Raw genomic sequence first — 49659 nt, forward strand, 5'->3', positions numbered from 1 at the left:
GGAGATCCGCCATCTGTTGCCAGAGATCGAAGAGATCTGCGAGGATCGCCGCGCCCTTCAGCGCTGAGATTCACTTCGTCGCAGTACTTTTACCCAACAATCTCCGGCGGCTTGACCGCCGCGGTCCGGCCCCGCTTCCAGTCCGTCCCATCGACCAGGGCCATCAACTGCGCAGCATTCAGCTGCACCGGATAATGTCCGATCCGCGGGCAGCAGAACCTCACCTTCTCAAGCCGTTTTAAATAGAGGCACACGCCAGAGCCATCCCACCATACGATCTTTATTCGGTCGGCTCCTTTGGCTCGGAACACACAAAGCGAGCCATCGAACGAATCTGAGCCAGCATCGCGTACCAGCGCACCAAGGCCATCGATACCCTCGCGGAAGTCGACCGGATGGCTAGCCGGGAACACATTCACGCCGAAGGGATCATGCCGAACGCACTGCCCGGATCACCCGCCGCGACTGCGCCTCGTCGACGTCCGCGCCGGCGCGCACGATCACCTCGCCAATGGCAATTTCGATCACCGCGCCTGCCGCAGACATCACCACATCCTCGCAACTCGAGTGCCGCGCGGGACAATGTCGCTCCGCCCGAGCATCACGGCGCCAGGCGAACAGCTGCGACGGGTGAATGCCAATCCCGCGCGCGATCGCCGAGACACTTGCGCCGGGCTCCCAGCGCCTCTGTCACAACTTGCGCGCCTTAAACTCGTCGACCAGCGTCGGCGAAGCTGCCGCGGCGCTCCCTCAAGACGGTCGGCAACCGCTTCGATCATATGGAGGGTTCTAGTTCCAGAACTAGGCGCAGACATAGAAGCTCACATCGGTTCACAAACTCAGCAGCCGATAGCCGATCGCTCAAGCTGCGCCAGACGGGGTCTTTTTCGCTTACGAAAGTGGCAACGACGGCGGTCGAGCGGATGGCAAAGCTCGGGCACGTTGAGAAATGTTCGCGGTCAAAACCCCAACGCTCACGTTGCGGCGCGCGCCAGTAAGCCTCCGCGGCGATCGTCGAAGATTTCTTACGACTCTGGCACCAGAGCTTGCTGCGGATCTCCGGCAGATCAACACTGGCCGAGACGATCCGCTATGCGGTCTCGCGCCGTGCTATCTTCGAGCGCTTCCTCAATGACGGTCGCATCGAACTCGACTCCAACATCATCGAACGCGCGATCAGGCCACAAACAACTAAGAGAAAGAAAACCAACTAAGAGAAAGAATAGTCCCTTCGCCGGTAGCGTCGGCAGCGGACAAACCTGGGCGACCATCGCAACACTGCTGCAGACGGCGAAATGGACAACGTCGATCCGTTCTCCTGGCTCGCTCTAACACTTCGGCGTATCGCCAACGCTGGCCGGAACAGCCAAATCGACGCGCTTGGGCCACGGGCAAGCCTTACTGTCTTGAAAGCGCGTCCGCGCGATCAGCACGGTAATCGCTAGGAACTATGGGACGGCCAACGTCGCGGAGGGCAGGATGGCGGGCCACAACCGAATCAATTTCGGAGATCATGCCATCCCGCTGGCGCAACAGATTAAGCCCTGAGATTTTCACTACCGCGGGTGAAATTTACCGTTCTCAATGCTGATTAGCAGCAAATGTAGATCGGATGCTGTACCCTATTTCGCTTCGCACATGATCGACGCATGCGGCCAGATCGGCAAAGTAGGCGTCGAGCGCGGGGGCGACGACGGGATTGAGGGCGATATGGACGGCTTTCGGCGTGATCGACTTGCCGACGAACCAGCCTTTTTCGGCCATGCGATCTGCGACCGCATAGATATCGACGTCCGGATCGACCGAATCGTACATCAGAATGCAGAGGTCGCTGGGCCGGAGCACCTGAAGACCATTGATCTGCTCGACGCCTGCGATAAACCGCTCCCGGGTTTCCATGATCACGCGGGCGATCTCGCGGTAACCGGCATGACCAAGTGTGTTCATCACCGCCCATGCTGATGCGATGGGACCGGCCGCCCGGCTCCCCTGGAAGGTATCGGTTACGTAAGTGCCGCGCGGCCAGTTGCTGAACTCAAAGCGCTGGTATTTTTGATAGTCGCGATCCGCAAACAGGACCAGGGACGCGCCCTTTGCCGCAAATCCATATTTGTGGATGTCGGCGGACAAGCTACAGACGCCGGGGACTGACAGGTCAAAGGGAGGAATAGGATAGCCGAGTTCTCGCGCAAAGGGCGCCAGAAAGCCTCCTACGCAAGCATCGACGTGCAACCACAAGCCGCGCTTCTCCGCGAGCGCTCCAATCTCTTCAATCGGATCGAACACACCATGCGGATATCCAGGCGCTGAAGCGTAGACCATGCAGGTGTGCTCGTCGATCGCGGCCTCGAGTAAGCCAACGTCCGCACGGAAGTCGGCTCGCAAAGGTGTGCGCACGACATCCATCCCGAGATAGTCGGCGGCCTTATCAGCGGTTGCGTGACCGGAAACAGGCATCACGATCTTGGGACGATCAATGCCTTTCTCCTTTCGTGCCCAGTCTCTGGCGGTTTTGATTGCGAGAAAGATGCTTTCGGTGCCGCCGCTGGTGAAGGTCCCTCCGGCGCGGGAGCTTCCGCCCAGAAGTCCAATGCTCATTTCTATGACCTCGGTCTCGAGAGTGACGACGCTCGGAAACGCCTTGCGACCGAGCGCATTCTCAGTGAAGAACTCCATGTAAGCCTCTTGCGAGACCCGCATGAGCTCCTCAGTGTAGTGATAGACATAGGCCGGGAGACGCCCATCCTTCCAGGCGTAGTCGCCCTGCTTCAATTGAAGCAAGCGACCTTTGAGCTCACTCCAGTCCGTTCCAGTTTGAGGCAGTGTGGCCATGCTTTGATACCCATTCTTGGAGTTTAGGAGATCTCGATAAGTCAATCCCAAATTATCTACCTTGGTTGGCGCAAATCAACTCGCTGAGGCTACTTCCTTCCTTCGCGCGCACCGTCACGACGTCTTGAAAAAACGGCTGAGACGCGCACTTTGAGAACTTTGGGCCTTGCCTTATCAAGAGGCGCTGAGCAAGCACGATTTATCTTCCAAGAATCTGCGCGCAACCTCTCAGTCGCAAGGCAACTAGGGTGGATTGGTTAGACGTGGTCAGTGACGGCCGAACCCTGGCGTAAATTCATGTCCAAGAACGACACGTCATCCCAGCAAGTCATGTGCCAGGGAGACAACGGGTATCGAAGGAAGGCATCTTGCTTGATGAGAAGATCAAACATGCGCTTCCTTCACGAAGAATGGCTGAAGCTAATAGTAGTAGTAAAGGCATCAATGTCGGATATCCGACATGGCATCCCCTCCCGGATTTGCTCGGCAGTAGCCTTTGACAGCGAGATACGCACGACGAGGCAAATCGGATTTGGTTAGGCCGTATACGCGGTTTACGCACGCAGGGGCGCGATCTGGAAGGGTACCATCACGGGTCATCCTTGCAAAGCTCTTTGCGGCACCTGAACAGCTGCCGGCCATGCGAGCCACCTCTGAACAGTGGCTCCGGGCTCAAGCGACGCCGCAACCAGCCGTTCTTCTCATCTTGCGGCCATCGACACCGCCGCTCGACCGATGTGAGCACCTCTACCGCGAACCCGCAGCGTTCGCGTCCGTCAAACAAGGCGGCCCTCTACGGAGGGATAGTACGCATCCGGCCAGCACCCCGGGCAGGCGCGCTGGTCTGCCGCGGCGCCTCAGCCAGCAGCCGCTTTGGACTGTTGGGTCGCCTTCCAATTCCACGGGAGCAGGTCGGCGACTTTGTTGACGGGGTGACCTGGAAGGCTGGCCAGCACGTCAGCGAGCCAGGCTTGCGGATCAACGTCGTTCATCTTGCAGGTTTCGATCAGGGTATAGACAGCGGCGACAAGATTGCCGCCAGCATCTGAACCGGCGAAGGTCCAATTTCGTCTTCCGACAGCCACACCGCGTAACGCTCGTTCGGCAGCGTTGTTCGAGAGGCAGATGCGGCCATCGTCCAGGAAGCGGGTGAACGCCGCCCAGCGGTTGAGCAGGCAGTTGATCGCCTTTGCAGTATTGTTGCCTGATGAGAGTAAGGTTCGCTGCTGGCGCATCCAGATTTCGAGATCGGCACGATCGGCCTCGACTTATCACGACGTGCCGCAAGCCGCTGTTCCGACGTTTTGCCGTTAATGGTGCGCTCGATCTCGAACAGGATATCGATGCGTCGCACGGCCCCGCTGGCAATCGGCACCTCTCCAGATTTCGCCAACTCGAAGAACTTTCTGCGGCCGTGGCTCCAACAGGCCGCTTCAAGGATCGGAGCTGGCTTCCTTTGGGCCTTGTAGAGCTGGTTATATCCATCGAAGGCATCGGCCTGCATGAGACCCACATAGCCGGCAAGATGGTTTTGCGGATGTTCTCCAGCCCGGTTGCGTGAGTAGTAGAACAGGGCCGCTGGCGGATCCTTGCCGCCAAACGGCCGGTCATCGCGAACATAGGTCCAGATCCGGCCGGTAACCGTCTTAAGCTTGGCCAGTACCGGCACCGTCGTATCGTCGGCGTGGATGCGTTCCGCGCTCATGACGTGGATCCGAATGGCCTCAATAATGGGATCGAGTGCTACCACGCAGGCGCCGACCCGATCCGCCAGGGTCGAGACGTCGATCTCGACCCCTTCGCGGGCATACGTCTTGCTCTGCCGGTTTAACGGCTGATGCAGCAGGAGCTTGTTGACCAGCACCATCGCCAGCAGGTTCGGCCCGGCAAAGCCTCGTGGGATCGGATGGGAGGGTGCCGGCGCTTCTGTGATCGCCTCGCAATCTCGGCAGGAGAACTTTTCGCGGACATGCTCGATAATCTTCCAGCGCCGCGGCTCGCATTCCAGGGTCTTCGAGACCACCTCGCCGAGCTTATGCAGCCGCTCGCTGCCGCACTTACCACATGCGCAAGGCGCGGGTTCGACGACGCGCTCGACCGGCAGATTGTCCGGCAACGGACGTCGCGGCGGCCGTGGATTTTGCGCGCGCTTCTCCTTGGCGGCCCTTGGTGCGGCGAGTTCGGCCTTGATTTCCTGTTCGGCCTGTGTCTCTTCAAGATCCTCGATGGCGAGTTCGAGCTGTTCGACCAGCAGCTTGCCGCGTTCGGAGGATTGCCCGAACTGTTCGCGCCGTGCCTTGGCCAGCATCAGCTTCAGCCGCTCGATTTCCAGTCGACCGACGGTCACTTCGCCCCTCGCCAGCGCCAGTTGTTCGCGCTGCGCAAGGATCATTGCGTGCGCAGCGGCAAGGTCGGCGGGAAGCAGATCGGAAGGCGTTGTCACGAGGGCAAATCAATCATATTCGCGGCTAAAATTCGCGACCGATCTCCCTCGTGAGTCAATAAGCCACAGCTTAACCGGAAGCCTGCGGACGCCAGGTTGCCTGCGGCATTCGCCAGTCAATTCCGGACAGGAGATAGGATAGCTGCGCAACGCTGATCGTCACAACGCCGTCTGCCAGCGATGGCCACAAAAAGCGGCCGCGCTCCAACCGCTTCGTGAACAGACATGCGCCCTGGCCATGGTGAGTCGGCCCCGGGAGTTGCACCCGGAGCCGCTCTCCAAACCGTACGTGACGCTCTCACGTCATACGGCTCTCAACAAGTAACGAAGCAGAACTCAACCTCGCCCAATGAGCAAACAGCTTCGGCCTGCGGCGGCGGATCAATCTGAGCCAGGTGGAGGCTCTGACTTTTCCATTCTTCAGCCCTTTGTATTTGCGTCGCGCCCAGCGGTTTAGAGATTCGTCGACGTATCGATACAGGTTGTGCATTTCTGACCGCCCATATCTGCCGTAGTACTGCATCCACCCCCGAAGGATGGGATTCAGTTCCAAGGCGATTGCGTCGACTTCCGTCTGCGAGCGAAGCCTGAGCCGGAGCTGCCGGATCGTCGTACGCATAGACTTCATCGTCGCCCTGCTGGCCGCTGGCGAGAACGTACAGAAGTTTTCTTTCTTGTGATGATTTCTTGCCCTGCGCGGTCGAAAGGTAAATCCCAGAAAGTCAAATGACTGACTGGCATGGCTACCCGGGCGGTTGCTGTCTTTGCAGTAGACGATCTTGGTCTTGTCGGGATGCATTTCGAGTTCGCATTCCTCAAACCTTGCTTGCAGCGCCGCCTTGATGGCTTCCCCTTCAGCCTTGGTTCGGCAATGAACGAGCCCGTCGTCTGCGTATCGACACCATGGCGACCGCGGGAAGTTCCGCGCCATCCATGTGTCGAACGCATAATGCAAGAACAAATTGGCAAGGACAGGACTGATCACGCCGCCTTGGGGTGTGCCCCGGTCGCGAGCGGTGATCGCTCCATCTTTGCCTTCCATCGGCGCTATTAGCCAGCGTTCGATGTAGAGCAGAGCCCATTCGTCTTGCACATGCTTCCTGACGGCCTTCATGAGCAGCTCGTGGCTGATATTGTCGAACAGGCCTTTGATGTCGAACTCCAGCACCCAGTCCATCTTCCAGCACCGTTGCCGGGTGACGCCAACGGCGTCCAGCGCGGATTTTCCGGGCCGGTAGCCGTAGGAATCGGGAAGGAAGATTTCCTCGAGTGCTTGTTCAATCTGCAGCTTGACGACCGTCTGCGCCACGCGATCTGCTACTGTCGGCACGCTTAGAATGCGTTGTCCGCCGTTCTTCTTGGGAATGGGGACAGCCCGAACGGCAGTTGGAAAGTAGCTGCCAGAAGACATTCGATTCCAGACCTTGTAAAGGTTGCCCTTCAAGTCCTTCTCGAAAGCTTCGAAGGATACCTTATCCACGCCGACTGAGCCCGCATTGGCTTTGACCAATCGGTAGGCCTTCATCACTGTTTGCTTGTCGATATTGTACTGCTTGCGTTCGGTTACACCCATGATGTCCTCCTGCTCATCACAGTTGCATGTGGGCGGAACCACTTGCCTCGGCCCCTTCGCTCCAGTCCCATTACGGTACCTTCATCACTACTACGAGCCAATCCGCCCCAGTGTCGTGCTTCGGTACTCTCGTCTCACGGTGTGCGCCGCTTGAACTTCTCCCTTGGCATCACAACGACTGGTTCCTGCAGTTCTCTACAAGAGCCTGTATCCAGATCGCGCCCCCTAAACGCCGGTCGCCATCCGCGCAGTAATCCAAGCACCTCACGGATTGATCTCAGGGATGGCACGCGCCCCTGATTTTGGCGACGTCTAAATAATTTTCGACGCGTCATCGGAAGATTCGCTTTCGCTCGCCTTCTGGATACTCACCTGCCCCTTAAACCCGGGACTTTTGCAACACTTGCTGATGACCGCGCCTTTTAAGCGAAGCCACAGTGTCGTGGTTTTGCACCTGCGCCTGGAACGCCGATGCAGGAGGGCCAACCTCCATCTCTCATAAAGCTGTACGCATCAAATTCGGCTATTCACCTCCTTCATGCTCTGCAGCACACCATGCCAAATGATCTTGATCAGGTCGCCGCGGCGGCCCCTAAAAACGTAAAGATCACCAGCGTGCGGATCACGCTTCAAGCTCTCCTGAACCAGACGCGCAAGGCTCGGGAAGCCCCGGCGCATATCGGTATGGCCGGTCGCGAGCCACACCCGCACATTACCCGGTATGGCGATCATCGGCGCTCAAGCACCTCGAGGACCCTCGCCAGCGCCTCCGGGTCGACGTGCGCATCCACTCGGATGCGTCGCCGGTTGCCAAGATCGATCTCGATCAATCCAGTACGCGCGGACACTACGGAGCGCACCCGGCCGCCCCCCGCAGACAAAAGCTTCGGAGTTTCCTCCACCTCCGTAGCGACGATCTGCACCGGCGCAAAAGATGGTACAACCTGCTCAGATGTCCGTGCTTGTCGACGCCAGGTAAACACCAGGCTGGCCGCGACTCCGTTGCGGCGCGCAACCTCAGTCACCTTCGCGCCCGGCACCAACGTCTCCTCGACAATCCGCGCCTTGTCGTCCTGCGACCAGCGCCGCCGCCGCTCCAGCCCGCCCAAAACCTCGACCCGCATCGCCTGATGACCTTAAAGCTAGACTTAAGGTCACACGCTTCGCGAATTACCTCACGTCACGCAAGACGGCGCCCGTCGGATGCGTACGAAGGATACGATTTTACTTGAAGATTTCCCCAGTGAGCTGCGGTCTTAGCTGGCGCGCTTCGGAAGCAGATAACAGCGCTGGAAGTCGGAAATGGACCTCTGTGCGCTTTTACCATAGAGCACAACCAGCATGGGCACCGGCACCTAATCCAACCGGGGAACGGTGTGGGGCGGCCGCGCCCGTCCATCGAAACTGATGCGTTCCACAGCCGCCAGACCGCCTCCGTCCGGACGCTCGCGAGGGACCTGCCGGCTAAGGTCGTGAATGAATTTCCACGTGGCGGCCAAGGAATGATCCAAAAGCTGACCTCTTACCGCGTGCGTAGCCATGCCGCGCACCGTAACTGTTGGACAACCAACCTGCGACGGAAATGACAGCTATTGAAGGCCGAAAACGAGGACCAACCTCGCTAATAGTGGCCGGCGGAAAATGTAGCTTCCGGAACACCGTCGAGGCATAACTACGCTGGCGTATAGAACGGCTTCAGCAGGATGCCTTGCTCGTCCAATTCGAGAAACGCTGCTGGCGCGATCTTCATCTTCACGCAACGATGTGCATTGCGATTTACGGATGCATAATCCACAACCGAAGCCGATCCCCGCTAGGCGCTCAGGACGCCGCTCGCACTCGTTCCCGCGTATTTGTTACGCACAGAATAATCCGTTTGCGGACAGCAGGGCGGATCGATGACCACCGCAATTTATGCCGATCGACGCGCTGCTTTGATCATGTCGGCGCCCTTCTCGGCCACCATGAGGGTAGGCGCGTAGGTGTTGCCTGATGGTACTGTCGGCATGATTGAAGCGTCGACAACGCGTACGCCCCCAATGCCCTGCACGCGAAGACGATCATCCACAACAGCCATCGCGTCGTGCCCCATTTTGCACGTCCCGACAAGATGATACATTATTCCACCGGTCTGACGAGCATAGTCGAGCCACTCATCATCGCTCTGGACCTTTTGGCCTGGTTGGTCCTCAAAGTCGATGTATTTGGCAACAGCCGGATGCTGCATGATCTTGCGCGCGATCTGCATACCCGCGACAGTGCAATGGCAATCGGCGTGCGCGGACAGAAAATTTGCCCAAATTGAAGGATCGTTAAGAGCGTCAGGCGACTTGATGTGGATCGAACCGCGCGATTCGGGTCGGCATTGGTTGACGACCACGGTCATACCGGGCTTGCTCTCAAGCCGTCCCGCGCGCGTTCTATCATAGCTCCCTGGAGCCATGATAAATTGCACATCTGGTGTCCTCAAAGTAGGCTCAGTGCGCACGAATCCGAATACTAGGGCTCCTATCCTGCTGAGCAGACCCGTACCACCGACATAGTATCGTACAATCTCGCGAAGAAGGCTCAGCCCTCGAGTCTGCTCGTTGAGTGTGATCGGCCGATTCACCCTCCAGGTAACAAATGGCGCGAAGTGATTTCCGCAATTTTCGCCCACTCCCTTCAGTTCGTGACGAACCTGGATGCCGAAGGCTTTGAGGAGCTCTGGTCGACCAATACCGGAACGCTCCAGTATGCCCGGCGACTGAATAGCACCGCACGAGAGGATCACCTCTCGGCTGCATCGAGCCTCGCGCCTGTCGCCATTCACTTTATAATCGACGCCAATCGCCCGCTTGCCCTCAAGTAGGATGCGCGATACCAGCGCATCTGTTTCAACGTGAAGGTTCGATCGGCTTCGCGCTGGATTCAAGAAGGCGCGAACAGCTGACCACCGCCGACCGTTTTTGGTCGTTACCTGATAATAGCCGAAGCCGTCCTGCCGACCGCTGTTGTAGTCCTTATTGCGCAAAAAGCCTTGGGCTTCGGCGGCATTGATGAGAGCGTCACCAAGGACATTATGGCCCTCCAACCTACGAACGTTGAGAGGTCCCTTTTCACCCCGAGAATGATCGCGCTGTCCCTCATAATGTTCCGACTTTTTGAAATAAGGTAGCACATCTTCGTACGACCACCCATGATTACCGAGTTGGCTCCACGTGTCATAATCAAGCGGCTGGCCTCGCACATAGAGCAGACCGTTCATCGAGCTACAGCCTCCCAGCATACGACCGCTGGGATACGCGAATCGTCGGCCAGCCAGCCCTTTCTCCGGCTCTGTTTCATAGTTCCAGTTGAACTTCTTGTGACTCAGGAGCTTCATATAACCTGCTGGCATATCGATCCACATTGACGAGTCGCGCGGACCGGCTTCGAGCAGCAGGATCTTGTCCTTCGCATTTTCGCTCAGGCGATTGGCGAGCACACAGCCAGCCGAACCGCCGCCCACGATGATGTAATCCCAGTCGGGCATAATTCGCATTCTCCATCCTCCCCATGCCTATCCGGACGATTCCGACATCATCTGCTCCGACATCACCTGCGCTTTCCATGGTTGGTTGAAGCCGACTAAGGGGGTTGAGCTTTCCGTCGTACGTTAAGATCCGTGACACTGGCTATGATCCCGCCAGACGAGCCCTCTCCGATACCTCCGGCCCAGCCTTCGATCCGCCGCACCTGACCCACGACTTACCAGGCTACGCGGCGTACGGCCGAACAACTGAGTCCGTTGAGCAACTTGTCATCTAATCTGCTCGGTGATCCGTAGTCGAGTAAATTCCTTTGTACCACGATCACATTACTTCCTGCCCTACTTAATTTGGTGGTTACGCGTACACGAACTCGGCCCAAACTCGTTCGACTCGGATCCGCGGGGGTCGACCTCCTATCCTCTCATAGTCACGGGCAGGCTACGCGACGACGCGGTCCACAATGGAGCTTACATTCGGCCCGAGAACTAACTGCCAGATAGCTAAACACCGTGGCGGCCTCTCTTGAACGAATGACACATGCAATAGCTCTGCGAGCCAGGAAGTGCCGAATGTAAGAACCCTAAGCAGGGCGTTTGCCAAGGACTATGCGCCCAGTCGATTTCGTCCGTTGGCGAGGAAGCGGTCCGCGCATATCGATGCTGCGGCTCTTTTTGGCAAAGCTCTGGCCTTAAGTCCGGGCTCGGCGACGCGCGGACCCACCACGGAGCAAAACGAATGCCCGACGTTGTGGCAGCAGGCGTCTCCGTGTCACACTATCAGTGCCGCCGCGAGACGCCGTCGGTGGATCAAACCGCTGATGCAGCGGTACGACATCGGCGCCATTGTTGCACCATCGCGCCGCGCTCGGACTACCGGCAGCCGTCATTGCCTGCCGATGGCGGCAAACCTCATCGAACGTTACGTTGCAGCCACGCAGGCGACCGAATCTGATTTGCCGATATCGCGCACATTCCGCCCAAGAAGATCGGATCGCGGTATGATGGACGATAAGATCGTCGGCTGGGCGATACTGGGATGCTATACGTTTGGTCGCACTCATCTCGTGTCACCACCCTGACCATGGCGATCAGTCAACAGCGGCCAGAGAGCGACTTGAACAATCACTTGGGTCATCCGGCGCTGAGGGCAATCGCGCGACTCTGCCGGCCGCGGGCATCGCCAACTCATTAAACCACAAAGGCGGCTGCCGCGACTATGCTCCCCACGCAGGGCGTCCCTGACGGTCGAGCTCCTTCACCATCGCTGAGCCGAAGCGCAGCTCGCGATAGCTACGTCTTCTTTGAGCGTCTTTAAGGGTTTTGCGAACCAGCATCAACTTTGAAGTCAGCTACGCTGCCCCGATCGAGGTCGAGCTACACACGGACTAACCCTGTTCATCTTTTTGGGAGATGATCACCTATGAATGCTGGTGGTTGAACGAAGTGTGTGCACAGGTAAGGTGGAAAACTCCAATGTTTGAACGAGGAGGTGCACTATGCGGCGCGACGAAATGAAGCTTGGAATAATGATTCTTCAGGCCGGATGTCACGAAGCTGCATGGCGCGAGCCACGCGTGCCAGCCAACGGCGGAGTTGACGTAGACTATTTCGCACACCTTGCAGCAGCTGCCGAAAGTGCAGCACTTCACTTCATATTTTGCCCCGACACTCCAAGCGTAACAGATGAGGCCGACACCACAATAGCTCGCAGAAGCCGACACGACGGATTCGAGCCAATGACCCTGCTGTCGGCGCTGTCATCGCGAACACAAAATATCGGCCTAGTTGCAACAGCAACCACGACGCACAATCAACCCTATCATGTTGCGCGAATGATTGCGTCTCTAGACCAGTTGTCGCGGGGGCGTGCAGCCTGGAATATAGTCACCTCAGCTTACAAGTTCGAAGCCGCCAATTTCGGTACAACGGAACTGCCAAACCACCAATCGCGCTATGCTAGAGCGAGAGAATTTGTCCGAGTTGTCAAGGGTCTTTGGGACTCGTGGGAAGATGATGCTTTTATCCGCGACAAGCAAAGCGGAATTTTTGTAGACACCAATAAAATGCACACGCTCAACCACCAAGGAGAGCACTTTTCAGTAAGAGGCCCATTAAACACTGCAAGACCTCCGCAAGGACATCCCGTGTTGGTTCAAGCTGGCGCGTCCGATATTGGGATGACATTTGCAGCAGAACTTGGAGAGGTCATTTTCACTGCAGAGCCTTCTCTTGATAACGGACAGAGATACTACGCGGCACTCAAAGAGAAGGTGCGCGCATTTGGGCGAGATGACAATGAAGTGTTAGTCATGCCAGGTCTCGTCCCGATCGTCGGACGAACCAAGCAAGAAGCATTGGATAAGCTTGAGAGGCTTCATTCCTACATGCACATCGATGTTCTAACCGGCGTGGCTGAGCGATGGTTAGGCTTTGTTACCGACCTGCGTTCGGTTGATCTTGATTCGTTTGTTCCCGAAACCCTGCCGCAAACAAATCTATTCCAGAGTCGACAGAAGCTCCTTCTTGAACTGGCTGCTCGCCGCAAATTTACTTGGAGACAGCTGATGACCTATATATCCGACAGCGCCGGGCACTTGATGATTGTGGGTACCCCTGACGAAGTCGCTCAAACCATGGTAGACGCATTTGACAAACGCGCAGCCGACGGATTCAATTTGTGTTTGGCCACTCTTCCTGACGGTCTCAAGGAGTTCAATGAGCTTATTGTCCCCGAATTGCGGCGGCGAGGAAAGTTTAGGTCTGCTTACTCTGGACACTCTTTAAGAGAGAATCTCGGTCTCAAGCGCCCGGTCAATTCATTCACGCAGGCCGCGTCTGGATAGCGCGGCCTCGGCGCCTTGGTCGCTGATCTAGTTGGAACAATGCGACGTCTCTTTTAGTTGAGATGATCGGCACGCGGTAACTCTTGTCGAAACAGCGGTTTGACAGATCGTGCACCTCTCTTCAGCGGTGCATCGGCTCGGACGGGTTACTTATGCGCCTAACGCTTACGTGGCCACCGTTCTTAAGTTTGCTCGGCGCCACAATGTCGGCGCCGATAGACAAAAAATGGCGCAGTGCCGAGTTTATGTCTCTCCGCGGCGGTCTTGATGTTGCGGCGTCAGGCCGCTCACTTGGAGGCACACCGAACTCCACGCACTGACATACGAGGACGGACGTCTCGATCACGGCAGGAACCTCACGAGCTCTACGGAGGGTCGTGTCCCCAGTGATGGTGTAGCTCGGTAGAACAAAGCCGCCCGCACGCGCGCCCTCACATAGCGCCGTAGCGGGCGGGCGGCTTTGCGGTGGTCACTGGCAGTTCGCCGGTAGGGTCGGGTTGCTGACACCAACCTGATTCGAGGAACCACCGATGACCGACGAGATGTTGAACCTGCGGACGCCCGTGGAGAAGACCCCTGATGCGGATCTGCTGCGCGAGATGATCGGCTTTGCTGCCCAGCGCCTGATGGAGCTGGAAGTGGAAGGCCAGACCGGGGCCGCCTACGGCGAGAAGAATCCCGAGCGGCTGGCGCAGCGCAACGGCTACCGCGATCGCATTTGGGAGACCCGCGCCGGCACGGTCGAGCTGCGCATTCCCAAAGCTGCGCAAGGGCTCCTACTTCCCCGGCTTTCTGGAGCCCCACCCGGATGGCCGAGAAGGCGCTCACCGCCGTGGTGCAGGAAGCTTATGTGCAGGGCGTCTCGACCCGCTCCGTCGACGATCTGTTGCAGGCGATGGGCATGAGCGGCATCTGCAAGAGCCAGGTGAGTCGGCTCTGTGCCGAGATCGACGACAAGGCGAAGGCCTTTCTCGGCCGTCCGATCGAGGGCGACTGGCCGTATTTGTGGATCGACGCCACCTACGTGAAGGTGCGCCAGCAGGGGCCGCATCGTGTCGGTCGCGGTGATCGTCGCGGTCGGCGTCAACAGCGACGGCCGGCGCGAAGTTCTCGGCATGGACATTGGCCCCTCGGAGGCTGAGACATGCTGGACGGCGTTCCTGCGCAAGCTCGCTCGCCGTGGCCTGCGCGGCGTCAAGCTGGTCGTCTCCGACGCCCATGAGGGCATCAAGGCGACCGTCGCCAAGGTGCTCAACGCCTCTTGGCAGCGCTGCCGCGTTCACTTCATGCGTAACGCGCTGGCGCACGCCGGCAAGGTAAGCGCGATTTTCCCCGCACGTTGACGCCGGCGATTTTGAAGGATTGCCCTAGTATCGGGCGATACCGGGCCGTTCAGGCAGTGGCGGCTTTGTGGAAGTTGAAGGGCAGCAGGTCGGTAATATCGGCGTCGCCGGCGCGCTGAGGCAATTCGGTGAGGACGTGGCGCAACCACGCTAACGGCTCAGCACGTGAGGTGCGGCAGGTCAGCATCAGGCTGTAGACGACGGCGCTGGCCTTGGCTCCGTCCACGGTACCGCTGAACAGCCAGCTTTTTCGGCCAGTTGCAAAAACCCTGATGTCGCGTTCCAGAAGATTGTTGTCGATCGGCATGTTGCCGTCCCCGGTGTAGCGCGTCAGATAATCACTGGTTCAGTGTATAGGACACGGCGTCGCCGAGCTTGCTGTTAGGCAAGACCTTCGGGGCCATGTCATCGAGCCATACCTTGAGGGCGTTCAGGACAGGAATGCTGTGTTGCTGGCGGAAGCGGCGAATGCAGTCGGCCTGTGTTTCACCGTTCTCCGGTTTCTCGTCCCGCACCTGCCTTTCAACCCGGTAGAGCTGTTCGAAGAACCGGAGCGCCTGTTCCGGCGGCCCGCCACCCTTCTTTCTCGGTTTGAGTGCATCGACAAAGCGCCGCCGGGAGTGGGCCATGCATCCAATGTGGGTGGCTCCTTCCAGCGTGCGCCATGCGGTATAGCCGTCACTCATCAAGATGCCACGGTAATCGCCGAGGAAGGCCTGCGGGTGGATTTGGCCGCGGCCCGGCTGATAATCCAGAAGAACGATCGGCTCGTGACTGGCCTTGCCGCTGCGATAAGCCCACATGTACGATGTGCTGGTGGCCGTTTTGTCCTTCTCCTTGAGAGGACCTGAACCGTCGTCTCGTCGCCATGGATGAGAGGTTGTGATCTGAGCTGCAGTTTCAGGGCGTCATAAATGCGATGCAGATGCTTCTCGCTGGAGCCGATCACCCAGTGGCCCAAAGCGCCGCGCCTGACAGGAACTCCAGCGCGTTCGAAGGCCTGCGCCAGGCGGTAGAGCGGCGTGCCATCGACATATTTGTGAACCAGCGCAAACGCCAGCGTTGAGGCCGTGGCAACGCTGCCAGGCAACGGCTGCGTCGGCATCGGCGCGGTCACGACAGGGGCGCTGATCCCGGTGCGATCGCAATGGCGGCACGCATACTTGAAGCGCACGTTCTGTAAAACCTTCGCCTTCACCTCGATATGAAGTTGCTCGGTGACAGCCTCGCCCATGCGATGCATCTGGCCACGACAGCAAGGACACGCCTTCTGATCGTTGGGCAGGTCATACTCGACGCGCTCGCGCGGCAGGTGCCGGCAGCGGCCTGCGGCCGCGCTTCTTTCCCGTCGTGCTTTCGACCTATGGCAGACCCGTGTCCGGAAGTTCGGCGGTATCGTTCGTTTCGCTGCCGGCGTCATCCTCATCGGCGGCCTGCTCGGCTTCATTGAAGAGACGGTCGACGTGCTTTTCGCTGCGCGGCGCAAAACGATGCAGGCGTGCCAGCGCCAGTTCTTCCTCCAGCTTGACGACGCGCTCCGTGAGCTGACGATTCTCCGCCTCCAGCGCGGCAATGCGCGCCAACAGCACCTCGACACTCGGATCGCCGGTTCGATTCATCGGATTCTTGAATCTGAACCGTTCCGACGCGTCAACCGCTCAACTCAAGAGCTCAGCCGGCAACCTGATATTGCCGCACCGGATGACGGACCATCGCATCGATATCGATGCCGTCGAGGATCCAGTGCAACTGCTCGGGCGTAAGCCGGATAACCACCTCCTGGCGGCGCGGCCATCGGAACCTGTCCTCAGTCAGCCGCTTCAGGACCAGCACAAAGCCGGACCGTCGAAGAACAACAACTTCATCCGGTCGCAACGGCGATTGCAGAACGCAAAAACCGCCGGAGTAAATGGATCGAGCGCCATCGTCTCCTGGACCAGGACCGCAAGGCTGTTGATGCCAGCCCGGAAGTCGATCGGCTCACGGTGCAGATAGACCTGCAGGTCACCGCCCAGTCTGAACATGGCCCAGTGCTCCGATAATCGCCGTCAATGCATCCACATCGCCGCATTCCAGCGCGAGCTTCACGCCGTTCGGCAGCGACACGCTCACTTTGGCCGGAGAACAAAAAGCTGGAGTCCCTTTGGTTCCGAACCACGCACTTCATCGCAAGCCGGCAAATCCACCGCCGCCACACTGCCTTGCCGCGACAAACCTCGCTCGGCGGTCCCCTCAAGGTGAACCGGGATGAACGCCGAGGGTGACGACGACGGCGCCGACCTGGCCGCGGCGTCCTTCTTGATCCACTTCCGAAGCAGGTTCGCGTTGACCCCATGTTCGAGCGCAAGTCTCGAGACCGAAACGCCAGGCTCAAGGCAGGCCGCCACAAGACGCCCCCTCGATGTCGTCTCAAAGCGCCGGCGACCGTTCCGACCAACAAGCCTGACACGCAGTTTCTGATCATCGTCGCTCATCATGAGGTGTCCACCTATTTAAGTGGACACCTCATGCATCAGAGCACTCAAAACCAAAAGGTGCGGGGAAATTCGCGCTTACCCGGCAAGAGCGGACGGCGTGTCGTCTCTGCCTTCATCGCAACCGCCTTTGCCCAGGACGATGCGGAAGCCGCACGAGCGCAATGGCGGAAGGTCGCCGACCAGCTCCGCCCCAAGCTGCCCAAGCTCCGCAGCACCGGACCAAGCTGCACTCGACCAACCCGATCGAGCGCCTCAACGGCGAGATCAAGCGGCGCACCGAGGTGGTCGGTATCTTACCCAATGAAGACGCCATCGTCCGTCTCATCGGCGCGATCCTGCTCGAACAGAACGATGAATGGGCCGTCCAGCGCGCCCGCTACATGACGCTGGAAACCATCGCGCCGTTGAGCGATGATCCAACCGTCAGTCTCACGGCTATCGCCAGCTGACCAGTCCGGCTCTTGCCGGCGAACGCGGTGCCCCGCCGCCAGTTACACCACGCTCAGGGACACGATCTCTACGGAGTGCTCCGCTTGCTCGCCAAGGGTAGTTGGCAAAGATTGTCATTGCTGACGCAGCGTATGATGCCAACGCCTGCGGGGAACTTCCGAAGCTGGGAATCAAAAGCACTCGCTTCGCTCAATCCGGCTCGCTGTCGCGGAGCGCTCCCGATGAGGCTTACACCTCTCCGTCGCTATGCACGTACCACGAGGCGCCAAACGCTTCAATCAGCGTGAGGAAAGACCCAGGGCGTTGTGGCGGCGCGATACCCTCTAGCAACGCCAAAGATCGGTCTCGTGCTGCGTCCCCAGCGTGCTGCTCCGAAGTACCGTTTTGACCCGGATAGACTCTATTCATGGGTCAAGACCATGAAACGGCGCCCCGCTTCTCAGCATCCTATTCGATCTAGTGGCTGCTCAAGCAGCGCTACTGAGGCTATTGTGCTCAACTTAATCATCATTGGTCGCGACACTGAACCGCAATCATAGCGTTCCTACGAGCACTGTCGTGGAACGCCGCACGTGTCGACCCACGAATAGAATGGACACGAGATGGCAAGCCAACTATCCGATAACGCTCGAACCGGACGCTTTCGCAACACCGCCTATGTAATCAATGAGAGCCGGAAATATTTCGATGCGGCCCACGAGGCTGGTCTCATGGGCATACATGGACGTTCCACGAGGGGGCGCGCCTTTGCCCTCGGTACTGGCCGGCTCGATAGCCGCCCACAAATAGTCGATTTCGTTCGATGCTCCTATTTGGGCCTCGACAATCATCCAATGGTTATCGCGGGTTCCATGGAAGCCATTCAGGCTCATCATTCGTTGCATTGGTCGTGCGCACGCACCCGCCTAAACTTCGACCTTCTTGGAGAGCTAGAAGAGACCCTTTCGAAGATGTTTTGCGCTCGGGTACTCACATTTTCAACTGTCATGCTCGCCAATTTGGGCGCGATGCCCCTGCTTGCTTCCGGTCAACTAACAAACGGACGTAAACCGCTCGTGGTGTTCGATCGCAGCGCCCATATATCGCTTGCTTATCACAAGCCGGTGGTAGCGGACGAAACACAAGTGAAAACGATCTCCCACAACGACATGGAGCAGCTCGAGGATCTTTGCCGAGAACATCCAGACGTTGCCTACGTTTGCGATGGCGTCTACTCCATGGGAGGAAATGCACCGGTGCCGGAGCTTCGCCGGCTTCAGGAACGCTACGGATTATTTCTCTATATTGACGATGCTCATGGGATCTCGCTCTTTGGGCGAGAAGGACAGGGCTTTGCTCGCTGTCAGTTACCTCAACAACTCGGTGAACGCACGATCATAGCAGCATCATTAGGGAAAGGCTTCGGGGCTTCGGGCGGTATGTTGATGCTCGGAACAGCCCACCAAGAGGCTCTTTTCCGGCGATATGCTATCCCGTACGCGTTCTCGGTGGCGCCCAATTTGGCTGCGGTCGGCGCAGCACTTGGATCGTGCAAAATTCACCAATCAACAGAACTTAATGATAGACAAACGCGATTGGCCCACCGGATCGAGCTGTTCGATCGCCTCATAGCGACGGCCGAGCTTGGAAATGCACTTCCGATTAGGATGATCACCACAGGATCTGAAGCGGGCGGCATTTCACTCGCTCAGAAGCTTCTTACCTCCGGGTTCTATACCTCGGTCACATTCTTCCCGACCGTTGCGCGAGGAAAGGCAGGAGTTCGAATATGTATCACGGCTGATCACGAAGTCGACGATATAGAGCGGCTGTGCTCATGCATCTTGCAAATGCGTCCCCTAACGGAAGCTCCAACACAAGCTGACAACAGCAAGCGCCTCTTTCCATCTCTGCGGCACCAAAAAGTAATCCCATAATTCTGCGCGTGTACGCTACTTCACTTGCACGAGACTAAACTATCCTCACGGCAACATCGCGAGTGGCTGCTCGACGAAGATGTACAGACTGGCCTTTGCCACCGCCCGGATCTAATCGAAACGCTCACTGTGAGTTGAAGCGATAGCTACGACATCGACAGACTTCGATACCTCATGATGACTTCCGAGCTGGCGCTTCTCCTGGAGAGCAAGGCTTAGTGATTGCCTAGTGAGCGTGGCCTGCCGCAAAATGCACGAGATCGCTTTTGGAGTTCTGTCGTGCCCGGGTTGCCCGCGCCGCTGCCCGAGCCTACCCTATCCAGTTTCATGATAGCCTGTCGCTTGCGCGTTCTAAAGCGACGAAGCGAACGGCTTTCGTCCATGCAGCGATGCAGATGAGCAGCGGATTAATTCTGGCCTCGCAGCGATCGGTCCTGTACGATCTGCATCCACTTCAGGCAGCCCTCAGCCATTCGGCTAGTTTCTCTCCCATCATCATGCAAGTCGCGCTTAAATTCGCGCTGACGACGAACGGCATAGCAGAAGCGTCGGACACGTAGAGATTTTGCACACCGTGCACAGACAACCTACTGCCGACGACGGCTGATGAATCGACACCCATTTTACAAGTTCCGGCAGGATGAAAAATGCCTCTCGCCGTCTCTTTGACGAACGCCTTCAGCTCATCGTCGCTCTGAAGCAGGACACCTGGTTTCAGCTCTTCGAGAGCGCGGCTCCGAAGCGGCTCCGTATCAAAAATCTCCCTCAAGATCTTATGGCCCGCAACGAGAGTGTCGGCGTCACGCTCGTCGGCAAAGAGATTGGGGTGAATCTTGAGGGGGTCACGCACATCAGACGAGGCCAACTCGAGATGACCAGAAGAGTAAGGCCGATGAACGTTTACAATTGCCGTGACGGCAGGCCGATCCAGAAATCGAGGCCCATTCGAGCCCAACTCATAGGCCCCGGGCGTGAACAGAACTTGAAAGCGCGAACGCCAGTTTCGGGAATCTAGCTTTCGCGCCAGGACCACCTGAGTCATCGAGCTCGCTGCTGGCCCGTGTCCAAGAAGCAGCCAACGCAATCCCGCCGCCAATTTCTCCATCGGTCCGACTATCATGTTGAGTGTTCTGGTATCAACTCGAACCACGTGACGCGTGCCGGCGTGATCTTGGAAATTGCTGCCGACCCCTGGAGCATCAACAAGAACATCAATACCAACACGTCTCAATTGCGCGGCGGGTCCGATGCCTGAGAGCATAAGAATGTGTGGCGAGCCGAACACCCCAGCACTCAGCACAACTCCTTTCCGAGCCTTTAAGGCAATGCGGCTATCACCTGCAATCACTTCAACGCCGGTCGCCCTACGATTCTCGAACAGAACTCGTCGAACTTGTGTATGCAACATTAGGCGAAAGTTTCGACGCTTGACCGCACGCCGGACGTATGAACGCGCCGCGCTATATCGCGAGCCTTTGAGCTGCGACACCTGGGGAACGCCAACGCCTTCGTACTCTCCGCTATTGAGGTCCTTTATGTGCTTGGTCCCATGGCCTACGCAAGCTTCCAAGAATATCTTTGACATGGGATGTGCGGACCTCAAGAATGACACCGGCTGCGGGCCAGCGTCGCCGCGCGTCAAGCTTTTACCCCCCTCATATCTTTCCAACTTACGAAAATAGGGCAGAACGCTCCGGTAAGCCCAGTCGTCGTTGCCGAGTGAAGCCCAATCGTCGAAATCTTCGACGCTGCCGCGAAGAAAGCACATTGCGTTGATCGCACTCGTTCCCCCAAGAACTTTCCCGCGAGGCATGTAGTCGCGCTGGCCCGTTCGCGTCTGGTCGGTCTCTGCGGTAAAACACCAGTCATACTTCGGATCCCCATACAGCGAACCCGCAAGACCTGGCATAACGATCTTAAGCGATTTGTCTGAGCCACCGGCCTCCACAAGCAGCACTGACAAGTTCGGATCTTCAGACAATCTCGAGGCTACGACGCTTCCGCCCGAACCCGAGCCCACTATGATGTAATCGAACTCTGATTGCACGCCGGCTCCAAACCTTCAGCCTTGCGACCGGTGCACGGGCCGCGTTGTCTGACTCGTACTTTACTTGTTCTTCTCTTTTGTAGCCATTTAAGACATTACCATGATGGACGAAGAGACGCTACAGCGCGCTACGACCGACGGATACGTCGCTTGCGCACCCGACATGTTTGCTACGGTGAACCTTGACGATGGTCGATTCGTGGAGATCCATTTGCCGCGCTACCAAATGACGATCTGCTAAAGCACGCATACTTTCTGTCGCCTCGACACCTAATTTGAGCTGCGGTAACCTCGCCGTTGGCTGGGGTTCAGCTTGTCGCTGACCGTCTATTCGGCTCTATGGGTTCGACGTCCCTCGACCAAACATAGCCTTTCCTGGAGCTCGACGCGAATGACGCATAGAAACGGCGAGATTTCTGTCAATGCTGAAAAGCACTGTGGATCCGCCGTAGTAGACTTCGCAGCGCATTCTTGTCGTTGGCTTCGAAAGATGTGTCGCGGGAGACGATTTATACGGTTGCGGCCAATATGTCAGTTTCGCTGGTACCCTGCAAACAGATTCCTGTAGTCGCCTCGAGCCGGCAGCGAAGGAACAGTCAGCAAGCACATAGTCCGGATCGGTCGGATCTGCGTGCACTTGGCCAGCATTCGGATGGTGCTATCGTCGCCATGAAGGCGATCGGCAGCGAGCACCCGGCGTTTGATCACGTGGAAGAGTGGCGTGACGGCAAAGGCCCGTGGCCGGCCAAGCCCGGCTATCCTCCTCTCGGAAGATCTCTGCGATTCTTTGCTTTGTCTATGCACGGGCCGTTCCTCGGAGTGGCTGACATCGACGGTTGGATGGCAACCGGTCTCGCCGATTGCGCTGGAAACTGGCAGGTGGCTCGGCGCTTGCTCGACATCGCGCGCCATCACTGGGCGCGGCTCCATCTTGGTCACGCCCCCTCACCAGTCGCGATTCACCTCGCACTCGATCTCGTCGAGTCATTGGTTGCTCACCGGCCGCTCGCGCGTGACGGGGTTCTGCGTCTTCGCCGCTGCGGCCTGACAAGCTCATCCTCGCTCGCCCGCTGGCAATTTGTTCGAGCTCCAACTCCGACCGCTTCAGCCTCTGTGCAGTGCGAATTGGGACGCTGACCGTATAGTTCGCGCTTGATCTTCTCGATCTCAATGGAAGGATATAGTGGAAGTTATGTGAGAAGTTGCTGATCGTTTGACAGGCGCTAAGAAGCCAGTCGATAGCACGCAATTGATGTACGAACATCATGGTGTCATTCCTCAAAAGTCTGACCTACATTTAGGCAAAGCCAGAGTGCTCTGGCGACATGCGAAGACTGCGCATGACAGCATTAGATCGAGAGGCCAAGGCAGGCATATTTCAATTCAGTGAACTCTAGGATCCCATGGTGAGAACCCTCGCGGGAGTTACCGCTCTCCTTCACACCCCCGAACGGAGCGAGCTCGGTCGAGATTAGGCCCGTATTAATGCCGACCATGCCGCAATCCAGGGCCTCGAGAATGCGGAAAATGCGGCTGACGTCCTTCGCATAGAAGTAAGCGGCAAGCCCGGCCGCCGTATTATTGGCGGCATGGATGACCTCCTCCTCTGTTTTGAAGCGGAAGATCGCAGCAATTGGGCCAAAAGTTTCCTCGCTCGCCAGCAACATATCGCTCGTAGCGCTTTGTAGTACCGTAGGCTGAAAGAAAGTCCCTCCCAGAGCGTGTTGCTCGCCGCCAATTGCTATCGATGCCCCCTTAGAGAGCGCATCTTTCATGTGCATTTGCACTTTCCACAGCGCTTTTTCGTTTATCAGGGGACCCTGGTCGATGTTGGCGTCAAGCCCATCGCCGACGCGAAGGGTGGCGACCTTCGCGGATAACTTCTTCACATAAGCGTCGTGGATCCCTTCCTGCACATAGATACGGTTGGTGCAGACACACGTCTGCCCCATGTTCCGAAACTTCGAAACAACGGTGCCGTCGACCGCAGCATCTAGGTCGGCGTCGTCAAAGACGATGAAAGGCGCATTGCCACCGAGTTCAAGAGCGACCTTCTTGACCGTGGTGGCTGCCTGACTCATAAGCAACTTGCCGACTGCCGTGGACCCCGTGAAACCCACAAGCCGCACGGCTGGATGGGTCGTAAGTACGGACCCGATCGCCTTGGCGTCACCGGTGACGAAATTCACGGCGCCTGGCGGGAATCCGGCACGATGGGCCAACTCTGCGAGAGCTAGGGCGGTAAGCGGCGTCTCGGGTGCCGGCTTCACGACGACCGTGCAGCCAGCCGCAAGAGCTGGGGCGATTTTTCGGGTGATCATCGCCGCAGGAAAATTCCAGGGCGTGATTGCTGCCACAACACCGATCGGGCGCCGTTGCACAAGGATACGAGCGTCCGGACGGTGTGAAGGAAGAAGCTCACCTGCGACGCGCTTAGCCTCTTCAGCATAGAACTCGATATAAGAAGCGGCGTAATCGATTTCACCCCGCGCTTCAGTCAGCGGCTTGCCCTGCTCGCTCGTCAGAATGGCGGCAAGATCCTCTCGCGCAGCAACCACGAGCTCGAACCAGCGACGCAATATCGAGCCGCGTTCCTTGCAAGTTCTTGCTGCCCAGCCGGTGAAGGCCGCAGCGGCCGCATCGACTGCTGCAACTGCTTCGGCCGCACCAAAGTCCGGTACTGCTGCAATCGCCTGACCGGTCGCCGGATTCACCACCGCGGAATCGGCAGCTCCTATAAAGCGACCGTTGATATACGCCTGCTGCTTTAGCAGTGAGCTGTCCGACAGCCGATGGGATAGCGGTACTGGATCCAACATTCGATGATCCCGTTCAGCAAATAGTGGTGAGAGCTTTCTCGAGCTTCGCGATGCCTTCGGTTAGGACGGTGTCCGGAATGGTCAGAGGCATCAGCAGGCGGATCGTGTTACCATGCACACCACAGGCCAGAAGGATCAGCCCATTTTCGAGCGCCACCTGGATAATACGCTTTGTCGCCTCCGGATCGGGTTCGGTGCCGCCCCGCGCCTTCAACACGTCAAATGCAATCATCGCCCCCCGACCTCGCACAAAGCCGATGGGGACTGCGTCGTTTCGCTTGCTGATGCGCTGTAATTCGTTCCGGAGCAGTGTTCCGATAATATTGGCGCGCTCGAGGAGTCCCTCATTCGCAATCACGTCCAGAACCGCGAGCGCTGCCGCGCACGCGATCGGGCTGCCGGCGTAGGTGCCACCCAGGCTACCGGGCTCCGGAGCATCCATGATGTATGAACGTCCGATTACTCCCGAGAGTGGAAAGCCGCCCGCAAGCGATTTGGCGATTGTCAGGAGATCAGGCTCCACGCCTGAATGCTCAATTCCAAACATCCTGCCCGTGCGACCGAATCCAGTCTGCACCTCGTCCGCAATCAGCACGATTCCATTATCATCGCAGATCCGACGAAGCGCATTCAGCAGTTCGGCCGGCGCCGGATGGAAACCTCCTTCGCCTTGAACAGGCTCGATGATCATCGCGGCAACGTTTGCTGGATCAACGTCTGCACGAAACAGATAATCGAGAGCCCTGAGGGTGTCGCTAACCGAGACGCCGTATTGGGGCACAGGGAATGGCACGTGCCACACTCCCGACGGCATAGGGCCAAACTTCTTTTTGTACGGTGCAATCTTGCCCGTAAGCGCACTCGCCATGAGCGTGCGGCCATGAAAACCACCGGCGAACGCGATCACGTCCGTGCGCCCTGTATGGGCGCGCGCAGTCTTCACCGCATTCTCAACAGCCTCCGCTCCAGTTGAGAATAGGATCGTCTTGGCATCACCGCTGAAGGGAGCGAGCCGGTTCAAGCGTTCGCACAGCGCGACGTAGGGCTCGTAGGGGACAACTTGAAAGGCGGTGTGAGTGTATGCGGTGAGTTGAGTCTGCACTGCAGCAATCACCGCCGGATGCCGGTGACCGGTGTTCAGAACCGCTATCCCACCTGCGAAGTCAACAAACCTCGTCCCATCCACATCCCAGAGCTCGGAATTCTCCGCTCGGGCCGCGTGCACAGAAAATGCAGACGCAAGCCCACGAGGAACTGCGACGACACGGCGAGACTGCAGAAGAGCACTGTTGGTCACCGGACAATTTCCTCCGTTATTTCCCAGTCGTACCTGACCTCCGCTGCTCCTCGGTATCGGTTTGATTGCAACTCAGTGGTTCATCAGAAGCACCACTGAACTGAAGGCGTGTGGGTTGAATGGTTCACCCCGCATTGCGATTCTTAATCCCATTCCACGACCGTTTATGACTCTCAGGGGAGTCGCCTACGACTCAGCTCCTCCCTCATTGATTTTGAACGCGGGCGTGCACTAGAGTTTTCATGCAGACCAAGGGTCCGGACATGAAGTCACGCGCGATGCCCCCCCGCTCGAGAAAACCTTCCGACAATATCCTCTTTGAAGCGCCCAGGCTGCCGCCGCTGGTGATGGTACGGGCGTTCGAGGCGGCCGCGCGGACGGGAAGCATGAGGAAAGCGGCCGACGACATCGGCGTGACCCATACCGTAATAAGTCGTCATGTACGCAACCTAGAGTCCTGGGCAGGCCGCAAACTCCTCATGACCGGACCGCGAGGCACGAGACTGACTCAGGAGGGCGCGATATTTCACCGCGCCGTTTCGGAGGCGTTCCAGATCATTGCTGCCGCTGCTATCGAGCTTCGCCCCCGCACGCGGGAGGGAATGCTGCGCATCTGGGCAATGCCTGGTCTCGCCACGCGCTGGCTCGCACCAAGACTGTCGGAAATCGAACGGACCCTCGCTGGAACCGAGATTCTGCTCAGGGCAAGTGATCGTTTGCCTGATTTCACCAATTCGGAGGCGGATGTCATGGTCGGCTTCGGTTCAAAGGAGGATCTGCCCACCGGAGCAAAGTGGCTCATCAGCCCGCGGATGTTTCCAGTTGCGAGCAAGGACTGGATTGCCAGACATGGGGAACCCAAAGACCTTGTCGAACTTTCAAAGCTGCCGCTAATCCATGAAGAGAGTCGTCAGCAGTGGACGACCTGGTTCAAGGCCGCTGGTTGCAAGCTGAAGGGGCCACTGAAGGGACCGATGCTCTGGGACGCTAACATGGCCATCGACGCTGCGGTCGCAGGTCAGGGAATTGCTTTGGCCTCCCGATTGACCGCCGGTCACGAAATCGATGGAGGCAAGCTCGTCGAATTGTTAAGGATTCATGTGAGGTTTAACGGGTATTACCTGTACATCAGGCCGGCGCGTGCCCGTGATCCTGTTATCCAGAGATTGCGCGTATGGCTGGAGAATGGCCTCCGGAACGAAGGGTAAACACGCTAGCTGATGTAACGAGCTTCCCGCCCGAAGACCCCGTCTTGCGTTGCGAAATGATCCTTCTGTCAGCGCATAGCCATGAACCAGGTTAACTGGTCCGGCATCTCCAAGAGTGCGCTCAAAATCGCGCCGGTGCTGGTCGAACCTGCCGCTAGGTTTCGAAAGCTCATCGGTGATTGCAATTCAACTACTGTGGCTGAGCTCCGCTGCTCAGTTCTCAGCAAGCCATGCACCTCCTGCTTTGCGTCTGACCAAGACTAATCCGATCACATCGATGAGGGTAGTCGCATCTTGGTCTCTCCTTCGGAGACGAGACGAGCATCGCTAGTGGTGAGCCGCTGTGTCACACTCACGGTCTGGCAGCAGATCTCCGTCACCTTTCCTTCTATCCGCAGCGTCTCCCCGGAGAATGCCATCGACTTCATTTTGAATGACATCCGCTCTATGAAAGCCTGCGGTCCCGCCCAATCCATTGCCGCGCGAGCGAATAGCGCGCCAAATGCCTGGCCGTCGATGACGGGACTTTGCAGGTTCATGCTCCGAGCGAAATCGACGTCATAATGGAGACGGTGCCAATCCCAAGTGGCAGCGCCGTACGCCATGAGATCTATCACCGAGAACATTTTCTGCAGCGGCGGCAACTTCTCCCCCAGCTGCACCTCCGAGACGTTTTTGGTCGGCTTGATCATGGCTTGCCCACCGGCTGATAAACAACCGTTTCGCGGTTGATAGCGACCACTTTACCCGTCGCGTCCGTGTAGCGCGCGACCGAACTGACAAAGAGCTGCGTGCCTCCGCGCGACGAACTTCTCTCCACGATGTCTTCAAGGGTCCAAGTGACCGAGATACGATCTTCCGGCAGCACCATTCGCATGAATTCATAGTCGTTGCCCGCGCGAATCACGCGGCAGTCGGTGATGGGAAGCTGCCACTCATGGCCAATATATCCGTTCGCATCCGGCCGACGATGAGCGTATTGACAGGTCTCGCACACCAATGTGGGCGGGGCGATCACCGATGCATAGCCGGCCTCCTGCGCATAAGTATCATCGCAGTAGAGAGGATTCTCGTCCCCCGTCGCGAGCGCGAAGTATCTGATCGAGGCTCGGCCAAGCTCCTCTCGCGCCGGGTAGTGTACCTCACGACCGATCCAAGCTTTAACGTCGTCAGTCAGCAGCGTCATGGGTCAGTCCAAGACAGCGAGAGCATCTACCTCGATCCGCATCTCGGGCCGCAACAGTGCTTCGCTGATGAGCCCGGTGGAGGCAGGAAGCGGATCCTGCAGCAACTTGGAGCGCACGCCGGCGACGTCGCGATAGCGATCGAGCGAGGCCGGCGCGACGTACTCGATTGTCTTGACCAAGTGATGTGGCGCGCCACCGGCGGCCCGAACCAGCTGGAGCACATTCTCGTAGATGTATTCGGACTGCCCGACGATGTCTCCTTCATGCAGCACTCGCCTGGTCTTCGGATCGAGAGCGCCTTGACCCGACATGTACAGTAGCTTTCCGGCTCGAACAGCTGGGCTGGAGGCGAACTCGTCGTAGCTCGCCCAGCCAGGGTTCACCGCGACCGGCGTTTCGCGCGTGGCAATGAAATCGCACTGGATGAGCGCCTCAGGATGCAGCAGACGCGGCATCACCGCGCAGCCAACCGTTGGAAATACAGGGCCGAGCCGCGCTCGTCGAACTTGCATTGTTTTCTCATAGGCGGCTAGCGCAGGAGGCGTGATGTAAGTGGCGATCTTCACCACCCGGTCGAAGCCGAGACCGAGCGCGGATAGCTTGCGCGCGGCACGGTCGTACACTGCCTCAGTCTGAGCCAAAAGGTCACCCGGACCCAAGATTTTGCCCAGATCGTCAACGGGTTGAATGGTCGGCAGGAAGACCGCGGTCGGCTCGACGGCCGTAGGCGGGGCGGCGGTCACCTCAATCTCAATAAAGGCGTCCTGTCGGACCAGGCTTCTGACCGGGACGGTATTGACCACGGGCTGATATGCGCCGAACAACTCGCGCCGCACGGCTGCCGCTCCCTCATAGCGCTCGATGCCTTCCGGCCGCACATATTCGACGATCCTGACGACATCTTCATACCCGAGGCTGCCTCCTTCGAGGATGGCTGCCACCTTGGCATAGATCGTGGAGATCTGTTCCTGCATTCCACCGCGCACAACCATGCGCCTGCTTGCTGCATCGTACTCAGAAGCCGTGGCGCCGGACAGATATGTCCCGGCAGCGGTCTTTAACCCGAGCGAGAACGAATAACGCTTGTAGTCGAACCAAGGGAAGCGCTCAGTATGGATTGCCGAAATGGTCATCGTCCGCTCAATTCTTCTGTTGTCGGAGGTGGCCGCTCAGTAGCTCCGAGGAAGCCCCAAACGTTCACCGATGAAGTTCCGCACCATCTCGTTGGAGATCGGGCTAAACGGCCCCAAGCGCGCGTCACGGAATAGGCGCTCCAGTGGGGACTCCTCAACCAAACCGAAGCCGCCTAGCACTCTCATACACCGGTCCGTCGCGCGTACTGCGACCTCACTCGCTGCGAGCTTAGCCATAGCCGCCTCGACCGAGCATTCGCGTCCATTGGCATGCAGCCAAGCAGCTTTAGTGGTCAGCAGACGGATCTGCTCCAGCTCAGCGGCGATGTCGGCGAGCGGATGCTGCACGGCTTGGTAGGCGCCAATCGGGCGGCCGAAAGCTGTGCGATCCTTGGCATACTGTAAGGTCAAGTCCAGGGCAGCGGCAGTGATCCCGACATACATCGAGGCGCAAACAATGCGCTCATCGTTCAGTGTCCGAAGGAGTGTGTGCCATCCGCGGCCCACCTCACCCACCACCGCATCAGCCGGTGCACGGGCATCGTCGAGGAACACTTCACAGGTGCAACCGGCGCGCTGGCCCATGAGTTCAAGCCGTTGGACCTGTACCGTTTCCTGGCGAGTCGGGGTCAGTATCAGGGAAAGGCCGCGCGATCGTTTGGTCCCCTCTGGGGGGTGTGTACGGCACAACACCAAAATCGCGTTCGCGTCGTCCGCCAACGACGTGTAGAGCTTTTGCCCCCGAACAATCCACTCGTTACCCTCAAGCTTGGCGCGCGTCTTCAGGCCAAGGATGTCTGTCCCTCCGCCGGGCTCGGTCATCCCGAAACTCATCAGGAATTCGCCGCTGGCGAGTTTCGGCAGATACTCTGCTCGCTGCTTTTCGGTGCCGGATTCGCTCAGCACACGAGCTGCCATCGAGGTGATCACCCAGTAGTTAGCCAGTGAAGGGAAACGCCGTGCAATCTCTTCGCACAAAATCGCACTGATTATCACGTCGCCGCCGCTACCGCCGTATTCGGTCGGGATCGTAAGGCCCGGCCAGCCGAGGTCAGCAAGACGCTTCCACAAGTCGCGCGGGATGCGCCGGTTGCGGTCCATCTCGCGGATCTTCGCCTCCGGGAGCTCACGATCAAAGAAGCTGCGCACGCTGTCGCGCAAAGCCTCATGCTCTGGTACATGATCAAAATTCATCGGGGCCTCCTAACCATCGAGCTCAAAGTAACCGCTCCGCACGTACTCGCTACTCGCGATCCGAAAGGTACAACCCAGACGAACTTTCGTCTGATCGCGAACCGTCCGATGTCGCGGATCACAGCGTCTCTTCCGTTCCCAAAATGGCCGTAGACTGGCTCGACAGCGTGCTGCCGTTACCATGTGCGAGGGCCGTCTTCGCGCCCTTCACTTGACGATCGCCCCCCTCGCCGCGCAGCTGCCGCACGGCTTCGATCAAGGCGAAGATACCGTACATACCCGGGTGCGTGCACGACAGTCCGCCGCCGTTGGTGTTGACTGGTAGTGTGCCATGCGGACCGATCGCTCTCTGCTCCAAGAAGCGGCCGCCTTCGCCTTTGGGGCAAAAACCGAGGTCCTCCAGGAACAAGATGGTGTTGATCGTAAATGCATCATATAGTTCGACAACGTCGATGTCGGTTGGCTTCATGCCCGCCATCGCGAAAGCTTTGGCTCCCGACTGCTTTGCAGACGTAACCGTAAGGTCGTGCATGGACGAGATCTGCCTGTTCCAGACAGCGGTCGCGTTGCCGAGTACATAGACGGGTCTTTTCGGTAACGACTTCGCTCGCTCGGCGCTCACCAATACGTACGCGCCCCCACCGTCAGTTACCAAACAGCAATCACGGATGGTGAGAGGGTCCGAGATCATGCGGGAGTTGAGCACGTCCTCACGCGTGAGTGGTTCGCGCGCGAAAGCTTCCGGATTAAGGCAGGCCCACGCTCGCGCCGCAACGGCGACGTCCGCCAACTGCTCGCGCGTGGTGCCAAACTCGTGCATGTGGCGGGATGTGGCCAAGGCGTACGCCGATAACGGCAGCATGGGTTCGTACGGGTACTCGTAAGGCTGCGGATCGAGGAAGCGGCGCACTTGGCCCATCTCGCGGCGGCCGAACGCGCTGCTGCGCTGAGCGCTGCCATAGCAAACGAGTACGGCGCTGCATTGGCCCGAATGGATCGCCTGCATCGCGGGCAGGAGGTGAGCGATGAAGCTAGAGCCGCCCAGCATGGTTCCGTCAATGTAGCTTGGGTTCAAACCCAGATACTCAATGACAGGCATCGGCCACATCGATGCCCCCACACTTGCAGTGCAGAGGCCATCGATGTCACTCATTGTCAGCCCGGCGTCCGCCACGGCCGTATAAGCCGACCGCGCGAGCAGTTCCATATCGGTAAATCCAGGCGACAAACCATTGCCGAACGTTCCGACGCCCACGATAGCGGCGCTGCCGCGCAAATTTCTCACGGTGCTCACTGCAAGCCTCGCTCGACCGCATCGAACACGACCATCCCCTCGCCTTCTCTGATCTGCACGCGCGCCTTTACGCGTTGGCCGATCTTCACGGCGTCGGGCCCCAAATTTTCAATACGACTCATAAGGCGAACCCCCTCATCAAGGTCGACGAGCGCGACATTGAGGTCACCGCCTTCCGCAGGTTTGCGCCGCACGGTGGTCACCGCATAAACCGTACCGAGACCGTTTGGCACAGTCCATTTGAGCGCGGCTCCGCCGCAATGTGGGCAAACCTCGCGCGGATAGTACACATGCGCGTCGCAGTCCGTGCAGCGCTGGATCAAAAAACGGCCCGCGCTGAGTTCCGTCCGGTGGAAGAATTCGATGCCCTTGGATTCACTCATAGTCACTCTTTTAGTTCTTTTTGGTCGGGCTGCAGCTGAATACATGGCGCGCGAGCGCGCAAAGCAGTGGCGGCCCATCAGGAAACGATCGCAAGCTTACTTCCTGGTCTCGGCGAGCGCATTCTCGCCGAGTGATAGAACGACGCACCATAGAGAGTTGCATCTTCGGCGGAGCCCGAACGACTCTGACGGCATTTCGTGCCTGCCGGGCTATGCCCTGATCTTACCCGCTGCAGATTAGCTATTGTCAGCGTGAATGACGCTACCGAACTGCTCCCAAGACTCGCCTTGGAAGCGAGCTAGCTGAAGCGCCTGTATTGGATAAAAGTCGGTGTCACTCGTACTTACGGTGATGCCTGGGATCAACAGCGGGACCTTGAAATCTTGAAAGCTGGTCGCCTGTTTCATAAGGTTGGCGCGCGTTAGATCATCTCCGCACCTCTTCAGCGTCTGCTCCATGAGATAGTCGACTGAATAGGTGCTCGGATAACTCATATCCGCCGTGTTTGCGCCCGGCATATACTGCGCCATGAATTCGCGCCAAGCCTTCATGTCCGCGTCTCCGTCCCACTTATGGTCACTCGGGTCCATCAGGTATTGGCTGGTGATGATGCCCTGGCAGTTCTCGAATCCGGCCGGCTTCATCGCTGTTGCGACTGATGTTCCCCAAACATCGATATAATGGACTGGCTTCCAGCCGATATCAGCCGCCTTGCGAATCGCTTGGGCAGTGAATTTTGGAATTGTAATGCTGAAGAGAACGTTGGCACCGGAAGCTTTGAGCTGAATAATCTGAGAATCAACGGTTGGGTCGGTGCTCTCATATGTTACCGTCTGAACGATCTGGTCAGTCTTATTCCCGAGCGCCTTCTTGAAGCCCTCGAAATAGTCTTTTCCGAAATCGTCATTCTGCATAAGGATGCCAATCTTGGCATCCTTGATCGTGGCCATTATATGCTTTGCATAAATTGCAGCCTCGGTCTGGAAGTCAGGCTGGTAGCCGATCGTCCATGGGAAATGCTTCGGATCGCCCCATCCGGACCACCCTGACCCGACGTAGAGGTGCGGCACCTTCTTCGCGTTCAGGTATTTGCGAATTGCCGTATTCGGCGCAGTACCGAGGGCGTTGAAAATGCAGAGCACCTTGTCTTCTTCGACAAGCTTGCGAACCATTTCCACAGTCTTGGGCGGGCTATAACCGTCATCGTAGCTAATGAAGTTGATTTTGCGGCCATTGATACCGCCGCGGTCGTTAACGGCCTTCCAGTACGCCTGGTGAGCCTTTCCGATCACGCCATAGGACGATGCCGGGCCACTGTAGGGACAAGTATGCCCAATCTTGATCTCGGTGTCGCTAACGCCGTCGTCGTATTTCTTTTCTGCAGCCCCCACTCTGGAGCTGGAAAACAGCGCCGCAGCCGATGCGGCAGTCACGAACGTACGCCTGTCGATTTTGTACATACTGTTCCTCCTAAGTTAAGTGCTAAGTGCATCGAGTTTTCGCAGCTGGACATCGGTTAAGCGCCCAACTGACAGAGACTTGTAATAGGTCGGCACCGCCTTGATCGCGTCCCGCTGCCCTCTCGCTTCAGCACACAGCCGGTCCTAGCTGCGCGTCATTGAATCTAGTCCAACCCAGTTGTCCCAACTCGGCGACAGCTATCGACTTCACGTGGGCAGCCGAAACCAAAACCATCGATCGACAAGCGAGTCCGGCAAAGCATCCCTGACTCATAAGCACCATTCATCGAATTCAGTCTGGATGACTGCAACCGCCATGTCTCACTTTTCGAGACACTAAATCGATATTCGATACGATACGATTTCGGCTGTGAAAGTCAAGCGAACGATAGGCGCAGAGTGAAATAAGCAGCACGACGCCGGGCAATGGTTCTCACTACAGCTTCAGTCCAAATCCGGAAGCACCAAGCAGGGCCCAGGCGGCTAGGCCGCGCGTCAGCGCTCGCCGCCCTTTTCTATCAACCGCCAATGTGCATTCGTGCTCTTCGGTGCAGATGTCGCGCATGAAGTTTTACGCGACGAACTGTTAATCGCAGAGCGTTGACTGAGAATGACGTCGTTGACGCCGAGTCCAGCCTCACGATCTTGCTGTTTAAGACTCGCTGCTCGCCAAGGAAGCAGCGCTATTGTTGGTTTCTTCGGCGCTCCGAAGTAAGCGGTCTAACGTTGCGCGAACTCTTGAGCGCCGCTCGCAGAGACTAGGTCTGCAGGTGACGATCCAATTAAGGTGAGCGAATTGTGCGAAAGAGCAAGTCGCGCCCACGCGCACCTTGCGGGAGCTCTGAACGGCGCCGCACATCAGCTAGACGCATCAGGCACCGGTCAGTTCTCAAGTTCAGCGCCAAATTTGGATCGGCCCAAGCGCCTTGCTTTAACCTTAGTTCTTGCCCTGCCGCAAAGACTTCAAACGACGCGTGATGCGCACCAGCCAGCAAAAACGACTTCGGCCTTCGGCCGTCATGGGCCGCGAAGCATCTGGACAAAGAGGCTCCTGGGCTCTGAGCACGAACTCGCTTCGCGTCCCTCAACAACAGGTCATTGACATTCAATGATCTCGTAGCCCCTGGCTACGCGAGCTTATTGCTCTCGCGGCGACACAACACTTCCGAAGTACGAGTTTCACGCCGCTTCAGCTCAAGTTTGTGAACAAGAGCGAAAATCGCTCCTGCGATCCCCATGGGCATTACATACATCAGGGCGACCAGCAGAACGCCGAACACGGTATAGGCCGAGAGGTCAAACTGGACCCCAAGATCATTCTTGACGAAGCTCGAGAGCGCTTGCGCAGAATTGTCAACAACAACGTAAAATATGCCCCCGATCACCGAACCCGTGAGCGAACCCATGCCGCCCACAACTAGACCGATCAGGAATTTAATGGAAAGGAAGAAGTTGAAGCTGTCAGGCGCCACGAAGGCGATGGCCGAGGCAGAGAGCGCTCCAGCGACCCCAGTGTAGGCTGCGCTGATACCGAAGGTAACTGCCTTATACCTTGCGGTGTTGATGCCCATCGTGCCGGCAGCGATCTGATAGTCTCGAATTGCTATTATTGCGCGGCCGCTACGACTATTCAGGATGTTCGCGGCTACCCAATAGAGGGCCAGCATGACGATCAGGCAATAGTAATAGAGCCACTGGTCTTCGCTCAGCGGCAGCCCGAACGGCACTTCAGGTTTGGTAAGGACGATCCCCTGCACGCCACCCGTGACGCTCACAAGCCATTTGTATTTCAGGATTTGTGGAACGGCGAGCGCAAGTGCAAACGTGGCAAGCGCAAGATAGTGCCCTTCGAGTTTGAGCGCCGGCAAGCCAAAGAGGTAGCCCACGATGAACGACACAACCGCTGCCGCAGGAAGTGTCAAATAGTAAGGGCAGTCGAACTTATCCATCAAAATGGCGGCGGTGTAGGCGCCGACAGCATAGAACGCACTATGCCCTAGCGAGATCTGGCCATTGAAGCCCGTAAGGAGATTGAGGCCCAGCACGGCTATTGACGCGATAATCATCGTGCTTACGAGAAAGAGGCGGTAATCCGAGACGACGTCCGGAATTACAGAGTGCAGCAGCGGTGCCGAGATGGCGAGTGCGATTAGTATCGCCAACCAAATTTTGCTGACCTTGAACATCCTCTTAAACCCTCTTCACGATGACGCGACCAAAGAGACCGGCGGGCTTTAGCGTAAGCACGAAAATCACAATGATTAGCGCGACCGTGAGTTTCTCGCCATTACCGATGATGTAGACACCTGTCACTTTCTCAATCTGATTACCGGCGTACGCGATCATATTCTCAAGCACACCGACGATGAAGCCGCCGAGGACCGCGCCACCCGGATTGCTGACACCACCGATTAGGGCGCCCGCAAACGCATAGAGAAGGATCCCACCCATCATATTCGGATCGAGATAGACAATGTGCGCAACCATAATGCCGGCAACAGCCCCGACGGCAGCTGCGAGTCCCCATCCGAGCGCCAGCATCCAATCAACTCGCACTCCGACCGAGCGCGCCGACGCCGGATTCTGCGCTGCGGCTCGCATGGCGAGGCCGAGGGGCGTGAAGCGGAAGAACAAGAATAAAAGCGTCAGAACGATCAGCGTGACGAGGACGACCCCAAGCTGATGCGGACCGACGACGCCGGCAAATCCAAAGCTACTCTTGGGAAATGGCGACGGATATTCTTTAATCAAGTAACTCCAAATCGACCCCGCCATAGAGTTAAAGATAGCCAGAAGCCCTATGAAAACGACAACCACAGACAGTGCCGGCGCGCGGTGGAGTGGTCTCAGGACGGCCCGTTCGATCGCAACCCCCATTACGAAGGAGATCAGCACAGTGGCAATAAACGAGACCCAAAAATTTAGGCCCCACTCCATCATCTGCCAGCTCATGTATGTGCTGAACATTGCCATCTCGCCTTGAGCGAAATTGAGATGATCGGTCGAGACATAGATCATGACCAGCGCCAACGCCATGCAAGCATAGATCGCGCCGTTGGCGAGGCCCGAGGCAAACTGCTCGAGAAACTGTTCCATCCTGAAGGATCTCCGTGACTCAATACCCGAGATAGGATCTGCGGATGTTCTCGTCTTCCTTGACGACCGATGAGGGCCCCGACATCACCACGCGCCCCGATTCCAAAACGTAGGCCTGAGTGGCGAGATTTAGCGCGAGAGCTGCATTCTGCTCGACCAGCAGAATACTAACGCTCTCTTCGTCATTGATACGCTGCAGGATGCGGAAGATCTCCACCACGATCAGCGGAGCCAATCCGAACGAGGGCTCATCTAGCAACATCAGTCGAGGCCTAAGCATCAGGGCTCGAGCGATAGCCAGCATCTGCTGTTCGCCGCCGGATAACGTGCCTGCCTGCTGCTGCATGCGCTCTTTAAGGCGGGGGAAATACTCGAACACGCGCTCGAGATCACCCTTCACCACCGCCTTGTCCTTGCGCGTATAGGCAGCGATACGCAGATTCTCTTCAACAGTCAGAGCGGTAAAGGTACCCCGGCCTTCCGGCACATGAGCGATTCTCAATCGGGCAATATCCTCGGTCAGCATGCCGCGGATGTCTCTGCCGTCGAACCGAATTACTCCCTCGGTTCGCACTATGTTGCATATGGCGCGCAATGTGGTTGTCTTGCCCGCGCCGTTGGCGCCGAGCAGAGTGGTAATTCCCCCACTCGCGATCTTGAAACTGACGTTCTCAAGCGACTGCGTCGCTCCGTAGAACGCTTTGAGCGCCTCAACCTCCAGCAATGCCGTCGTCATGAAGTCCCCAGATAAGCACGAATAACTTCCGGATAGCTTTGCACTTCGCTTGGAGTTCCGTCAGCTATTTTCTTGCCAAAGTCGATCGCAACCACCTTGTCAGAAACCGACATCACCAGGTTCATATGGTGCTCAACGAGCAATACGGTCACGTGCTGCGTATCTCGAACACGCTTAATCTGTCCTTTGAGCACCTCAACTTCATCGTGATTGAGCCCTGCTGCGGGTTCGTCGAGCAGCAGCAGTTTGGGATTGGATGCCAGTGCGCGGGCGAGCTCGACGCGCTTACGAATCGGAAATGGTAGCTCGCCGGCGGAGACATGAGCGTACGGCACCAAATCCATAAACTCGATCAACTCGCGAGCACGCACATCGATGCGCCGCTCCTCGTGCCGGACCTTAGGCAAGCGCAGCGCACTCTGGAGGAAATTTGTTGAACTATCGCTGTGACAGCCGACTTTGACGTTGTCGAGCACGGTCATTTGGTCAAACAGCGCAACATTCTGAAAGGTACGGCCGATGCCGATATGCGGCATATCGTGCCAAGGCCGAGCGAGAATGGAGGATCCTTCGAACAGGACATCACCGGCAACTGGCACGTAAAGTCGACTGAGGCAGTTGAAGAGGCTTGTTTTCCCCGCGCCATTCGGTCCGATCAAACCGGCGATCTGCCCCCTGAATACGTTGAAGCTGACGTCATCAAGAGCCGTGACGCCGCCGAAGCGAAGGGAGAGGTTACAGACACTCAAGAGTGGCGGGCCACTGGACGGCGCCTGCCGTCGCCCCTCCATCACGCCGCCCACGGAATCAGAAGACTGCTGTGGCGCGCCACCAACCTCGCAGCGTGGAGCGCAAACCGGATGACCGGCTCGTGACCTGAAAATCAAGTGCGAGCCACTTTGATAAGCCTAGCGACAATACGCCCGAATCCCATATCGCTTCCTCTTGACGCCGTTTCATTTTTCGAGACAATAGCTCGATCTTCGAAATGCTAATGCATTCTGCGGTGACGGTCAAGTGACGGCTGTTTCTGCGGTAAGGAAGGAGAAAAAGGACTTGCAAAACCTCAACCAAGATCCGTCGGGTCCCCTCGAGCGCTACGTGCGGCTTCTGGAGGTACTCGCGACTTTTCCGGGCTCGTTGACTTCACCCGATATTGCCGCCCTGCTTTCACTGCCCAAAGCCACCGCGCATCGTCTGCTAAAGGGGTTATCCCGGTCGGGCCTGGTCCAAGGCGGCGGAAACCGTCCATATGCGTTGGGCGAGCGACTTTTGAGACTGGTCCACGCCGCGGCTAACGATGATTGGCTGACGTCTCTGGTTCAACCCCATCTTCGCGCGTTGACGGATCGCACTGGAGAAACCTGCTACGTTACCCGTTTAATTGGCGCGCGGGTGGTCGTTTTTGCCTCCCTTTCACCAGACGTACGCTGGCGAGGTTACGCCCAACCCGGAATTGAAATGCCAATCAATGCCGCGGCGTCGGCAAAAGCGATTATGGCGTGGCAGAACAGAGCAACAGTGGAAGAAGCGCTTTCACACGAAATGCCGTTGTTTACCGTCAACACGCGAAACGACCTTAATTGGGTCGAAGAGCAGCTTGCTGAGGCGCGAAGTCGAGGTTACGCCACCTGTATCGGAGAGATCGATGAAGGTCTTGCCGCTGTCGCCGTTCCTGTACGACTTTCAAACGGGCTGGTATTGCATGCCGTGGCGATGACAGGCCCCCTGCAACGCATCATGAACGGTCAACTGTCTGAACGGCTCGATGCTCTGCGAGAAGCGGCCCGTACGCTCGCGGCGCCGCTCTCAATTGGAGAGAGATTAAAGAGCAATCAAGAAATACCAGTTCAGAAGGGCAAGTTGATAAGCGGAATGGCGGTCGAGCCGGATGGCATCAAGCCGAGCGCAACAATTCTACCTCGCTCAGGACCGGCGAAACAAGCAGGCAAGGCGAAGAAGAAGACAGCACCGGTTCGCAAGCAGGCCCGAACGCGGCGCGACAACTACTAACTCTGGCGCGATTTCCTTAGTCCCGCAAACCGGCCTCGAGCAGACCGCGCCAGCAGTCGAGAAGTCATGACAATCGAAAGGTACCGTCGCACCAACCGCAAAGGGTTCGCGTTGAACGAACTTGCGGCGAGTCTACTGGAGCCATACTCTGTAAGTCCACATACCAGGTCCATGATAGCTCGTGAAGCATCTGGTGCGGCTGACTTCACCAGGGAAGTTCGCTGCCATCATAATTGAACAACCGTCCGGTGTTGTGCGAGGCAAGGTTCGCAATCACATTCCGCATGCCGGAAACGCTTTCCTCAACGTCAATCTCTGCGCCGGACGTTCCCATATCGGTCTTGACCCAGCCCGGATGTAACGCCACGACAACGATGTCTCTTGTCGCCAGATCCATTGCCATCGATCGTGTGATGGAGTGCAGGGCCGCTTTTGTGGCGCGATAGAGATAGACTCCACCGTCCAGATTGCATCCGTTACTACCTCTGCGGCTGCCAATATTGACTATCTTCGCACCATTCGGAATGAGAGGAAGGAGTGCTTCCGCTACTTGAAGCGGCGCAATGACGTTTATGTGAAAGGCTGTCTGCCAAGTTGAATAGTCTAGGCTTCCAAGAGGAGCATATCCTGAATGGTAGCCCGCGTTGTTGATCAGCAAGTCGATCTTATAGTCTCGGAGTGTTTGCGGCAAAGCTCGTATGGCACGGTCATCTTGCACATCGAGTTCGAGCAATTCAGCCCCCCAGTCGCGCGCCTGAAAAGCCTCTTTCGGTCGTCGACAAGCAGCGATCACGTGCCATCCAGCTTGACGATATTGTCGAACGAACTCCAAGCCCAACCCCCTGTTGGCGCCCGTCACAAAAACAGTTTGCATCGCATCACTCCTGGACCATTGCAGCATCTAGCCGTATCATCCCGTCAAGCACGACCGGCTGGAGAATGGGTGTGGTTGGTTAAGGACGTCCGACAAGCGGTGACTGGAGCCAGGCGCGAAGCTTTGCACGCATCCGGCTGACCAGTCATGCTGGGGAAGGTCACAAAGCTCATTCCGGAAATAGTTCGCGCAACCTTAGCTTCGAAAATTTACCGGTCGATGTTCGCGGGATCGAATCGACGAACTCGTAACGCTCTGGCAATTGCCACTTAGCGAAACTGCGAACCATCAGATATTCATTCAGCTCTTTTGCCTCTATCCGCTTGCCAGCTTCTTTAGATACGACGCATGCGAGTGGTCTTTCGCTCCATTTTTCGCTCGGGATCGCGATCACAGCGGCTTCAGCAATATCCGGATGCTCCATCAACGCATTTTCGAGATCAGCCGAGCTGATCCACTCGCCCCCCGATTTGATGAGGTCCTTCGTGCGGTCGGTAATTCGTACGAAACCGAAGGTGTCGATCGAGGCGACGTCACCGGTGCGTAGCCAGCCGTCTTCGGTAAATGTGTCGGGAGCAGCGGAGATTTCATGATACGAGTTTGTGATGAAGGGCCCGCGAACTTGGATTTCGCCAACGCTTCTGCCGTCCCAGGGTTGCTCGCTCTTGTCTCCCCAAAGACGCAAATCTACGAGAGGCACCGGCACACCAGCCAGAGTAGCACGACGATAATGCTCCGCTTCCCCGGCATCGCGCAATTCGGCTCGCCGATACGATCTGGTACAAAAAGCAGATGTTTCTGTCATGCCCCAAGTTTGTTCGATCCATACACCATGCTTGTCGAATGCACGGATCAAAGATTCGGGTACCGCGGCGCCCCCGGTCACTGCACGCATTGCTTTCGGAAGCTTCCAACGCTTCGCCTGTGGCGCGCTATCCCTTTGCGAGGCTTCGAAGGCCTGCATCAACATCATCCAGATCGTTGGAACACCAATCGCAACGGTCGGAGGCTCTATCTGCATCAAGTCAAGAAGATCATCGGCATGCAGGTGAAGTCCAGGAAAGACGAGCTTCGCGCCCAGATTGACTGCTCCATACGGAATATCCCATGCATTTACGTGGAACATCGGAGTAAATGGCAGCACGACATCTGTGCTACGCAAAGCCCAGAACTCGCTGAGGCTCGCGACGAGTGTATGAAGAATCGTCGAGCGATGCGAGTAAACCACGCCCTTAGGCCGACCGGTCGTACCTGAGGTATAGCACATCGACACCGGATCGGTTTCATCGTGCGGGACATATTCGAAGTCATCCGGGTTCTGATTCGCGAGCATCGCTTCATAATCTGTCCAGCCGGCCGGAACTTGCGCATCAGAGAACGGGAACACGATCACTTGCTCGAATTGATGCAAATGCGCGAATTGCTCATACAGCGGCAACAGTACGTCGTCGACGATGAGAAAACGGTCCTTTGCGTTTCCTGCGATCCATCCGATCTCCTCAGGAGACAGGCGCAGGTTTAACGTGTGCATCACTCCGCCAGCCGCGGGAATGCCGAAATAGCACTCCAAATGAGCATGGTGGTTCCAACATAGCGTCGCCACGCGGTCGCCTTTGGAGAGACCCAGGTCGCGCAGGGCCGACGCAAGCGAGCGCGAACGTCGATAGAAGTCCCCATATGTGTGCCGGCGAAGACTCTTGTCGGGAAGACGGGAGACGATCTCGTTTCTAAAGAAAATTTTTCCCGCTCGTTCCAGCAGATGGTTGAGCGACAGCGGTACATTCATCATTGTGCTTTGCATAGGCGATTCCGTGGTCACACTTCGATCCGAACTCTGGCGGGCGATCTCGTGGCTTGGAGACGCCTTCGTATATCCCGGCCGCTGGAGACCCATGCCGCCTCAATCTGCTTCTCTGGATCGACGCTTCCAACCTGCATTTCAGTTTCAGCTTCGTACAAAGATATCACCGCTTCGACCATCTGCTCTGCGAGAGCAATGGGCCGCCAAGAACCTGCGAGGGCATCCTTCTCGAAAGGTAGCGTTTCCCTCCGTAGCGCCGTTTAGCGCAGCCTGCCTTGGATTGTTTTGGAAGCGGCAACAGGCTGTTTGTCTTGAGGCTCGACTTGACGTCTCGCCGGGTGCCGCCACCTGAGCTACCGTCAAGTGCGTACGCGTTGATCGTGGCCTTTGAGAGCGTGACGAGCTGTACATGCAAAGATGTTCTTGTCCTGTCACAGTCATCTCAGTAAGTGCGGAGATCGACTTTTCCGATTTCCTTGGTGCTTCGCACGTGATCGACGCATGCGGCCAGATCGGCAAAGTAGGCGTCGAGCGCGGGGGCGACGACGGGATTGAGGGCGATATGGACGGCTTTCGGCGTGATCGACTTGCCGACGAACCAGCCTTTTTCGGCCATGCGATCTGCGACCGCATAGATATCGACGTCCGGATCGACCGAATCGTACATCAGAATGCAGAGGTCGCTGGGCCGGAGCACCTGAAGACCATTGATCTGCTCGACGCCTGCGATAAACCGCTCCCGGGTTTCCATGATCACGCGGGCGATCTCGCGGTAACCGGCATGACCAAGTGTGTTCATCACCGCCCATGCTGATGCGATGGGACCGGCCGCCCGGCTCCCCTGGAAGGTATCGGTTACGTAAGTGCCGCGCGGCCAGTTGCTGAACTCAAAGCGCTGGTATTTTTGATAGTCGCGATCCGCAAACAGGACCAGGGACGCGCCCTTTGCCGCAAATCCATATTTGTGGATGTCGGCGGACAAGCTACAGACGCCGGGGACTGAGAGGTCAAAGGGAGGAATAGGATAGCCGAGTTCCCGCGCAAAGGGCGCCAGAAAGCCTCCTACGCAAGCATCGACGTGCAACCACAAGCCGCGCTTCTTAGCGAGCGCCCCGATCTCTTCGATGGGATCGAACACACCATGCGGATATCCAGGCGCTGAAGCGTAGACCATGCAGGTGCGCTCGTCGATCGCGGCCTCGAGTAAGCCAACGTCCGCACGGAAGTCGGATCGCAAAGGTGTGCGCACGACATCCATCCCGAGATAGTCGGCGGCCTTGTCAGCGGTTGCGTGACCGGAAACGGGCATCACGATCTTGGGGCGATCAATGCCTTTCTCCTTTCGTGCCCAGTCTCTGGCGGTTTTGATTGCGAGAAAGATGCTTTCGGTGCCGCCGCTGGTGAAGGTCCCTCCGGCGCGGGAGCCTCCGCCCAGAAGCCCAATGCCCATTTCGATGACTTCGGTCTCGAGAGTGGCGACGCTCGGAAACGCCTTGCGACCGAGCGCATTCTCAGTGAAGAACTCCATGTAAGCCTCTTGTGAGACCCGCATGAGTTCCTCAGTATAATGATAGACATAAACCGGCAGACGCCCATCTTTCCAGGCGTAGTCGCCCTGCTTCAGTTGACGCAAGCGACCTTTGAGCTCACTCCAGTCCGTTCCAGTTTGAGGCAGTGTAGCCATTGCTTTGGTACCTAATGTTTAATGGTCAGCGAGTGCGGTAAGCATTCAAGTGCCGGCGCGGAGCTGCCGAGTTTTGGCTTCGTCGATGCTGCATCCGTCGGGCGTGATGGCCACAGCATACTCTCGTTCGGCCGCCACAACGCTCACGATGCCATCGCGCACGTCACGCAACACGCGCGATGGATCGCGTGCTTTAGGGTCGCCATATCCGCTACCACTCGATGTGAGGGCATGAAAGGTCGCGGGTGCGTATCGTTCCACGCCATTTTTGGTCGCCTGAATTACTCTGCCATCCGGCAGTGAGACGGTTTGTTCTCCGATGGCACCTGGCTTGCCGCCGGCAGCACCGAAAGGCGTGCCGATTGGAATCGTGAAGGAATAATCGGCCGGCGTGAGCACCTCGACCTCGTAGTCGCATCCCGACCCACCACGAAAGCGGCCGGGACCGGCGTTGTCGCAACGAAACTCCTGGCGTCGGAAACGTACGGGGTACAGCTGTTCGTAGGTCTCGAGGTTGGGCAATGTGAGCCCGCCCAGGGTGATGAGACCGCCGATGATGTTGAAGCCATCGCGACCTTCAACGGCACCGCAGCCCCCCGCTGCGGGAAAGTTATGCATGACGTAGTGATCCCCGCTTGGGCGAAGACCTGACAAGATGGTCTGCACTCCGGGCCCCCAACTGGCCGAAGCGCGCTCGGGCAGAGCCTGTGCCAGCGCTTTCCAGAGCGCGTAGATAATCTCCCTTGCCACCGATATTGTGTTCATCGTCATTGGCGCGGGCGATCGCGCATTGACGAGAGTGCCTTCCGGCAGACGGATCTCGACACTGCGGAACGCGCCCTCATTCTTGGGCAGGTCGGGCTCGAAGAACGAGGCTAGCGCCATGAACACAGCCGACGTGCTGTTGGCGACCGAGCTGTTCTTGAAGCCGCGCATCTGGGGCGACGTGCCCTCGAAGTCGATGATCAGGCCAGACTCGCCGACTGTCAGCGTGAGGGCAATCCTGCTGTTAATTGGCTCAAAGCAATCATGCTCAACGGGCTCCTCCGCTTTCCAGGTCCCCTTCGTGAGCCGGGAGAAAGCGTCCCGAAAGCGTCGATTGGCGTGATCCAGCACGGCTTCGAAGAACTCGCCGGCCCGATCGGCGCCCAGCTCTTCGCCAAGCAAGGTGAGGCGCTCCGCGCCGATGCGGGTCGAGCCGATCATGGCGCGCACATCGCCATCGAGCGCTTCCGGCATTCGCGTGTTGAGCAGCAGCAGGCGCCACAGGTCCTCGCGCGGGCGACCCGCTTCGATCAACTTCAGGACCGGCAGCCGGATGCCTTCGTGAAAGATCTCCGTGGCGGCCGAATTGTAGGTGCCGGCAGCGCCGCCCCCGATGTCCACCTGATGCGCACGATTGCAGGCAAATGCGATAAGCTTGCCCCCCACGAACACCGGCCAGGCGATGACCCAGTCGGGCAAGTGATTGCCTCCGGCGGTGTAGGGGTCGCTCAAAAGAAAGACGTCGTCGGGCGTGATCGCGTCCTTGAAGTCGCGCAGGATTGCACGAACCGCAAAGCCGCCTCCGCCGGTATGGATCGGGATGCCGTCCGCCTGGCTCATTACAATGCCGCGGGCGTCGGCAATGAAGCAGGAGAAATCGTGGCTCTGGGTCAAATGCGGAGATCGGGCGGTGCGGGTCATCACCCCTCCCATCTGAAGCGCGATATGATCCAGCCGGTTCTGCACCAGCGCGAGCGTAATGGGATCCAGCGCGAGGTTCATAGAGCAGCTCCGATATGGACCAGGAAGTCGTCGGCGGGGTTGACCTCAACCACGTCCCTGGGGCCGACGAAGGCGGTGGTCGTCCGCTCTTCGATCAGCAGCGGTCCTTGCAGCTTGCAACCCGGGCGAAGATCGTCTCCATCGTAGACTGGGACATCCTGCCACCCATGCGTGGAATCAATCCACACGGAACGTTTTTGCCGCGGCACCGGTGGCTTTTGCTGTGGCTCTCGAGCAGGACGGGGCGACCAGTCCAGGCTGCCGCGGCCGACCACGCGCAAGGCCGTGATCTCAAGGCGACCGCCGGGCTGAATGTGCCCGAACAGACGCTGATGCTCGGCTTCGAAAGACTGTCGTGCCGCCGTCTCGTCAAAACGGTTCTCGCTTAAGCTGATCCGGACAGACCATTGCTGCCCCACATAGCGCAGATCGATCACGCGCTGGATCGCGCTCTTGTCGACAAAGCCCTGCCGGGACAGAGCGTCACGCGCCCTGGCCTCCAGCTGCACAAATCCAGCCTCCAGCGCCGATCGATCGACCCTGTCGAGGTCGGCGACAAAGACCTTCAGGTAATCCTGCCGCACGTCAGATTCCAATGTGCCCATGGCGCAGAAGGCACCGGCCGCACGCGGCAGCAATGCGCGCTTGCAACCCAGCGCGCGCGCGACGGCTGCGCCATGCATTGGCCCTGCTCCACCTGCGGCGACCAATGTGAAGTCGCCCGGGTTGTGCCCCCGCTCGATGCTGAGTCGCTCGACGGCGTGCAGCAGGTTTTGCTCCAAGAGACGGATCACACCAGCAGCCGCATCTTCGACAGAGAGGCCCAATGGACGTGCAAGCTTGTTCTCGATCGCACGCCGCGCCAGCTCGAAGTCGAGCTTCACCGCGCCACCCGCGAGCTTGCCTCCGCGCAACCGGCCGAGCACCAGCTGCGCATCTGTCACCGTAGGCTCTTCGCCGCCCAGTCCGTAGGCCGCAGGCCCAGGCTGTGCGCCAGCCCCGCGGGGGCCGACAGTCAACAGCCCCGCCGAGTCGACGGAGGCGATGGTCCCGCCGCCGGCGCCGACCGTATGGATCTCGACCGATGGAACCGTCAGATGATAACCATCGATCACCAGTTCGTCGCTGACCGGCACCTGGCCTTTGGCCATCACCATGACGTCGCAACTGGTGCCGCCGATCTCCATTGAGATGAAGTTGGGCGTATCGTCGGACGGAGCGCATCCCTTCAAGGCGCCTACTGCCGCTGCCGGGCCCGACAAAACGAGCATCACAGGACGGCTGGCGACTTCGGCGACCGAGACAGCACCGCCATTGCTCTGCAACATGAGCAGCGAACGAGGTAGACCAAGCTCGCGAAGTCTCGCGTCGAGGGCTTTGAGGTAGCGCGTGACCTTGGGAGCGACATAGGCGTTCATGACGGCCGTCGAGCCGCGCTCATACTCGCCCATGGTCGGCATGATCTCACTCGACAGCGAGATCCAGTCGCCATCCCAGCTCTTTGCCAGTGCCTCCCCAGCTTCGCGCTCGTGCCTGCTATCGAGAAAGCTGTTGAACAGACACACCGCGACCGATTCAACCCCTTCCTTCTTGAAGAGTGCGGCAGCACTGGCGACGTCCTCGATCGCCAGGGGCGCAAGCTCAGTGCCATCGGCAGCGATACGCCCGCCGACGGGCTGACGCAGATAACGGGGGACCAGAACCGGCGGAAATGGGGCGCGGTGGTCCCATTGGTTCTCGCGAATGCCGCGGCGGATCTCCAGGGAATCGCGGAAGCCGCTGGTGGTCAACATCCCCACCCGCGCACCCTTCTTCTCCAATATCGTATTGGTCGCGACCGTGGAGCCGTGCACAAACAAGGCGCAATCCCGCAGCAGCGAAGCGAGCGGCAGATCGAGCTCACTTGCCGCCAGCCGCACGACGTTGAGCACACCCTCGCTGGGATCGGCGGTAATCGACGGCGTCTTGAAGATCCGCACATGACCCGCGCTATCGCGCAGCACCATGTCCGTAAACGTGCCCCCAACATCAACGCCGATGCGCCAGGGTGCAACTAAACGAGAAGAGGATTTAGTCATCGGTCGCTTTCTTTGTCATCGCCACCGCGCGCCGAGAACGAGGGGCTGCTCGCCGGATTGCGCGAACGCGCAGGGCAATCCGCGAAAAGCTTGTCTGGGGCATTACCACGCTTATTTGATTGTCTCGTTTTTCGAGACGTTCACTCGATAATCGATACCATGACCCGGCAGCGTTTGTTTGTCAAGTGACGCCCCCTCGCCGGGCCGTCGGCGTTCCTGGCTTGTAACGGTGTGATTTTTCTGCGGTTGAGCTTGAGAGCGCGCAGCGGGTTGCCTCCGCCTTCATTGTTGAAGCGGCCAACTTGGTGGAACCATGCAACTGTCGCACGCAACGTCTGACAGGGCGGCTCTAATTGCGAGCCTCACCTGCGCCAAAAGGCGGCGATCACGCGCGTATCTAACGGGTCGCAGATGAGCTAGGTGGATACTCGGCCGCATACGCGCGGGAGATATGACCCTCTCTCAGCGGAAAGTTGCCCTCGCGATCACGACTTTATTGCGGTCTCGTCAATCGTGTGCCCGCTCAACCTGTTTGTGCGACCGGCTACGATGGCGCCGCAGTGGGCACGTCAGGTGCCGTGACGAATCGTGACCGTCTTCAAAGCCCCAAATCCATAGAGCGCCTCAAATCCCTTTTCACGACCGAAGCCGGATCCTTTCATGCCACCAAAAGGAAGTTCAACACCACCTCCCGAACCATAATTGTTTACGAACACCTGCCCGGCCTCAATTCTGCGCGAAAGACGCATTGATCGGCCAAGGTCAGACGTCCACACGCCGGCCACGAGACCGTATGGCGTGTCGTTTGCGATCCGTACCGCATCGTCCTCGTCGCGAAACCGGAGGGCAACGAGTACAGGTCCGAAGATTTCCTCCTGCGCCAAGGCGTGATCCGAACGAACATCTCCGATGAGGGTGGGTTTGACGTAATAGCCACCGACCGGCAGGTTGGTCGCGAACGAGCCCTCTGCTAGAATCTGCAACTTGTCTCGCCTTGCCATGCTCAGGTAATTCTCAATCCTCGTGCGCTGCGCGGCGTTAACGACAGGACCGAGATCGAGATCCTGGCTCGCGGAGCCGACCCTTAGCCCCTTAAAGCGTGTGGCAAGTTCGGATGTAAACTGATCGTAGATTTCGTCCTGGATCAGCACCCGTGAGCCAGCACTGCAGGTCTGACCAGAATTGTGCACGATGCTCTTTACGATCGCGGCTGCGGCGTCCTCCAGAGGCGCATCAGAGAAGACAAGCTGAGGTGATTTTCCGCCCAGCTCGAGTGTTACTGGAATGGTATTAGCAGCGGCGGCAGCTTGCACGACGGCGCCGACCTCGCGGGATCCGGTGAAGCTGATATGACGAATGCCTGGATGGGCCGTCAGTGCTGCACCGGCTTCCTCTCCGAGACCGGTGACGACATTGAACACGCCGGGTGGAAAGCCAGCTTCTTCGACGAGTTGTGCCAGCGCAAGCGCTGTCAGAGACGTGTCCTCGGCCGGTTTGAGGACAATTGCATTACCCATCGCGAGCGACGGTGCAACCGTGCGGCCGGTCATCTGCAACGGATAATTCCACGGCACGATGTGGGCGGTCACCCCATATGGTTCGTAGAAGGTCATTGCTGTGTAACCGTTCCGAAACGGGATGGTCTCGCCATGAACCTTGTCGGCGGCAGCGCCATAATATTCAAAGCATCTGGCGCAGGCAGCAACGTCCGCCAGAGCGACCTTCATTGGCTTTCCGGCGTCATCGCTCTCAAGTTTTGCAAGCTTCTCGAAGTCGCGACGAATGAACTCGGCCGTTTTAAGCAGCAACTTGCCTCGGGAAACCGCGTCTACTGTTGTCCACAGTCCATTAAGTGCGGCGCGACCAGCCAGAACCGCAGCGTCGATTTCGCATGCGCCGCTGCGTGATATCTCAGCTATTTGCAACCCGTCTGATGGGTTGATCACCGCTAAGGTCCTGGTAGCGGCAACCCAGCGGCCTGCGATGTAGTTTTGATAGACGCGCACCTACTTATCCGTTCTTGCGGGCCGCAGGGCGGCGGCACAATTGCCTGACCCTGGCGCGGCACTGTCACAACGCAGACGGCGGCGCTGCGCTCTTCCATAGCTCAGCACTGTGGGCGAAGCGACGACGGCTGCGGAGCTTAACCGGTAAGCCCCGCGCGCCGCGTTCCATGCTTCCTTCCGTCCACGTGTCTCA

General features: G+C 58.0%; 36 protein-coding genes and 7 pseudogenes (1 of these 43 cut by a window edge). 9 read left to right on the plus strand and 34 right to left on the minus strand.

From position 1 onward, the window contains the following. A protein-coding gene (locus ACVMB0_RS37945) for an IS66 family transposase (protein WP_461349531.1) crosses the window boundary here: on the minus strand, window positions 1-13 show its beginning. Its footprint begins 251 nt before the window's first position; 13 of the gene's 264 nt are visible here — the first part of the coding sequence; it begins with the start codon at window positions 11-13; its stop codon lies beyond the left edge, outside the window. 76 nt (window positions 14-89) lie between these two features. Further along, a complete protein-coding gene (gene tnpB, locus ACVMB0_RS37950; protein WP_461349532.1) occupies window positions 90-419 on the minus strand; it encodes an IS66 family insertion sequence element accessory protein TnpB in 330 nt (109 codons plus the stop codon). A 591-nt stretch (window positions 420-1010) separates the two neighbouring features. On the opposite strand from tnpB (ACVMB0_RS37950), the gene ACVMB0_RS37955 reads away from it, so the two are divergent. Continuing rightward, the gene (locus tag ACVMB0_RS37955; protein ID WP_461349787.1) at window positions 1011-1214 is read left to right on the plus strand and encodes an IS66 family transposase; all 204 of its coding nucleotides are present in this window, start codon (window positions 1011-1013) and stop codon (window positions 1212-1214) included. A 367-nt stretch (window positions 1215-1581) separates the two neighbouring features. Here ACVMB0_RS37955 and ACVMB0_RS37960 read toward each other — a convergent pair whose 3' ends face one another. Next, window positions 1582-2832: a pyridoxal phosphate-dependent decarboxylase family protein gene (locus ACVMB0_RS37960; protein ID WP_461349533.1), complete on the minus strand. Its 1251-nt coding sequence runs from the start codon at window positions 2830-2832 to the stop codon at window positions 1582-1584. A gap of 555 nt (window positions 2833-3387) precedes the next feature. Between ACVMB0_RS37960 and ACVMB0_RS37965 the strand changes: the two are divergent. Continuing rightward, a pseudogene (locus ACVMB0_RS37965) lies at window positions 3388-3459 on the plus strand (hypothetical protein); the annotation flags it as partial. 230 nt (window positions 3460-3689) lie between these two features. Here ACVMB0_RS37965 and tnpC (ACVMB0_RS37970) read toward each other — a convergent pair. From tnpC (ACVMB0_RS37970) to ACVMB0_RS37995, 6 genes are all read right to left on the minus strand, one after another. Further along, a protein-coding gene (gene tnpC, locus ACVMB0_RS37970) for an IS66 family transposase (protein WP_461349788.1) occupies window positions 3690-5224 on the minus strand; the annotation gives its coding sequence in 2 pieces (ribosomal slippage) (window positions 3690-4084 and window positions 4084-5224; 1536 coding nt in all). Window positions 5225-5345: 121 nt separating this feature from the next. Next, a complete protein-coding gene (tnpB, locus tag ACVMB0_RS37975; protein ID WP_139486060.1) occupies window positions 5346-5540 on the minus strand; it encodes an IS66 family insertion sequence element accessory protein TnpB in 195 nt (64 codons plus the stop codon). Between the two features lie 33 nt (window positions 5541-5573). Further along, window positions 5574-6848: a group II intron reverse transcriptase/maturase gene (gene ltrA, locus ACVMB0_RS37980; protein ID WP_461349534.1), complete on the minus strand. Its 1275-nt coding sequence runs from the start codon at window positions 6846-6848 to the stop codon at window positions 5574-5576. Window positions 6849-7361: 513 nt separating this feature from the next. Next, window positions 7362-7580 (minus strand): IS66 family insertion sequence element accessory protein TnpB, encoded by a 219-nt coding sequence (tnpB, locus tag ACVMB0_RS37985; protein WP_461349535.1) that lies wholly within the window; start codon window positions 7578-7580, stop codon window positions 7362-7364. Beyond that, window positions 7577-7972 carry an IS66-like element accessory protein TnpA gene (gene tnpA / locus ACVMB0_RS37990; protein ID WP_461349536.1) on the minus strand — a complete coding sequence of 132 codons (396 nt, stop codon included), beginning with the start codon at window positions 7970-7972 and terminating at the stop codon, window positions 7577-7579. The genes tnpB (ACVMB0_RS37985) and tnpA (ACVMB0_RS37990) overlap by 4 nt, the downstream gene beginning before the upstream one ends. Before the next feature lie 788 nt (window positions 7973-8760). Continuing rightward, complete coding sequence (locus ACVMB0_RS37995; protein ID WP_461349537.1) at window positions 8761-10371, minus strand: GMC family oxidoreductase; 1611 nt, start codon at window positions 10369-10371, stop codon at window positions 8761-8763. Between the two features lie 806 nt (window positions 10372-11177). Here ACVMB0_RS37995 and ACVMB0_RS38000 point away from each other — a divergent pair. The 3 genes and pseudogenes from ACVMB0_RS38000 to ACVMB0_RS38010 all read left to right on the plus strand — a co-directional run. After that, complete coding sequence (locus tag ACVMB0_RS38000) at window positions 11178-11438, plus strand: hypothetical protein (RefSeq protein ID WP_461349538.1); 261 nt, start codon at window positions 11178-11180, stop codon at window positions 11436-11438. Between the two features lie 417 nt (window positions 11439-11855). Then, entirely contained in the window at window positions 11856-13202 is a 1347-nt protein-coding gene (locus ACVMB0_RS38005; protein ID WP_461349539.1) for an LLM class flavin-dependent oxidoreductase, read from the plus strand. A 530-nt stretch (window positions 13203-13732) separates the two neighbouring features. Further along, a pseudogene (locus ACVMB0_RS38010) lies at window positions 13733-14518 on the plus strand (IS256 family transposase); the annotation flags it as partial. Between the two features lie 76 nt (window positions 14519-14594). Here the strand turns inward: ACVMB0_RS38010 and tnpC (ACVMB0_RS38015) are convergent. The 3 pseudogenes from tnpC (ACVMB0_RS38015) to tnpA (ACVMB0_RS38025) form a co-directional block, all read right to left on the minus strand. Then, window positions 14595-16164 (minus strand): annotated as a pseudogene (gene tnpC / locus ACVMB0_RS38015) (IS66 family transposase). A 52-nt stretch (window positions 16165-16216) separates the two neighbouring features. Beyond that, window positions 16217-16569: pseudogene (tnpB, locus tag ACVMB0_RS38020) on the minus strand (IS66 family insertion sequence element accessory protein TnpB). Continuing rightward, window positions 16550-17019: pseudogene (gene tnpA / locus ACVMB0_RS38025) on the minus strand (IS66-like element accessory protein TnpA). Before tnpA (ACVMB0_RS38025) ends, tnpB (ACVMB0_RS38020) begins: the two co-directional pseudogenes overlap by 20 nt. A gap of 84 nt (window positions 17020-17103) precedes the next feature. Here tnpA (ACVMB0_RS38025) and ACVMB0_RS38030 point away from each other — a divergent pair. Both ACVMB0_RS38030 and ACVMB0_RS38035 read left to right on the plus strand, forming a co-directional pair. After that, window positions 17104-17471: pseudogene (locus ACVMB0_RS38030) on the plus strand (transposase); the annotation flags it as partial. A gap of 603 nt (window positions 17472-18074) precedes the next feature. Further along, window positions 18075-19388 (plus strand): aminotransferase class I/II-fold pyridoxal phosphate-dependent enzyme, encoded by a 1314-nt coding sequence (locus tag ACVMB0_RS38035; protein ID WP_461349540.1) that lies wholly within the window; start codon window positions 18075-18077, stop codon window positions 19386-19388. Window positions 19389-19842: 454 nt separating this feature from the next. Here ACVMB0_RS38035 and ACVMB0_RS38040 read toward each other — a convergent pair whose 3' ends face one another. The 5 genes and pseudogenes from ACVMB0_RS38040 to gabT form a co-directional block, all read right to left on the minus strand. After that, the gene (locus tag ACVMB0_RS38040) at window positions 19843-21435 is read right to left on the minus strand and encodes a GMC family oxidoreductase (protein WP_461349541.1); all 1593 of its coding nucleotides are present in this window, start codon (window positions 21433-21435) and stop codon (window positions 19843-19845) included. A gap of 531 nt (window positions 21436-21966) precedes the next feature. Continuing rightward, window positions 21967-22374: a hypothetical protein gene (locus tag ACVMB0_RS38045; protein ID WP_461349542.1), complete on the minus strand. Its 408-nt coding sequence runs from the start codon at window positions 22372-22374 to the stop codon at window positions 21967-21969. Window positions 22375-22431: 57 nt separating this feature from the next. Next, a pseudogene (locus tag ACVMB0_RS38050) lies at window positions 22432-22607 on the minus strand (IS66 family transposase); the annotation flags it as partial. A 177-nt stretch (window positions 22608-22784) separates the two neighbouring features. Next, a complete protein-coding gene (locus ACVMB0_RS38055) occupies window positions 22785-24254 on the minus strand; it encodes an NAD-dependent succinate-semialdehyde dehydrogenase (protein ID WP_461349543.1) in 1470 nt (489 codons plus the stop codon). Window positions 24255-24267: 13 nt separating this feature from the next. Further along, window positions 24268-25551, minus strand: a complete 1284-nt coding sequence (gene gabT / locus ACVMB0_RS38060) for a 4-aminobutyrate--2-oxoglutarate transaminase (protein ID WP_461349544.1) — start codon at window positions 25549-25551, stop codon at window positions 24268-24270. A gap of 242 nt (window positions 25552-25793) precedes the next feature. Here gabT and ACVMB0_RS38065 point away from each other — a divergent pair, with 242 nt between their 5' ends. Continuing rightward, window positions 25794-26759, plus strand: a complete 966-nt coding sequence (locus ACVMB0_RS38065) for a LysR substrate-binding domain-containing protein (protein ID WP_461349545.1) — start codon at window positions 25794-25796, stop codon at window positions 26757-26759. Between the two features lie 269 nt (window positions 26760-27028). On the opposite strand, the gene ACVMB0_RS38070 is transcribed toward ACVMB0_RS38065, so the two are convergent. The 11 genes from ACVMB0_RS38070 to ACVMB0_RS38120 all read right to left on the minus strand — a co-directional run bounded on the left by ACVMB0_RS38070 (window position 27029) and on the right by ACVMB0_RS38120 (window position 38034). Then, on the minus strand, window positions 27029-27451 hold the full coding sequence (locus ACVMB0_RS38070; protein WP_461349546.1) for a MaoC/PaaZ C-terminal domain-containing protein: 423 nt from the start codon (window positions 27449-27451) through the stop codon (window positions 27029-27031). Beyond that, window positions 27448-27945 carry an FAS1-like dehydratase domain-containing protein gene (locus tag ACVMB0_RS38075; RefSeq protein WP_461349547.1) on the minus strand — a complete coding sequence of 166 codons (498 nt, stop codon included), beginning with the start codon at window positions 27943-27945 and terminating at the stop codon, window positions 27448-27450. The genes ACVMB0_RS38070 and ACVMB0_RS38075 overlap by 4 nt, the downstream gene beginning before the upstream one ends. A 3-nt stretch (window positions 27946-27948) precedes the next feature. Continuing rightward, window positions 27949-29079: a RidA family protein gene (locus ACVMB0_RS38080; protein ID WP_461349548.1), complete on the minus strand. Its 1131-nt coding sequence runs from the start codon at window positions 29077-29079 to the stop codon at window positions 27949-27951. 36 nt (window positions 29080-29115) lie between these two features. Further along, a complete protein-coding gene (locus ACVMB0_RS38085; protein ID WP_461349549.1) occupies window positions 29116-30273 on the minus strand; it encodes an acyl-CoA dehydrogenase family protein in 1158 nt (385 codons plus the stop codon). A 118-nt stretch (window positions 30274-30391) separates the two neighbouring features. Further along, window positions 30392-31567, minus strand: a complete 1176-nt coding sequence (locus ACVMB0_RS38090; RefSeq protein WP_461349550.1) for a thiolase — start codon at window positions 31565-31567, stop codon at window positions 30392-30394. After that, window positions 31564-31950: a Zn-ribbon domain-containing OB-fold protein gene (locus ACVMB0_RS38095; protein ID WP_461349551.1), complete on the minus strand. Its 387-nt coding sequence runs from the start codon at window positions 31948-31950 to the stop codon at window positions 31564-31566. Before ACVMB0_RS38095 ends, ACVMB0_RS38090 begins: the two co-directional genes overlap by 4 nt. A 237-nt stretch (window positions 31951-32187) precedes the next feature. Further along, the gene (locus tag ACVMB0_RS38100; RefSeq protein ID WP_461349552.1) at window positions 32188-33411 is read right to left on the minus strand and encodes an ABC transporter substrate-binding protein; all 1224 of its coding nucleotides are present in this window, start codon (window positions 33409-33411) and stop codon (window positions 32188-32190) included. Between the two features lie 1127 nt (window positions 33412-34538). Then, window positions 34539-35597, minus strand: a complete 1059-nt coding sequence (locus ACVMB0_RS38105; protein ID WP_461349553.1) for a branched-chain amino acid ABC transporter permease — start codon at window positions 35595-35597, stop codon at window positions 34539-34541. A 4-nt stretch (window positions 35598-35601) separates the two neighbouring features. Beyond that, complete coding sequence (locus ACVMB0_RS38110) at window positions 35602-36507, minus strand: branched-chain amino acid ABC transporter permease (RefSeq protein ID WP_183233847.1); 906 nt, start codon at window positions 36505-36507, stop codon at window positions 35602-35604. A 19-nt stretch (window positions 36508-36526) separates the two neighbouring features. Then, complete coding sequence (locus tag ACVMB0_RS38115; RefSeq protein WP_461349554.1) at window positions 36527-37243, minus strand: ABC transporter ATP-binding protein; 717 nt, start codon at window positions 37241-37243, stop codon at window positions 36527-36529. After that, window positions 37240-38034, minus strand: a complete 795-nt coding sequence (locus ACVMB0_RS38120; protein WP_461349789.1) for an ABC transporter ATP-binding protein — start codon at window positions 38032-38034, stop codon at window positions 37240-37242. The genes ACVMB0_RS38115 and ACVMB0_RS38120 overlap by 4 nt, the downstream gene beginning before the upstream one ends. 265 nt (window positions 38035-38299) lie before the next feature. Here ACVMB0_RS38120 and ACVMB0_RS38125 point away from each other — a divergent pair, with 265 nt between their 5' ends. Next, window positions 38300-39256 (plus strand): IclR family transcriptional regulator, encoded by a 957-nt coding sequence (locus ACVMB0_RS38125; RefSeq protein WP_461349555.1) that lies wholly within the window; start codon window positions 38300-38302, stop codon window positions 39254-39256. Between the two features lie 205 nt (window positions 39257-39461). On the opposite strand, the gene ACVMB0_RS38130 is transcribed toward ACVMB0_RS38125, so the two are convergent. The 6 genes from ACVMB0_RS38130 to ACVMB0_RS38155 all read right to left on the minus strand — a co-directional run bounded on the left by ACVMB0_RS38130 (window position 39462) and on the right by ACVMB0_RS38155 (window position 49466). Next, complete coding sequence (locus ACVMB0_RS38130; RefSeq protein WP_461349556.1) at window positions 39462-40130, minus strand: SDR family oxidoreductase; 669 nt, start codon at window positions 40128-40130, stop codon at window positions 39462-39464. A 169-nt stretch (window positions 40131-40299) separates the two neighbouring features. After that, complete coding sequence (locus tag ACVMB0_RS38135) at window positions 40300-41931, minus strand: long-chain fatty acid--CoA ligase (RefSeq protein ID WP_461349557.1); 1632 nt, start codon at window positions 41929-41931, stop codon at window positions 40300-40302. A 442-nt stretch (window positions 41932-42373) separates the two neighbouring features. Continuing rightward, the gene (locus tag ACVMB0_RS38140) at window positions 42374-43615 is read right to left on the minus strand and encodes a pyridoxal phosphate-dependent decarboxylase family protein (protein ID WP_461344838.1); all 1242 of its coding nucleotides are present in this window, start codon (window positions 43613-43615) and stop codon (window positions 42374-42376) included. A gap of 45 nt (window positions 43616-43660) precedes the next feature. Continuing rightward, a complete protein-coding gene (locus tag ACVMB0_RS38145; protein ID WP_461344839.1) occupies window positions 43661-45382 on the minus strand; it encodes a hydantoinase B/oxoprolinase family protein in 1722 nt (573 codons plus the stop codon). Then, on the minus strand, window positions 45379-47460 hold the full coding sequence (locus ACVMB0_RS38150; protein ID WP_461349558.1) for a hydantoinase/oxoprolinase family protein: 2082 nt from the start codon (window positions 47458-47460) through the stop codon (window positions 45379-45381). The genes ACVMB0_RS38145 and ACVMB0_RS38150 overlap by 4 nt, the downstream gene beginning before the upstream one ends. 569 nt (window positions 47461-48029) lie before the next feature. Further along, window positions 48030-49466 (minus strand): aldehyde dehydrogenase family protein, encoded by a 1437-nt coding sequence (locus ACVMB0_RS38155; RefSeq protein WP_461349559.1) that lies wholly within the window; start codon window positions 49464-49466, stop codon window positions 48030-48032. Between the last annotated feature and the right edge of the window lie 193 nt (window positions 49467-49659).

The sequence above is a fragment of the Bradyrhizobium sp. USDA 4451 genome (genome assembly GCF_054822585.1).

Coding starts and splice junctions, on each gene's coding strand:
- ACVMB0_RS38150 (WP_461349558.1), bottom strand. CDS start 47,460: ATGACTAAATCCTCTTCTCGTTTAGTTGCACCCTGGCGCATCGGCGTT.
- tnpB (WP_461349535.1), bottom strand. CDS start 7,580: ATGATCGCCATACCGGGTAATGTGCGGGTGTGGCTCGCGACCGGCCAT.
- ACVMB0_RS38130 (WP_461349556.1), bottom strand. CDS start 40,130: ATGCAAACTGTTTTTGTGACGGGCGCCAACAGGGGGTTGGGCTTGGAG.
- ACVMB0_RS38145 (WP_461344839.1), bottom strand. CDS start 45,382: ATGAACCTCGCGCTGGATCCCATTACGCTCGCGCTGGTGCAGAACCGG.
- tnpA (WP_461349536.1), bottom strand. CDS start 7,972: ATGCGGGTCGAGGTTTTGGGCGGGCTGGAGCGGCGGCGGCGCTGGTCG.
- ACVMB0_RS38085 (WP_461349549.1), bottom strand. CDS start 30,273: ATGAATTTTGATCATGTACCAGAGCATGAGGCTTTGCGCGACAGCGTG.
- ACVMB0_RS38075 (WP_461349547.1), bottom strand. CDS start 27,945: ATGACGCTGCTGACTGACGACGTTAAAGCTTGGATCGGTCGTGAGGTA.
- ACVMB0_RS37995 (WP_461349537.1), bottom strand. CDS start 10,371: ATGCGAATTATGCCCGACTGGGATTACATCATCGTGGGCGGCGGTTCG.
- ACVMB0_RS38100 (WP_461349552.1), bottom strand. CDS start 33,411: ATGTACAAAATCGACAGGCGTACGTTCGTGACTGCCGCATCGGCTGCG.
- ACVMB0_RS38035 (WP_461349540.1), top strand. CDS start 18,075: ATGGCAAGCCAACTATCCGATAACGCTCGAACCGGACGCTTTCGCAAC.
- ACVMB0_RS38070 (WP_461349546.1), bottom strand. CDS start 27,451: ATGATCAAGCCGACCAAAAACGTCTCGGAGGTGCAGCTGGGGGAGAAG.
- ACVMB0_RS38095 (WP_461349551.1), bottom strand. CDS start 31,950: ATGAGTGAATCCAAGGGCATCGAATTCTTCCACCGGACGGAACTCAGC.
- ACVMB0_RS38120 (WP_461349789.1), bottom strand. CDS start 38,034: ATGGAGGGGCGACGGCAGGCGCCGTCCAGTGGCCCGCCACTCTTGAGT.
- ACVMB0_RS38005 (WP_461349539.1), top strand. CDS start 11,856: ATGCGGCGCGACGAAATGAAGCTTGGAATAATGATTCTTCAGGCCGGA.
- ACVMB0_RS38105 (WP_461349553.1), bottom strand. CDS start 35,597: ATGTTCAAGGTCAGCAAAATTTGGTTGGCGATACTAATCGCACTCGCC.
- ltrA (WP_461349534.1), bottom strand. CDS start 6,848: ATGGGTGTAACCGAACGCAAGCAGTACAATATCGACAAGCAAACAGTG.
- ACVMB0_RS37960 (WP_461349533.1), bottom strand. CDS start 2,832: ATGGCCACACTGCCTCAAACTGGAACGGACTGGAGTGAGCTCAAAGGT.
- ACVMB0_RS38055 (WP_461349543.1), bottom strand. CDS start 24,254: ATGTTGGATCCAGTACCGCTATCCCATCGGCTGTCGGACAGCTCACTG.
- ACVMB0_RS38000 (WP_461349538.1), top strand. CDS start 11,178: ATGCAGCGGTACGACATCGGCGCCATTGTTGCACCATCGCGCCGCGCT.
- ACVMB0_RS38080 (WP_461349548.1), bottom strand. CDS start 29,079: ATGACCATTTCGGCAATCCATACTGAGCGCTTCCCTTGGTTCGACTAC.
- ACVMB0_RS38140 (WP_461344838.1), bottom strand. CDS start 43,615: ATGGCTACACTGCCTCAAACTGGAACGGACTGGAGTGAGCTCAAAGGT.
- ACVMB0_RS38115 (WP_461349554.1), bottom strand. CDS start 37,243: ATGACGACGGCATTGCTGGAGGTTGAGGCGCTCAAAGCGTTCTACGGA.
- ACVMB0_RS38135 (WP_461349557.1), bottom strand. CDS start 41,931: ATGCAAAGCACAATGATGAATGTACCGCTGTCGCTCAACCATCTGCTG.
- ACVMB0_RS38065 (WP_461349545.1), top strand. CDS start 25,794: ATGCAGACCAAGGGTCCGGACATGAAGTCACGCGCGATGCCCCCCCGC.
- ACVMB0_RS38110 (WP_183233847.1), bottom strand. CDS start 36,507: ATGGAACAGTTTCTCGAGCAGTTTGCCTCGGGCCTCGCCAACGGCGCG.